The organism is Paenibacillus sp. UNC496MF (assembly GCF_900113915.1).
GTDB classification, from domain to species: Bacteria; Bacillota; Bacilli; order Paenibacillales; family Paenibacillaceae; genus Paenibacillus_Z; species Paenibacillus_Z artemisiicola.
In genome coordinates, this window is record NZ_FORE01000021.1 from 121172 (window position 1) to 170445 (window position 49274).

The 49274-nt window shown below is 63.8% G+C and carries 38 protein-coding genes, 1 rRNA gene and 1 riboswitch (1 of these 40 cut by a window edge); of the genes, 33 read left to right on the top strand and 6 right to left on the bottom strand.

Going from position 1 to position 49274, the window contains the following annotated elements:
- From BMZ79_RS31230 to BMZ79_RS31240, 3 genes are all read left to right on the top strand, one after another.
- A protein-coding gene (locus tag BMZ79_RS31230) for a response regulator (RefSeq protein ID WP_090648479.1) crosses the window boundary here: on the top strand, positions 1-608 show its 3' portion. The gene continues 3112 nt to the left of window position 1, outside the view; only the last 608 of its 3720 coding nucleotides appear in the window; the start codon falls outside the window, past its left edge; it ends in the stop codon at positions 606-608.
- 22 nt (positions 609-630) lie between these two features.
- Positions 631-1479 (top strand): CheR family methyltransferase, encoded by an 849-nt coding sequence (locus BMZ79_RS31235; protein ID WP_090648481.1) that lies wholly within the window; start codon positions 631-633, stop codon positions 1477-1479.
- Positions 1480-1595: 116 nt separating this feature from the next.
- A complete protein-coding gene (locus BMZ79_RS31240; protein WP_371263829.1) occupies positions 1596-3818 on the top strand; it encodes a response regulator in 2223 nt (740 codons plus the stop codon).
- Positions 3819-3959: 141 nt separating this feature from the next.
- On the opposite strand, the gene BMZ79_RS31245 is transcribed toward BMZ79_RS31240, so the two are convergent.
- The 4 genes from BMZ79_RS31245 to BMZ79_RS31265 form a co-directional block, all read right to left on the bottom strand.
- A complete protein-coding gene (locus tag BMZ79_RS31245) occupies positions 3960-4583 on the bottom strand; it encodes a TetR/AcrR family transcriptional regulator (protein ID WP_090648482.1) in 624 nt (207 codons plus the stop codon).
- Positions 4584-5055: 472 nt separating this feature from the next.
- Complete coding sequence (locus BMZ79_RS31255; protein WP_090648487.1) at positions 5056-5859, bottom strand: SDR family oxidoreductase; 804 nt, start codon at positions 5857-5859, stop codon at positions 5056-5058.
- Positions 5860-6365: 506 nt separating this feature from the next.
- Positions 6366-7259: a carbohydrate ABC transporter permease gene (locus tag BMZ79_RS31260; RefSeq protein WP_090648490.1), complete on the bottom strand. Its 894-nt coding sequence runs from the start codon at positions 7257-7259 to the stop codon at positions 6366-6368.
- 14 nt (positions 7260-7273) lie between these two features.
- Positions 7274-8242, bottom strand: a complete 969-nt coding sequence (locus tag BMZ79_RS31265) for an ABC transporter permease (protein WP_090648491.1) — start codon at positions 8240-8242, stop codon at positions 7274-7276.
- 187 nt (positions 8243-8429) lie between these two features.
- On the opposite strand from BMZ79_RS31265, the gene BMZ79_RS31270 reads away from it, so the two are divergent.
- From BMZ79_RS31270 to BMZ79_RS31285, 4 genes are all read left to right on the top strand, one after another.
- Positions 8430-10007 carry a response regulator gene (locus BMZ79_RS31270; RefSeq protein WP_177222449.1) on the top strand — a complete coding sequence of 526 codons (1578 nt, stop codon included), beginning with the start codon at positions 8430-8432 and terminating at the stop codon, positions 10005-10007.
- Positions 9982-11751, top strand: a complete 1770-nt coding sequence (locus BMZ79_RS31275; protein ID WP_090648496.1) for a sensor histidine kinase — start codon at positions 9982-9984, stop codon at positions 11749-11751. The genes BMZ79_RS31270 and BMZ79_RS31275 overlap by 26 nt, the downstream gene beginning before the upstream one ends.
- Before the next feature lie 189 nt (positions 11752-11940).
- A complete protein-coding gene (locus tag BMZ79_RS31280) occupies positions 11941-13614 on the top strand; it encodes an ABC transporter substrate-binding protein (RefSeq protein WP_090648499.1) in 1674 nt (557 codons plus the stop codon).
- 443 nt (positions 13615-14057) lie between these two features.
- Positions 14058-14888: a methyl-accepting chemotaxis protein gene (locus tag BMZ79_RS31285; RefSeq protein WP_256253274.1), complete on the top strand. Its 831-nt coding sequence runs from the start codon at positions 14058-14060 to the stop codon at positions 14886-14888.
- A gap of 245 nt (positions 14889-15133) precedes the next feature.
- On the opposite strand, the gene BMZ79_RS31290 is transcribed toward BMZ79_RS31285, so the two are convergent.
- Positions 15134-16246 carry an NADH:flavin oxidoreductase gene (locus BMZ79_RS31290; protein ID WP_090648504.1) on the bottom strand — a complete coding sequence of 371 codons (1113 nt, stop codon included), beginning with the start codon at positions 16244-16246 and terminating at the stop codon, positions 15134-15136.
- Positions 16247-16637: 391 nt separating this feature from the next.
- A riboswitch (cyclic di-AMP (ydaO/yuaA leader) is annotated at positions 16638-16804 on the top strand.
- Between the two features lie 112 nt (positions 16805-16916).
- Here BMZ79_RS31290 and BMZ79_RS31300 point away from each other — a divergent pair.
- The 9 genes from BMZ79_RS31300 to BMZ79_RS31340 all read left to right on the top strand — a co-directional run bounded on the left by BMZ79_RS31300 (position 16917) and on the right by BMZ79_RS31340 (position 27312).
- Entirely contained in the window at positions 16917-17363 is a 447-nt protein-coding gene (locus BMZ79_RS31300; RefSeq protein WP_090648509.1) for a hypothetical protein, read from the top strand.
- Positions 17364-17491: 128 nt separating this feature from the next.
- Entirely contained in the window at positions 17492-17926 is a 435-nt protein-coding gene (locus BMZ79_RS31305) for a hypothetical protein (RefSeq protein ID WP_256253275.1), read from the top strand.
- A 248-nt stretch (positions 17927-18174) separates the two neighbouring features.
- The gene (locus tag BMZ79_RS35760) at positions 18175-18243 is read left to right on the top strand and encodes a potassium-transporting ATPase subunit F (protein WP_371263830.1); all 69 of its coding nucleotides are present in this window, start codon (positions 18175-18177) and stop codon (positions 18241-18243) included.
- 48 nt (positions 18244-18291) lie between these two features.
- Positions 18292-19965 carry a potassium-transporting ATPase subunit KdpA gene (kdpA, locus tag BMZ79_RS31315; protein WP_090648513.1) on the top strand — a complete coding sequence of 558 codons (1674 nt, stop codon included), beginning with the start codon at positions 18292-18294 and terminating at the stop codon, positions 19963-19965.
- Between the two features lie 62 nt (positions 19966-20027).
- Positions 20028-22067: a potassium-transporting ATPase subunit KdpB gene (gene kdpB / locus BMZ79_RS31320; protein WP_090648515.1), complete on the top strand. Its 2040-nt coding sequence runs from the start codon at positions 20028-20030 to the stop codon at positions 22065-22067.
- 24 nt (positions 22068-22091) lie between these two features.
- The gene (gene kdpC / locus BMZ79_RS31325; protein WP_090648518.1) at positions 22092-22658 is read left to right on the top strand and encodes a potassium-transporting ATPase subunit KdpC; all 567 of its coding nucleotides are present in this window, start codon (positions 22092-22094) and stop codon (positions 22656-22658) included.
- Between the two features lie 77 nt (positions 22659-22735).
- Positions 22736-25075 (top strand): universal stress protein, encoded by a 2340-nt coding sequence (locus tag BMZ79_RS31330; protein ID WP_090648522.1) that lies wholly within the window; start codon positions 22736-22738, stop codon positions 25073-25075.
- Between the two features lie 40 nt (positions 25076-25115).
- Positions 25116-26603 carry an ATP-binding protein gene (locus BMZ79_RS31335; RefSeq protein ID WP_090648523.1) on the top strand — a complete coding sequence of 496 codons (1488 nt, stop codon included), beginning with the start codon at positions 25116-25118 and terminating at the stop codon, positions 26601-26603.
- Position 26604: 1 nt separating this feature from the next.
- Positions 26605-27312 carry a response regulator gene (locus BMZ79_RS31340; protein ID WP_090648526.1) on the top strand — a complete coding sequence of 236 codons (708 nt, stop codon included), beginning with the start codon at positions 26605-26607 and terminating at the stop codon, positions 27310-27312.
- Positions 27313-27552: 240 nt separating this feature from the next.
- Here BMZ79_RS31340 and BMZ79_RS31345 read toward each other — a convergent pair whose 3' ends face one another.
- Positions 27553-28242, bottom strand: coding sequence for a glycosyltransferase family 2 protein (locus BMZ79_RS31345; protein WP_090648528.1), 690 nt, complete (start codon positions 28240-28242; stop codon positions 27553-27555).
- 256 nt (positions 28243-28498) lie between these two features.
- Here BMZ79_RS31345 and BMZ79_RS31350 point away from each other — a divergent pair, with 256 nt between their 5' ends.
- The 17 genes from BMZ79_RS31350 to BMZ79_RS31430 all read left to right on the top strand — a co-directional run.
- The gene (locus tag BMZ79_RS31350) at positions 28499-30124 is read left to right on the top strand and encodes a response regulator transcription factor (RefSeq protein ID WP_090648531.1); all 1626 of its coding nucleotides are present in this window, start codon (positions 28499-28501) and stop codon (positions 30122-30124) included.
- Position 30125: 1 nt separating this feature from the next.
- Positions 30126-31904: a cache domain-containing sensor histidine kinase gene (locus tag BMZ79_RS31355; protein WP_090648533.1), complete on the top strand. Its 1779-nt coding sequence runs from the start codon at positions 30126-30128 to the stop codon at positions 31902-31904.
- Positions 31905-31923: 19 nt separating this feature from the next.
- On the top strand, positions 31924-32910 hold the full coding sequence (locus tag BMZ79_RS31360) for a substrate-binding domain-containing protein (RefSeq protein WP_090648534.1): 987 nt from the start codon (positions 31924-31926) through the stop codon (positions 32908-32910).
- A gap of 31 nt (positions 32911-32941) precedes the next feature.
- Entirely contained in the window at positions 32942-34255 is a 1314-nt protein-coding gene (locus BMZ79_RS31365; RefSeq protein ID WP_090648537.1) for an extracellular solute-binding protein, read from the top strand.
- A gap of 1229 nt (positions 34256-35484) precedes the next feature.
- Positions 35485-36912: an ABC transporter substrate-binding protein gene (locus tag BMZ79_RS31370; RefSeq protein WP_090648539.1), complete on the top strand. Its 1428-nt coding sequence runs from the start codon at positions 35485-35487 to the stop codon at positions 36910-36912.
- Between the two features lie 109 nt (positions 36913-37021).
- A complete protein-coding gene (locus BMZ79_RS31375) occupies positions 37022-37924 on the top strand; it encodes a carbohydrate ABC transporter permease (protein ID WP_090648603.1) in 903 nt (300 codons plus the stop codon).
- Positions 37925-37937: 13 nt separating this feature from the next.
- A complete protein-coding gene (locus BMZ79_RS31380) occupies positions 37938-38783 on the top strand; it encodes a carbohydrate ABC transporter permease (protein WP_090648542.1) in 846 nt (281 codons plus the stop codon).
- 172 nt (positions 38784-38955) lie between these two features.
- Complete coding sequence (locus BMZ79_RS31385; RefSeq protein WP_090648544.1) at positions 38956-39312, top strand: hypothetical protein; 357 nt, start codon at positions 38956-38958, stop codon at positions 39310-39312.
- 370 nt (positions 39313-39682) lie between these two features.
- Positions 39683-40126 (top strand): HEAT repeat domain-containing protein, encoded by a 444-nt coding sequence (locus BMZ79_RS31390; RefSeq protein WP_371263827.1) that lies wholly within the window; start codon positions 39683-39685, stop codon positions 40124-40126.
- A 6-nt stretch (positions 40127-40132) separates the two neighbouring features.
- Complete coding sequence (locus BMZ79_RS31395) at positions 40133-40330, top strand: DUF3934 family protein (protein ID WP_090648549.1); 198 nt, start codon at positions 40133-40135, stop codon at positions 40328-40330.
- Positions 40331-40477: 147 nt separating this feature from the next.
- Entirely contained in the window at positions 40478-41251 is a 774-nt protein-coding gene (locus BMZ79_RS31400) for an NUDIX hydrolase (protein ID WP_090648553.1), read from the top strand.
- A gap of 75 nt (positions 41252-41326) precedes the next feature.
- Positions 41327-41884, top strand: coding sequence for a cysteine hydrolase family protein (locus tag BMZ79_RS31405; protein ID WP_090648555.1), 558 nt, complete (start codon positions 41327-41329; stop codon positions 41882-41884).
- Between the two features lie 27 nt (positions 41885-41911).
- Complete coding sequence (locus BMZ79_RS31410) at positions 41912-43354, top strand: nicotinate phosphoribosyltransferase (RefSeq protein WP_090648557.1); 1443 nt, start codon at positions 41912-41914, stop codon at positions 43352-43354.
- Between the two features lie 305 nt (positions 43355-43659).
- A complete protein-coding gene (locus tag BMZ79_RS31415) occupies positions 43660-44007 on the top strand; it encodes a hypothetical protein (RefSeq protein ID WP_090648560.1) in 348 nt (115 codons plus the stop codon).
- Between the two features lie 189 nt (positions 44008-44196).
- Positions 44197-47958 carry an S-layer homology domain-containing protein gene (locus BMZ79_RS31420; protein WP_090648562.1) on the top strand — a complete coding sequence of 1254 codons (3762 nt, stop codon included), beginning with the start codon at positions 44197-44199 and terminating at the stop codon, positions 47956-47958.
- 179 nt (positions 47959-48137) lie between these two features.
- Entirely contained in the window at positions 48138-48695 is a 558-nt protein-coding gene (locus tag BMZ79_RS31425; protein ID WP_090648565.1) for a DJ-1/PfpI family protein, read from the top strand.
- A gap of 387 nt (positions 48696-49082) precedes the next feature.
- Positions 49083-49274: ribosomal RNA gene (locus BMZ79_RS31430) — 16S ribosomal RNA — on the top strand; the annotation flags it as partial.

Sequence of the window (49274 nt, forward strand, 5' to 3'; positions counted from 1 at the left end):
TTCGGAGCAGCGAGAAGCTGCGGGAGCTGCCGATCATCATCTATACCGGCCGGGATCTGGACAAGAAGGAAGAGATTCAGCTGAAGAAATACGCCGAGACGATCATTATCAAGGACGTCAAGTCGCCGGAGCGGCTGCTGGACGAGACGACCCTGTTCCTGCACCGCGTCGTGGCGGACCTGCCGGAGGCGAAGCGCAGCGTGCTGCGTAAACTGCACAGCGTGGAGACGATTTTCGAAGGAAAATCGATCCTGATCGTCGACGACGACATTCGCAACGTGTTCGCGCTCTCGAGCGCGCTGGAAGGCTACAAGATGGACATTCATTTCGCCGAGAACGGCCGCGAAGCGCTCGAGCTGCTGGAGCAGCACCCGGAAGTGCAGCTCGTGCTCATGGACATGATGATGCCGGAGATGGACGGCTACGAGACGATGCGGCATATCCGCGCGACGGCGGCGTTCGAGCGGCTGCCGATCATCGCGATCACGGCGAAAGCCATGAAGGAAGACCGGGACAAATGCATCGAGGCCGGAGCGTCCGATTACATCGCGAAGCCGGTCAACATCGACCAGCTGCTGTCCTTGATGAGGGTGTGGTTATATCAATAACGAAACGGTGAGAGACGACGACATGCTGCGAGAAGAAGATCCTAACAAAGCCGGCGAGCGGGAGCAGATCGAAATCGCGCTGCTGCTGGAAGGCCTGTTCCAGCTCTACGGCTACGATTTCCGCAATTACGCGTTCTCCTCCATCCGCCGGCGCATTTGGCACCGGGTGAACGCGGAGCGGCTGCCGACGATTACGGCGCTGACGGAGCGGGTGCTGCACGACCGGGCGGTCATGAACCGGCTGCTGACCGACCTGACGATCCACGTGACCGAGATGTTCCGCGACCCGGAGGCGTTCCGGGCGTTCCGGCAATCGGTCGTGCCGCTGCTGCGCACGTATCCGTTCATCCGGATCTGGCACGCGGGCTGCTCCACGGGCGAGGAAGTCTACTCCATGGCCATCCTGCTGAAGGAAGAGGGACTGTACGACAAGACGCGGATCTACGCGACGGACATGAACGAGCGCGTGCTCGAGACGGCGCGCGAGGGCGTGTTCCCGCTGGAGCGCATGCAGACGTTCACGCGCAATTACATCGAGGCGGGCGGCAAGGAATCGTTCAGCAACTACTATACGGCGAAGTACGACTCCGTGCTGTTCAAGAGCGAGCTGAAGAGCAATATCGTCTTCGCCCAGCATAATCTGGTAACGGACCGCTCGTTCAACGAGTTCAACGTGATCTTTTGCCGCAACGTCATGATCTATTTCAACAAGGAGCTGCAGAACCACGTGCACGCCCTGCTTTTCGAGAGCCTGAGCACCTTCGGCATCCTGGCGCTGGGCACCAAGGAATCGATCAACTTCACGCGGCATGCCGACGCGTACGAGGAGCTGGACGCGCACAGCCGCCTGTACCGCAAAATCAAATCGTAGGAGGGACGGCCGACGACGCTTCGGGCTTTCCGCGGATGCCGCGGGAGCGAGGGCTTGGGAGACCCGCCGAAGCCGTTGCCGTACCATGGCAAGGGGAAGGTGAAGACGCAATGATGATCGCTTACGATGGACCGGTCAACATCCTGCTGGTGGACGACCATCCGGATAATCTGCTGGCGCTGGAGGCGGTGCTGGGGGACCTGAACTGCAACCTGGTCAAATGCCTCTCCGGCGCGGAAGCCTTGCGCTGTCTGCTCAAGGACGAATTCGCGGTCATTTTGCTCGACGTGCAGATGCCGGAAATGGACGGTTTCGAGACGGCGCGGCTGATCAAGTCGCGGAAAAAGACGCAGGAGACGCCGATCATCTTCATCTCGGCGACGAGCAAGGATGCGGAGCACTTCTTCACCGGCTACGAGGCCGGCGCGATCGACTATATGCTGAAGCCGTTCGTGCCGCAGATCTTGCGCGCCAAGATCGAAGGCTTCGTGCGGCTCTACGTCGGCAGCAAGACGCTGCAGCTGCAGGCGGAGCTGCTCCAGCGGCAGACGGCCGAGCTGGAGCGGGGCAACCTCGAGCTGATGCAGACGACGTACCAGTTGACGAAGACGCAGGCGCTGACCCGCGCCATTCAGGAGACGAGCACGGACACGATGATGACCTTCGACGAGAACGGCGTCATCCTGACGGTCAACCCGGCGGTCGCCGCGATGTTCGGCTACCGCGAGGACGAAGTGCTCGGCCATCCCGTCACGATGCTCATCCCCTGCTTCGAAGGCGGCGCGTACCGGCTCGGCGGGATGGAAGGGGCGGCTGCGGCCGCAGCCGGGGAGGCGGGTTGCACGGCCGGCGGAGCATCGGACGAATCGGACGCGGCGGGCTTCGGCGCGCCGGCGGGCGAGCGGATGCAGCTGCACCCGGTGCGCAAGGACGGCAGCCGGTTCCCGGCGGAGATCCAGATCGGCATGGCGACCATCGACGAGGAGCGGATCTATGCCTGCACGGTCAGCGACATGACCGAACGGAGACGGTTCGAGCGCGAGCTGATGGCCGCCAAGGAGACGGCGGAGGTCGCGGCCCGCGCGAAGACGAATTTCCTCGCGATGGTGAGCCACGAGATCCGCACGCCGATGAACGGGGTGCTCGGCATGACCGGGCTGCTGCTCGACACGGAGCTCGACGAATCGCAGCGGGAATACGGCGAGATCATCCGCAAGAGCGGCGAAGCGCTCCTGTCGGTCATCAACGACATCCTCGATTACGCGAAGATCGAGTCCGGCAAGCTCGAGGTGGAGCAGCTGCCGTTCAAGCTGCCGCTGCTCATCGCCGAGACGTTCGACATCTTCACGGCCAAATCGATGCAGAGCCGCTTGTCGCTGTCGTACGAGGCGGACCCGGCGCTGCCGGAGCTGCTGGTGGGCGACGAGATCAAGCTGCGCCAGGTGCTCGTGAACCTGATCGGCAACGCCTTCAAATTCACGCCGGAAGGGAGCATCTCCGTCTCCTCGCGTCTGCTCGGCATGGCCGGACAGACGGCGCGGATCGAATTCGTCGTGACGGACACCGGCGTCGGCATTCCGGCGGATAAGCTGCCGCTGCTGTTCCAGCCGTTCTCGCAGGTCGACACGTCGCTCGCGCGGCAGTACGAAGGCACGGGCCTCGGCCTCGCCATCTGCAAGAACCTCGTCGAGCTGATGGGCGGCACCATCGGCGTGTCGTCCGTCGTGGGCGAGGGCACGACGTTCCGGTTCATCGTCCCGATGACGACGTGGCTGACGCCGCACGGAGAGGCCGCGGCCGACTCGACGGGCGGGGACCGGCCGGCGTCGCCCCCGCGCGGCAGCTTCGCCGCGGCGGAGGAGGATGCCGCCGCGTCGAGCCAGGCGCCGTCCGGCTTCGGGGAAGCCGGCCTCGCCGACGCGCGGGCGGACCTGCGCGGCGGCGCCGCCGCTGCCGTGCTCGTCGCCGACGACAACGAGATCAACCAGAAGCTGACGCTCACGCTCCTGCATAAGCTCGGCATCGCCGCCGACGTCGCGAGCAACGGGAGCGAGGCCGTCGAACGGGCCGGCCGGCGGGCGTACGACCTCATTCTGATGGATATGCGCATGCCCGTCATGGATGGGCTCGAAGCGACGCGGCGCGTGCTCGCTTCCGCGCCGGCCGGGCAGGCGCCGGTCGTGGTGGCGATGACGGCGAACGTGCTGCCGAGCGACCGGGAGCGCTGCCTGGAGGCGGGCATGGCGGATTTCCTGGCGAAGCCGATCCAGTTCGACGCCGTGAAGCGGGTGTTGAAGCGGTACGGCATCGAGCCGGAACGGAAGCAGACGTCGCGCTAGGCGCGGCTCCGGCCTTGCGGTCATTCGCGCGGTTTGCGCGACGAAGGCGCGGTTCGCGCTTCGCGGATACATAGCGTTCCGAAACCAAACAACCTCCGGTTTGCCGATCGCGGCCTGCCGGAGGTTGTTTGGTTTTGCCGTTCAGCCGGGAGTCCGCTGAAGCCCGCGCAGAAGCACGTCCGCCGATTTCACGCTCGCGGCGGCCAGGTCGTATGCGGCATCCGACAGGCACCACGTCATCGTCGCGCCCGTGATGAAGATGTACAGGTTGTTCACGATGTCGTCCCGCGACAGCTCTTCCCGGAACAGGGAGCTTGCGATGCCGTCGTCCACGATGCCGTGCAGCAGCTCGGGCTCCAGGCAATTCGCGAAGAACGAAGGCGCCTCCGGCGATTTGGCGGCCAGATAGACGACGAAGGTCAGCTTCGTGAGCTCTTCCCCGACGACGGCCGGAAAACCGAACGCGAGGGCGAGGTACGTCCTCAGCTTGTCGATCGGCGAAGCGTCCGGATGCGCTTGCGCGTAAGCCGCGAAGTGCTCGTCCATGTATTCGGACATATCGTCGCGGTACAGCTTGCGGACGATGTCCTCTTTCGACTTGTAGTGAATATAGAAGGCGCCCTTGGAGAGGCCGCACCGCTCGCAAATTTCGTCGACCGTCACGTGGTTGTAGCCCTTGGCCAAGATGAGCTCCTTCGCGACGGCGAAGATCCGCTTCTTGGTCGCCTTTCCCTTTTGCAGCCGTTTCGTTTCCGTGGTCTTCATCGTTCGTCCCCCCTGAACCCACTATACGGCATCCGTTTTCGGGAAGTCAAAGCAAGGGATGGGACAGGCAGCTTGCGAAGCGATCGGGGGAGCGAAGCGAACGGAGCGTGCTTGCGGCAGCGGAGGAATACCGGGTGAACGCTTCGCGTTCGCGGCTGCCGACGAATGGCTGTTGCCAACGCACGCCGCCGGATGCCAACGGCTGCCGCAAACGCACGCTGCCGCAAGCGAACGGCTGCCGCAAACAGGCGAAACCGGCCGACTCCCTTGCCGCGAGCAGCGGGGCCGGCCGGTTTCGTTCGCGAGCCGCGAGCCGGCTTCGGCGGAACCGCGGCCCCCGGGGACTTTGCACCGCTCTTGCGCTCGCGGCGCTTTTCTGGCACGGCGCCGGCGAGCGCCCGTCCGAGCGCGGGCTTTGCGCTCGCGACGCGATTCGCGCGAGGCGCCGGCGAGCGCAAGCCCGAGCGCGCGGCTAGCCGCGAAGCAGCGACTCCGCGCCGTCGATGTAGATCGGCGTGCCCGTGATATGGCTCGACGCGTCGGAGGCGAGGAACAGGACGAGGTCCCCGACCTGGGACGCCCGCCCGGGCGCGTTTTCGAGCGGCTGGTCGCCCTCGGGAAACTCGACCGGGATTTTGATCTCGTCCAACTCCGGCGTCGGATGCGTGTTTTGGCCGATGTGCGTCCGGATGGCGCCGGGGCAGATCGCGTTGACCCGGATGCCGTACTGGGCCAGCTCCAGCGCGGCCATTTGCATGAACGCCACTTGTCCCGCCTTCGACGTGCTGTAGGCGCTCATGCCGAAGTTGGAGAACACCCGGTTGCCGTTGATGGAGCTCGTGATGACGATGCTGCCGCCGTTTTGCTTCAGGAACGGCACGGCGTATTTGACCGTCAGGAAGGTGCCCTTGAGGTTGATGTCGAGCGTCGTGCTCCAGTCCTCCGGCGTCAACGTCTCGATCGGCGCCAGCGTCCCGTTGATGCCCGCGTTGGCGAAGACGGCGTCGAGCCGGTCCCAGCGGTTCGCCGCTTCCCGGATCGCGCTCTCGATATCCTCGGCCTGCGAGATGTCCGCCTCGATGGCGATCGCCTCGCCGCCGGCTTCCTCGATCCGCCGCTTGACGTCCGCGACGCGTTCCTCCTTCACGTCCACGAGCGCGATCCGCGCGCCCTCCTCCGCCAGCCGGAGCGCCGCCGCCCGGCCGATGCCGGAGCCCGCGCCCGTAATGACGGCCACTTTGCCGTCCATGAGTCCTTTACCGCTAGTTGTGGTCATACCGGGGTCAGTCCTCCCATTCGATTCGGTGGATGTTCGTCCGATGGTGATCGTCCGCATCCTCTCATACCCGTTTTTGCCTAAAAGCAACCAAATATACGCGTATCGCGCGAAGCGCCGGCCGTTGCCCTGCGGGCTTGGCCGGGTGACGCGCCTGATTAGATCGGCCGGCCTGCAGGGGGCGGGTGAAGCATCGCCTCGAGCTGTCGCGCCCTAAGGAAAAAGATTCCTGCATTTCCGCGCTTGCAGTCACTCGCAGTTCGCTGTCACGGAGTCGAAGGCATCATCGTTTGTCTATTGGCGGTGGGTGGCCGCCAAATTAAAGAAATGCCTGAATGGGGCGAAATAACGGAACGCGTGTCCGAGGGGGATAGCGGGTTGTCGCTGCGCCTGCCGCTGCATGAAAAAGCCCCCGACTCCGCGGCTGCGGTTTCGGAGGCTATTATGGTCGTCTTTCGGGGCCGGGTGCATGCCGCTAGGCTGCAGCCCGCCCGCCAACCCCCGCCTCAGCTCTTGATCGCGCCCATCATGATCCCCTTCACGAAGAAGCGTTGGATGAACGGATACACGAGCATGATCGGCACCGTCGACACCATCGTGACGGCCATCCGGATGCTCTCGCCGGACACCGGGATGCGCTTCGACGACTTGGCCAGCGCTTCCGCCTCGGACACCATGGCGCCCGTCTGGTACTGGTTCAGGATCTTGACCAGCACGGCCTGCAGCGTCTTCAGCTCCGGCTTGTACGTGTAGATGTACGAATCGTACCACGAGTTCCAGTGCCCGATGCCGATGAACAGCGCGATGGTCGCGAGCACCGGCACGCAGAGCGGCAGGACGACGCTCGCGAAGATCTGCAGGTCGTTCGCCCCGTCGATTTTGGCCGATTCCTCCAGCTCCGGCGGCAGCTGTTCGATGTACGTCCGCACGAGAATCATGAGGAAGACGCCGATCAGCCCCGGGAAGACGAACACCCAGAACGAATCGATCAGCTGCAGCGACTTGATGATCATGTACGTCGGGATGAGGCCGCCGCCGAAGTACATCGTGAAGATGAAGAAGAGCGTGAAGAACCGCCACGCGATCAGCTCGCGCTTGCTGAGCGCGTATGCCATCAAGGCGATGGCGAGCACGGACAGCGGCGTGCCGACGACGGTCCGCAGGACGGTGACCTTCACCGAGCCGATCAGCTCCGAATTGCGCAGGATCGACCGGTAGCTCTCGAGCGTGAACTCCCGCGGCCAGAGGTAGAGTCCGCCGCGCACGGCGTCGGTGGCGTCGTTCAGCGAGACGACGAGAATGTTCCAGAACGGATAGAAGGTGACGACGAAGACGAGGCACAGGAACGCGTACATCAGAACGTCGAACGATTTATCCGCCAGCGTGCTTTTTCCGGGCATGGTGCGCTCCCTCCTTAGAACAGCGATTGGTTGTTGATCTTCTTGGACGCGGAATTGACGATGACGATGATGATGAACGCGACGACGGAGTTGAACAGCCCGACGGCGCTCGCGTAGGAGAACATGGAATTTTGCAAGCCGTACCGGAACGAATAGGTCGAAAGCACGTCGGAATAATCCTGGTTCAGCCCGTTGCCGAGCAGGAAGTGCTGGTCGAAGCCCGCGTTCAGCACGCCGCCGAGCGAGAAGATGAGCAGGATGACGATCGTCGGCTTCAGATGCGGCAGCGTGACGTACACGATCTGCTTGAACCGCCCGGCGCCGTCGACCTTGGCGGCTTCGTACAGATCGAGGTTGATCGAGGAGATCGCGGCCAGATAAATGATCGAGTTGTAGCCCATCTCCTTCCACGTGTTGCCGATCGCGACGATCCACCAGAAATACTTGCCCTCCTGCAGGAACAGGATGCTGTCATGCGTCAGGTGCAGCCACTTCAGCACGTTGTTCACGATGCCGTCCGACGACAGCACGGTGACGATGATGTTCGCCGCGATGACCCAGGAGATGAAGTGCGGCAGGTACGAGACGGTCTGCACCGTCTTCTTGAAAACGGCGCCCTTGATCTCGTTCACCGCGATCGCGATCAGGATCGGCACGGGGAAAGACACGACCAGGGAGAGCAGCGTCGAAGCCAGCGTGTTGCGCATGATGATCAGGAAGTCGCCGTTGCTGAAGAAATAGTCGAACCACTTGAAGCCGACGAATTCGCCGTGGAACAGGTTGGTCCAGAAGCTGCCGAGCATCGGCTGATAGTTGATGAAGGCCATGTACAGCCCGGCCATCGGCAAATAGGCGAACAGCGCCGCCCAGATGAACGCGGGGAGCAGCATCAGCAGCAGGTAGCGCTGCTCCAGCAGCCGCTGCCGGAAGGGCCGTTTGGCCCGTTTTTCGTTGGCGCGAATCGTCGTAGCCGCCGTTTCCATGGAGCGCACCTCTTTCGGTCATATTGGCCAAATTATACGGGCCCGCGATTTCGGCCAGCAATACAACAATGTGAAGAATCGTGCGGGAAAACGTCTTACATGCCGCAATCGGTCTTTTTGGCCTTCTTCGCGGATCGGGCCAAGTAGTATAATTAGGGCTGCACTTCGAGGAAACGGGGGTTCGCGCATGCTGACGGTATTTCTGGTGGAAGACGAAGCCATCGAGCTGAATCTGATGATGAACCATATCGATTGGACGGCCATGGGCATCAAGGTCCTGGGCGGGGCGCGGAACGGCCGGAAGGCGTGGGAGCAGATCCGGGCGCTGCGGCCGGACGTCGTGCTGACCGACGTGCGCATGCCGTTCATGGACGGCCTGCAGCTGGCCGCGCTGATCCAGGAACATTGCGAGTGGATCAAGGTCGTGTTCCTGAGCGGGCACGACGAGTTCGCGTACGTGAAGTCCGCGCTGGAATCGGGCGCGGTCGGCTACCTGCTGAAGCCGATCGACCGGACCGAGCTGGCCGCGGTCATGGCCAAGGCGAAGGCCGAGGCCGAGAAGGCGAAGCTGCTCCGGCGCTCGCGGGACGTCCTGGCCGAGAGCCACATGGCGCGCCTGTTCGCGGATCGGGACGGTCCCGCGCGGGAGCATGCCTGGCGCGAGCTGATCGCGCTGGATCCCGGCTTTGCGGAGCGGACGTATGTAACCGCTTTAATCGCCGTCGACGGCTACGAGGCGCTGCTGGCGGCGGACCCCGAACGGGCCCGGGAGGTGCCCCGCACGGGGAGCCTGCTCCGCGAGCTGTTGGACGCCCGCCGGCCGGACGGAAGCGCGATCCGCTTAAGCGGGCACGAGTGGCTGGTCGCGCTGCCCGCCGAAGGCGGCGCGGGCGCGGCGGCGGACGCGGAGGCCGGCGGCTTCTGGGCGGAGGCGGCGGAGGCGGTCCGGGACGCGTTCGGCTGGACGGCGACCGTCGGGGTCGGCGGCGGGCCGGCGACGCTGCGCGAAGGCGGCGCGCTGCTGGCGCAAGCGCGGGAAGCGGCCGAGGAGCGCTTCTTCGACGGGCCCGGCCGCGTGACGCGGTTCGCGAGCCTGCCCGCGCGGCTCGAGCTCGGCCTCGGCGAAGGGGACGGCGACGCCCTGCCCGGCAAGCTCGATCTGGCGGACCGGGCGGGCACCGCCGAGGCGATCGGCCGTTTCTTCGAGCTGATGGTCCGCCTCCGCGCGACCAAGGCGCGCGTGCTGGCGGGCGCGCGGGCGCTGCTCGGCGCGATCGCCGCCGAACGGGCGAAGTACGGGGAACCCGTCGCCGCCGAGGCCGGCGAGCCCGCCGACTGGGCGCGGGCGGCGGAGCGCGCGGAGACGCTCGGGGAGCTCCGGGAGCTGCTGCTGGCGCTCGCCGGCGCCATCGGCGACGCGCTCGCGGGCCGGCAGCCGGACCGGCATTTGCAGCTCGTGCAGCAGGTCGCCGGGATCATCGAGGACGAGTACGGCGCGTCGCTCACGATCGACGACCTGGCGGGCCGGGTGTTCCTGTCCCCGAACTACCTGCGCGTGCTTTTCAAGGAGAAGAAGGGCTGCACCGTGCACGAATATTTGACGCGGATCCGGCTGAACAAGTCGCTCGAGCTGCTGAAGGACAAATCGCTCAAGATCCACGACGTCGCCCGGCGCGTCGGGTACGACAACACGTCCTACTTCTGTTCGTTCTTCTACAAAACGCAGGGAGTCACGCCCAATGCGTATCGCAAAAAGTTTCTATAGGCCGCTGCGGCCGTTCTACGCGAAGCTGGTCAACCGGCGGTACCGGAGCAAGCTGTTCCTCGTGTTCCTGCTCGTCACGATCGTCCCGGTGTCCTTCCTCGTCGCGTACGCGTACCACGCGATCAAGGACCAGCTCGTCCGCCAGGCCGTCGACAACGTCGGCGGCACGATGGCGCAGCTCGACAACAACATCGAGAACAAGCTCGACCTCTACGCGCAAATCTCCACGCTGATCTACCTGGACACGGAGCTGCGCAATTATTTGGTCAACCCGTACAAGAAGAACGACGTGTACGTGCTCGACGCGTTCGACTACATCAACAAGTCGCTGTACAAGATCATGGCGATGAATCCGAACCTGAAGGCGATCACGATCTATTCGGACAACGAATCGCTGAACTCGGACGGCTTCTTCATCAAGCACATGGAGGATCTGCCGCAGACGCTCCGCGACCGCTCGTTCCAGGCGGAGGGCCGGCTGACGAGCTTCTACCAGAACGATTCCGCCGACGGAAAAGTCATTTTGCTGGCGCGTTCGCTGAACTACCTGAGCCTGAACTATCCGTACGGCATCCTGACGATGGAGATTTCCGACTGGGAGCTCTATTCCCTGATCGAGAAGGAGAACAAGAACAAGACGATCTACGTGGCGGACGAGAACGGCGACGTCATCACGTCGAGCGTCCGGCAGCCGGCGTACCGGAACGTCGCGGAGCTTCTGCCCGGCGGCGCTCATGCGGACGCGCTGAACGCGGGGCGGCCGGTCTACGCGAAGATCGGCGGCGAGCCGTCCATTCTCGTGGAGAAGCGGCTCTCGAACGGCTGGCGGACGGTCGTCGTCCTCCCCTACGACGAGCTGATCGACCAGGCGTCCGATGCCTCGCGGAGAATGCTCCTGATCTCGCTCGCCTGCATCGCCGTCGCCGTCGTGCTGATCTACGGCACGAGCCAGCTCATGACGAAGCGCTTCGAGTCGCTGCTGCAGCAGATCCGCAAGGTGGAGCGCGGGCATTTCGACGTCGACCTGCGGCGGATGGGCACGGACGAAGTCGGGCAGCTCTCGTTCGCGCTGAAGAAGATGGCGGTCACGATCCAGGAGCTGATCAACGACGTGTACAAGAAGGAGATCGCCCAGAAGGAGGCGGAGATGGACAGCCTGCAGGCCCAAATCTCGCCGCATTTCCTGTACAACACCCTCGCGTCGATCTCCGCGCTCGCCGTCGCGGGCGACACGAGGCAGAGCCACCGGATGGCGGACGACCTGGCGCGCTTCTACCGCATCTCGCTCAGCAAGGGGAAGAAGAGCATCCCGATCGAGCAGGAGCTGCGCCTGACCGAGCATTATCTCGCGATCCAGAAGGTGCGGTTCGAGGGACTGTTCGACGTCCGGTTCGTCCTCGACGAGTCGCTGCTGCACTACACGACGCCGAAGCTGATCCTGCAGCCGTTCCTCGAGAACTGCATCAACCACGCCATGTGGGACGAGGAGAAGGGCATCGGCATCGTCATCAGGCTGACGGCGGACGGGGGCGATCTGGTGCTGGCGGTCATCGACGACGGCATGGGCATCCCGCGGGACGTGATGGAGCGCATGCGCGACAAGCCGGACCAGTCCGCGGGCTACGGCATCTACAACGTGCACAAGCGGATCCAGCTCGCCTTCGGGGAGCGCTACGGCGTGCGCGTCTACAGCCGGCTCGGCATCGGGACGTCGGTCCACATCCGCATGCCGATGACGCGGTGAAGCGGGGATGTAAGTCGTTTTCCGGCACGTTTGAATGCAAAGTGGTATGGAAACGCGGCGAAGCGCGTGTCTACAATAAATCTAGGCGTCAGCGGTTCGGTCCGCAACGGAACCGGCCGGTCCGGGCGGGAATATGAAATCGCTGCCATCGCAACATTCGCCAATTCGGCATAGGGGGACAAGAGAGGCATGTGGAAAAAAGGACAGTTTCGGTTCACGGTCGCCATGGTGCTGATGGCATCGATGCTCGCCGGCTGCGGCGGCAACGACAAGCCGGCCGCGAACGAAGGCGCGGACGGCGGGAACGCGCCGGCGGCCGGCAACGCGGCCGGCACGAACGGGGGGGACGGCGGGAACGCGCCGGCGGGCAATAAGCCGGTGACGTTCACCTTCTTCGACGCGAACGTCGGCGACTCGTTCGACAACCCGGTCGCGAAGGAGATCACGGCGAAGACGAACGTCATGCTCGAGATCCAGCAGCCGACGGGCAATCCGTCCGAGAAGCTGAACCTGATGCTCGCGAGCAACGATTTGCCGGACATCATGGACATCGGCCGCGGCGACATCCTCGAGAAATACATCGCGGCGGGCGCGCTCGTCCCGCTGAACGACCTGATCGACCAGTACGGCCCGCACATCAAGGAGATGTACGGCGACATGCTGAAGAAGACGCGCAGCGCGGACGGCAAGAACTACTACCTCGCCAACTGGTACGGCCTCGAGCAATATCCGGTGTTCGGCTTCCTGATGCGGATGGACGTCATGAAGGAGCTCGGCGTCGGCGACAAGACGAACAACGGCGAGCCGTTCTCGTCCGACGAATTCGTCGATCTGCTGAAGAAGTACAAGGAGAAGTACCCGACGACGAATGGCAAGCCGACGGTGCCGATCACGTTCAACGGCGAGAACATGGGCGCGATCACGGGCTCGTTCAAGGGCATGTTCGGCATCATGCCGTACTACCAGGACGGCGGCGAGCTGAAGACGGACGTGAAGGATCCGCGCTACCTCGACATGATCAAATTCATGAATTCGCTGTACACGCAAGGCTTGATCGATCCGGAATGGGCGACCAACAAGACGCAGCAGTACGAGCAGAAGCTGGCGAGCGGCAGCTATTTCGCCACGGCCGACGCCTTCTGGAACCTCGGCAAGCCGAACACGATTCTGAAGGACGGCGCCAAGGACCAGGCGAAGAAGGACGAAGCGCAGTTTTATCCGTACAAGGTGCTGGCGCCGGGCGTCGAGCCGTCGAAGGCGACGTACGGGCCGAAGAGCTCCCTCGGCTGGGACGGCATCGGCATCTCGAAGAGCAACAAGGATCCGGTGCGGGCCATCCAATTCCTCGACTTCCTCGCGAGCGAGGAAGGGCAGTACCTGATGATGTGGGGCATCGAAGGCAAGGACTGGGACATGAAGGACGGCAAGCACGTGCCGAGGCCGGAGACGCTGGAAGGGTTCGCGAAGGACTGGGACGGCTATTCCAAGCAGACCGGCATCCGCAAATGGACGTGGACGATCAAGAACGGCCCGGGCTCCGACGGCACGCCGTACGACTTGATCGGCCGCTATCAGACCGATCCGGTATCCGCGCTCGCGATCAAGAACCTGGCGGACACGTCGTTCGACACGGCGCCGTTCGACAATCTCGGCCCGAGCGGCGGCACGCCGGAGGCGATCATCCAGCAGAAGGTCAACGAGACGACGTCGAAGTACTTCCCGCGCATGGTCATGGCCGCGTCGGAGACGGAAGCCGTCGCCACGTACGACAAGATGATGAAGGAGCTCGAGACCGCGGGCGTCTCGAAGCTCGAGAAGATCTATACCGACAACTACAACAAACGGATGGAGCTGTGGAAATAAGCGGTCGCGCGTTGCCGCGATTCGCGGAAGACGGCCCGATTCGGGGAAAGGAGCGCCTGTCGGCGCTCCTTTTTACATGGCGTTACGGAACCGAGCCGGTAAAAGAGAGCCGGAAGCGAGCCGGATGAGGGGGTGAACCGGGGCCGGAAGAGAGCCCGGCAGGCGAAAGCCCGGCGTTACCTCTCCTTCCGGAATTGCAGCGGCGTCATCCCGAGCTCGCGCCGGAACAGCGCGGCGCTTCGGTCGGTACGCCGGCTCGTGCCGGGCCGCCGAACGGGATAACCCGTCCGAACCATGGGGTCCGCCTATGATGGCGGGCTTTTTTTTGCGTTCGGCGCCGCGATTATGCGGCGCGCCCATATTATTGGCCGTTCTTTTGCCGATATAAGGAGGGGATGACCATTCTGCCGAGCGCGGACATACAAGGGAGCTGGACAACGAGCATGACCCATGACAAAGAAGCTTATTTGCAAGCGATCGCCGGCATGATGGACACGATGCTGAGCGTGTTTCCGGAAGAAGCGACGCTGATTCTGATCGACGAGACGGGGGTGCGGGCTTACCGGTCCTCGGGCATCGACGTGGAGGTCCCGATCGGCACGCCCCGTTCGGCGCTGGCGGGGACGATATCGGAGAAAGCCTTCGAGCAAGGCCGCACGTTCCGCGAGGAGCGCGGGCCGGAGCGGTTCGGCGTGTCCTACGTCGGCACCGCGGTGCCGCTGCGGCTCGCGGGCGAGGTCGTCGGCGTGCTGACGTCCGCCGTGCTGAACCACAGGCTGGACGCGATCCGCGGTTCTTCGGAAAGCCTGGCGGCGTCCGTGCAGGAGATGGCGGCAACGTCGAACGGCATCGCGGCGGCGTTCGGGGCCATCAGCGGCGAGATGGGCGCGCTGGCGGACAAGTCGGAGGCGCTGAACCGCGACATCGACGGCATCCAGTCCATCATCGGCGTCGTGCAGGAGCTGGCGGACACGTCCAACCTGCTCGGGCTGAACGCGTCGATCGAAGCGGCGCACGCCGGCGAATACGGCAGAGGCTTCTCGGTCGTGGCCGGCGAGATCCGGCGGATGGCGGCCCAGAGCCGCGACGCCTCCCGGGACATCCGCGAGCAGCTCGGCGCGATGCAGGCGCGGCTGAAGGCGATCAGCGCGGACATCGACCGGATCAAGCGCGACATGGGTCATCACGCGGAGAGCGTGATGGAGCTCGACGAGGCGTTCGAGCACGTCGCCTCCACGGCGGGCGAGATGCTGGAGAAGTTCACGCGGCAGTAAGCGCGGCCGGAGGCGCAGTTCGTCTCTCGGCGCAGCTCCGAGCGCATGTATTCGCCCCGATCTCGTCGAGCTCGCGCCGTACGGATAGCGAACGCGCGAAGGCGTACGCGCCAATGCCGCGCCGCCGCGCGCGATCCGCATGATCGTTTGCGAGGCCGAACGCGGACCGACGCGCATAAAAGGCTGTTCCCGCCCGGGCGGGAACAGCCTTTTTCCGTTGGCGCATCCTGCGCGCCCGATTCGCGTTAATACAGGCGCTGCGTCGCTTCCAGCTCGAACGCGCGCAGCTCGTCGTCGCGCCCTTCGCGGATCTTGACGGCCCATTCGGGGTCGTTCAAGAGCGCGCGCCCCACGGCGACGAGATCGAATTCGCCGCGCGCGAGCCGCTCGAGCAGCCCTTCGATGCCGGCCGTGCCGGCGCCCTTGCGCTCCTTGAAGAAGCGGGTGAACTCCAGGTCGAGCCCGACGGAGCCGACGGTGACGGTCGGCTTGCCCGTCAGCTTCTTCGTCCAGCCGGCGAGGTTGAGGTCCGCGCCGTCGTCGAACGCGGGCTCCCAGAACCGGCGGGTCGAGCAGTGGAACAGGTCCGCGCCGGCGTCGACGAGCGGCTCCAGGAAGCGGGCCAGCTCATCCGGCGTCGCCGCGAGCTTCGCGTCGTACGCGCCGTCCTTCCACTGCGAGTACCGCAGCATGATCGGGAAGTCCGGGCCGACGGCGCGCCGGCACGCGGCGATGACCTCGGCGGCGAAGCGGGTCCGCTTCAGCATGTCGCCGCCGTACGCGTCCGTGCGGACGTTCGTGACGGCCCAGAAGAATTGGTCGATCAGGTAGCCGTGGGCGCCGTGCAGCTCGATGCCGTCGAAGCCGAGCCGCTTCGCGTCGCCGGCCGCCTGCGCGTACGCCGCGATCAGATCGGCGATTTCGCGCTCGGTCAGCGGCTCGCCGGCCCGTTCGCCGGCGAGGTTCAGCCCGGACGGGCCGACGGACGGCGCGTCCGGATGCGTGCCCGTGCCCGCCTTGCGCGCCATGCCGACATGCCAGAGCTGCGGCGCGATTTTGCCGCCGGCTTCGTGGACCGCCCGGACGACGCCGGCCCAGCCGTTCAAGGCCTCCTCGCCGTAGAAGTGCGGCCACTTCGTGCTGGCGCCCGCCGCGGGATGGTTGATCAGCGTGCCTTCCGTGACGATCAGGCCGACGCCGTTCTCCGCGCGCCGCCGGTAGTAGGCGGCCACGTCGTCGCCCGGGACGCCGCCGGGCGAGAAGCCGCGGGTCATCGGGGCCATGACGATCCGGTTGTCGAGCGACAGCTTCGGGGAGCGGAAAGGTTCGAACAGCGTTTTCGCCGTATCGGTGGTCATCGTGAATTCCTCCTTATGCATCATCGGATATCAAGGATTAGGGGCGATGGAATGCGGGCCGCGGGATTCCGTATTCGCGGAACTGGAAACGAAATCCATGGTTCCACTTTACTCCATAAAGCCCTCCATTTCAATTCGCATAGTCGGCATTGCGCGTCCGCAACGCGCGGCGCGTCCGGCAGCGTTCCCGCCGCCTGTCCGGCGTTCGCTTCCATCCGCCGCCAAGCCGGAAAAAGGAAGCTTTCCGGAGCAATTGGCGGGTTCGTCCGCAAACGAACGAATTGAGCGCGTTTTCATCGCGCGAATTCGCCGCAGCCCGCGTCATGGCGCGCGCGGCGGCTTTTTACAATTTTCCCGGCCGGGACTACGATTAGAAGCATCAATACCACAACTTAACCGAACGCTGAATCCCATCAAGGGAGCGGGGGAACCATCGAAGCCGCCTGTCGCCAGGACCGGCTTCACGGGGTGAATCGCGGGCAGGCTCAGCTTGCGCGCGTAGGGCATTCTCTGGCCCGAATCCGGCAGCTAACCTCGCAAGCGGACAAGAGAGACGACCAGGCCGAACGCGCGCGAAGCGTTGCTTTTCTTTGCGCTGCCCATGAAGCCGGGAGCAGAGACATCTCTTCTTCCGGCTTCTTTTTTATACCAATTTATAGGAGTGACGAACATGCAAGCGGTGCAAACGGAAGCCACGCACAGGCGGGAACGAATGGACAAGGTAACGATCGAACGGATCGAATGCTTCCGGTTCGACCGGGAGTCGGCAAGGCTGCTGCTGCCGGATTCCACGGTCAAGGATTGCTGCGGGATCCTGATGCTCGGCTCGGCGACGGGCGAGCTCGGGATCGGCGTCTTTCGCGAGTGCGCGCTCAAGGGAGATTTCATCCGCTGGGCGTGCGCGTTCCAAGGGTTCAAGCACCATACCGTCGGCGAAGGCTTGCTGGAGGCGAGCCTGAAGCACGACGTCTGGGGCGACGTCCGGTCGCTCGCGGCGGAGAACGCGCTGCGCGAACTGGCCGCGGGCCGCGCGGCCGAGCCGGACGAGCCGCTGTTCGTCAGCCTGCACGACCACGCGTACTGCTTCGAGCATGCGCAAGCATATGTAATTTTTTAGGAAACGAAAGAGGCGGCAGTCGTCATTTTTATGCTTTTTTTACGCCCGGCCCCGCACTCTTTACCCCGAATTTATGGGGAACGGCGTTAAGATGACGGTGTGCGAAAGAAGGGAGCAGGGATGAAGACGTGAACGAAAGGGAAGCAACCGCGCAGCAGACGGCCGGGCAGCAGACGGCGCCGGCGATCGTCGTGTCGGCCATGACCAAGGCCGGCGAGCAGTTCATGAAGCAGCTGCTCGTCAAGGGGCTGCCGTTTATGGCCGTCACGAACAGCGTCGCCGAACGGCAGCAGCTCGCCAAGCTCGGCGTCGGGTCGATCCTCTTGGTGAACACGATCGATCCGGACACGTGGGAGCGGCCGGAACGCCCCGTCGGGAAGGCGTTCCTGTTCGAGAGCAGCTTGTCGCTGTGCTGCAGGTATTTGCGCATGATCCGAAAGTGGACGGACCAGCCGGTGTACGTCGTCACGGGACGCACGCACGGGCGGCTGATCTACAAGGGGCTCGGCGCCGACCATATCCTGCATGTCCAGACGGGCGGCCTCGGCTCTCTGCTGGAGTAGCATAAAAAGGTTTACTTTGGAAGAAAGTATCAGTAGGCAAGGGAAAGGTAGCGGAGGAGGGTGTACGGATGGTTAACGATTTTACGATGGTGCTCTTGGCTGCGGTCGTCTTCGGACTCTTTTGGGGGTTCCGGGCATTTTGCGGACGCGCCTGAGCCGGCGGCGCCCGGGCGCGTAAGCGGACCGGAGGAAAAGCCGGGCGCGGGACGCGGCCCACACTACGCGAAGGAGGGTCAACCATGGTCGTAATGGGGATTATCGCCATTGCCCTGATCGTATATCTCGGTTTCGTCTTGGTGAAGCCGGAGAAGTTTTAAACCTTGGATCGCCGTTTCATTAATTGAGGAGGAAATATCGCTATGGCTATGGGATTCGTTCAAGTCGCCGTCACGCTGGTCATCATCATGCTCTTGGTGAAGCCGGTCGGCACTTATCTTGTCAAGGTCTTCTCGCAGGAGAGAACCGGGTTGGACCGTGTCTTCGGTCCGGTCGAGCGGCTGCTCTACCGAATCATGGGCGTGCGGGAAAACGAGTCGATGGGCTGGCGCTCCTATGTAGGCGCCGTGCTCCTCTCCAACTTCATCATGCTGCTGTTGATTTATCTGGTCCTGCGGCTGCAGAGCTATCTGCCCCTTAATCCCGACGGCATCGGCAACATGCCCGCCGGGCAAGCGTTCAATACGGCCGTGTCGTTCATGACCAATACCAACTGGCAGTCCTACAGCGGCGAGAACGGGTTGTCCTACTTATCGCAGATGATCGCGATTACGTTCCCGATGTTCACGTCGGCGGCCACCGGCTTCGCCATCGCGGTCGCCTTCATCCGCGGCTTGATCGGCCGCCAGGACAATCTCGGCAACTTCTACGTCGACATCATCCGCTCGATCACGCGGATATTCCTGCCGCTCGCTTTCCTCGTCGCGCTGTTCCTGGTGTTCCAGGGCGTGCCGCAGACGCTGCTGGGCGCGGTGCACGCCACCACGCTCGAAGGCGGCGACCAGACGATCACGCGCGGGCTCGTCGCCTCGCTGGAATCGATCAAGCATATCGGTACGAACGGCGGCGGCTGGTTCGGCACGAACGCGGCGCATCCGTTCGAGAATCCGACGGCGCTCGCGAACTTCATCCACATCATCTGCATGATGCTGCTGCCGACGGCGCTCGTCTACGGGTTCGGCCTGATGATCCGCAACAAGAAGCAGGGCTGGGCGGTATTCGGGGCGATGGGCTTTATTTTCCTCGTCATGCTGGTGACGGTATTCGTCTCGGAATATAAAGGCGTCGGCGCGCTGGACGCCATGGGCGTTCACGGCAACATGGAAGGCAAGGAAGTGCGCTTCGGCATCTCCGAATCGGCGCTCTTCACGACCGTCACGACGGCGGCGACGACGGGCAGCGTCAACAACATGCATGAATCGCTCACGCCGCTCGGCGGCTTCACGGCACTGGCCGAAATGATGCTGAACAACGTGTTCGGCGGCAAAGGCGTCGGGCTGCTCAACGGGTTATTGTATCTGATCCTGTCGGTCTTCATTTGCGGCCTGATGGTCGGCCGGACGCCGGAATTCCTCGGCAAGAAGATCGAGGGCAAGGAAGTCAAGCTGGCGTGCATCGCGCTGCTGATCCATCCGGTCATCATCCTCGTGCCGACGGCGATCGCGTTCCTCAGTCCGAACGCGCAGTCGTCGATCGCGAACGGCGGCATGCACGGCCTGACGGAAGTGCTCTACGCCTTCACGTCCGGCGCGGCCAATAACGGTTCCGCATTCGGCGGCCTGACCGCCAATACGGACTTCTACAACATCGGCATCGGCGTGGTCATGCTGATCGGCCGGTACATCTCGATCATCGCGATGCTCGCGATCGCCGGCTCGCTGGCCGTCAAGCGCGTGATTCCGGTCACGACCGGCACGCTGCGCACCAACACGGCGCTGTTCTCGGGCATTCTCGTCGTGATCATTCTCGTCATCGGCGCGCTCACGTTCTTCCCGGCGGTCGCTCTCGGACCGGTCGCGGAGCATCTGGCCATGCCGAAGTAATTCGGCTGCGCCGCCGTACCGCAAGCACTCGCTTTCCGTTATGCAATTAAGGGAGGATCTATATGGCTGCAAGCAAAAAAACGTTATCGAAGGACCTCGTCCTTCCTGCGGTCGGGGACGCGTTCAAGAAGCTGAATCCCGCCGTCATGATCAAGAACCCGGTCATGTTCATCGTGGAGGTCGGCACGCTCATCACGCTGCTGCTGTCCATCCAGCCGGATCTGTTCGGATCGTCCGGCGCGGGCCGGGGCTATAATCTCGCGGTGTTCTTCATCCTGCTCTTCACCGTGCTGTTCGCCAACTTCGCCGAAGCGCTGGCGGAAGGCCGGGGCAAGGCGCAGGCGGATACGCTGCGCAAGACTAAGTCTGACACGATGGCAAAGCTGATCGGGAAGGACGGCTCGCTGAAGCAGGTCTCCTCGACGCAGCTGCGCAAGGGCGACATCGTCCGCGTCGACGCCGGGGAGATCATTCCGACCGACGGCGAGATCATCGAAGGGCTCGCTTCCGTCGACGAATCGGCGATCACGGGCGAATCCGCGCCGGTCATCAAGGAAGCCGGCGGCGACTTCTCGTCCGTCACGGGCGGCACGCGGGTCGCGTCCGACTACATCGTTGTGAAGGTCATGACGGATCCGGGCGAATCGTTCCTCGACCGGATGATCTCCCTCGTCGAAGGCGCCAAGCGCCAGAAGACGCCGAACGAAATCGCGCTGACGACGCTGCTCGCCGTCCTGACGATGATCTTCCTGGTCGTCATCCTGACGATGGTGCCGATGGCGGATTACTTGAACGTCAAGCTGGACATCGCCACGCTGATCGCGCTGCTCGTCTGCTTGATCCCGACGACGATCGGCGGGCTGCTGTCCGCGATCGGCATCGCCGGCATGGACCGCGTCACGCAGTTCAACGTGCTCGCGATGTCCGGCAAAGCCGTCGAGGCGGCCGGCGACATCGATACGCTCATTCTGGACAAAACCGGCACGATCACGTACGGCAACCGGATGGCGTCCGAATTCCTGCCCGTGAAGGGCACGACCGCCAAGGAAATGACGCTGGCCTCGCTGAAGGCGTCCGTCAAGGACGAGACGCCGGAAGGCCGGTCCATCGTCGAGCTGGCGACGAAGCTCGGCGAGTCGTTCGCCGAGACCGAATACGGCCGAGCCGAACCGATCGAGTTCACCGCCGAGACCCGGATGTCGGGCCTCGACCTGCCGGACGGCACGAAGATCCGCAAGGGCGCCGTGGACGCGATCAAGCGGTATATCGCGGCGCAGGGCGGCACTATTCCCGGCGACCTGGAAGAAATTTCGAACCGCATCGCGAAGGCGGGCGGCACGCCGCTCGCGGTCGCGATCGGCGACCGGATCTACGGCGTCATCTACTTGAAGGACACCGTCAAGCCGGGCCTCAAGGAGCGGTTCGCGGAGCTGCGCGCCATGGGCATCAAGACGATCATGGCCACGGGCGACAATCCGCTGACGGCCGCGACGATCGCGCTGGAAGCCGGCGTCGACGACTTCATCGCGGAAGCGAAGCCGGAGGACAAGATCGCCGTCATCAAGCGGGAGCAGCAGGAAGGCAAGCTCGTCGCGATGACGGGCGACGGCACGAACGACGCCCCGGCGCTGGCGCAGGCCGACGTCGGCCTGGCGATGAACTCCGGCACGATGGCCGCGAAGGAAGCCGCCAACATGATCGATCTCGATTCCGACCCGACGAAGCTGCTGTCCGTCGTGTCCATCGGCAAGCAGCTGCTCATTACCCGCGGCGCGCTGACGACGTTCTCGATCTCCAACGACATCGCGAAGTACTTCGCGATCATTCCGGCGATGTTCATCATCGCGATGCCGCAGCTGCAATCGCTCAACATCATGGACCTGGCGTCGCCGAAATCCGCGATCCTGTCCGCGCTGATCTTCAACGCGATCATCATTCCGCTGCTCATTCCGATCGCGATGAGGGGCGTCAAGTACCGCGCCATGAGCGCCGACCGGCTGCTGACGCGCAACGTGCTGCTGTACGGCATCGGCGGCGTGATCGTGCCGTTCATCGGGATCAAGATCATCGACCTGATCCTGCACGGCTTGCATTTGGCCTAAACTTGGTAGAAGAGGAGTCTTCACATGAGAACGATTTTTACCGCTTTGCGCGTGTCGATAGTGATGATGCTGGTTTGCGGCTTGATTTATCCGCTCGTGACGACCGGGTTCGCCCAGGTGCTGTTCCCGAAGCAAGCGGACGGCAGTCTGATGGAGGCGGCGGACGGAACCGTCACCGGTTCGGAGATCATCGCGCAGGGCTTCGAATCGCCGAAGCTGTTCCACCCGCGGGTATCGGTCGCGAAGTTCGATCCGACCGCGACGGTCGGCTCCAACCGCGCCGTGGCGACGGAGGATTACGTGGCGGAGATCGGCAAGAACGTCGACGCCGTGAAGGCCGAGAATCCCGGCATGACGGACGTGCCGGCCGATCTGGTCACCTCCTCCGGCTCGGGCTTCGACCCGGATTTGTCGCCGGAAGCGGCGAAGGCGCAGGTATCGCGCATCAGCAAGGCGACCGGCCTGAGCGCCGACGAGCTGAACAAGCTGATCGACGATACGACGAAGAGCCGGCAGCTGGGGATTTTCGGCGAGCCCCGGGTGAACGTCAACGCGCTCAACGAAGCGCTGCTGCAACGCATCAAGCTGTAACGGACGCGGCCGCCCCCGGCAACGGGGGGCGGCTTTGTCTGCGTTAAGGACGACCGGTTACGGAGGGGGAGACAGCCGTGGGAGGCTTTAGGCGCAAGACGCCGGAGGAAATATTGCAGTCGATCTCCAAGCTGCACCGGGGCACGCTGAAAATTTACATCGGTCCCGTCAGCGGCTCGGGCAAGACGTACCACATGCTGCGGGAAGGCCAGACGCTGCTGCAGCAGGGCGTCGACGTCGTCATCTGCGCCGTGTCGACGCTGCAGCGGAAGGAGACGGTGGAGCAGCTCGGGGAGCTGGAACGGGTGCCGAGCATTCACTGGTACCGCGAACAGTTGGAATGCAAGGACTTGAACCTCGACGCGCTGCTGGAGCGCAATCCCGAGGTCGTTCTCGTGGACGGCCTGGCGCATCGCAACCGGGAGGGCGCGCGGTTCCGCACGCGGCTCGAGGACATCAAGTTCCTGCTCGGCCACGGCATCAGCGTCATCACGACGGTCAACGTCTACGAGCTCGAAGGGTATACGGAGCTGGCCCAGAAGCTTACGGGCATCGAGGTGAAGCATACGGTGCCCGCGGACACGCTGGAGCTGGCGGACGAGGTCCGGCTCATCGACGTCACGCCGGAGACGATCCTGAACCGGCTGGCGGAGGGCCATTTGAACGGGAGCACGGATCTGCCGCTGTTCAAGCGGGGCAATCTGGGCGTGCTGCGCGAGCTGGCGCTGCGGCTCGTCGCCGAGGACGTCGGCGATTCGCTGCGGGAGTACCGGGAGGAGTTGGGCCTCGACGGTCCGGCCGGCACGGGAGAGCGGATTCTGGTATCGGCCCAGTACCATTGGAACGGGTCGATCTACGTCCGCCGCGGGCAGCAGATCGCGAAGCGGCTGAACGGGGATCTGCTGGTCGTGACGTTCCGCAACATGAAGCGCGCGCTGTCCAAGGAGGCGGCCGTCTTCCGGCGGAGCATCATCAAGCTGGCGGAGAAGGTCGACGGCGAATTCGAGGAGCTGCCGTTCCGCTCGCGCCGGCAGATTCCGAAGACGATCGTCGATTACGCCGCCGCGCACGGCGTGACTCGCATCGTCATGGGGCATACGAAGCATACCCGCTGGCAGGAGCTGCTGCAGGGCTCGGTCGTCAACCAAATCCTGAAGCGCGCCACCGGCATCGACGTCTTCCTCGTGGCGGACCGGTCGGAGCGGGAAGGCGAGCGCGTGCTGCCTGCCAACATCGCTCCGGCCGCGCCTCCGCAGCCGTACCGGCGGCTGAGCGAGCAGGAGGTGACGGAGCGGATCGGCGAGATCAAGCGCGGCCGGTTCAAGGTGTACATCGGGGCGGCGCCCGGCGTCGGCAAGACGTATACGATGCTGCGCGAAGGCAACGACCTGCTGCGCAAGGGCATCGACGTGCGGATCGGCCTCTTGGAGACGCACGGCCGCCGGGACACGATCGAGCAGGTCGGAACGCTGCCGTCGGTCGCGCGGGAGCGGATTCTGTACCAGGGCGTCGAGCTGGAGGAGATGGATACGAAGGCGATCATCGCCGCGAGCCCGGAGGTCGTGCTCGTCGACGAGCTGGCGCACACGAACGTGCCGGGCAGCCGAAACAAAAAGCGGTACGAGGACGTCTTGGAAATACTGGACGCCGGCATCTCGGTCATCACGACCGTGAACGTGCAGCATCTGGAGAGCCTGAACGACGCGGTGGAGCAGATCACGGGCATCCGCGTCCGCGAAACGGTGCCGGACAGTATTCTGCAGCTGGCGAATGAAGTACAATTGATAGACGTGGCGCCCGAAGCGCTCCGGAACCGGATGCGCGAGGGCAAAATTTACGCGATGGCCAAGGTCGACCAGGCGCTCTCGAATTTCTTCAAGACGGGCAACCTCATCGCGCTGCGCGAGCTGGCCCTGCGCGAGATCGCCGACGACGTCGACGAGCGGCTGGAATCGCTGGAGCGGAAGAGCTCGCTGCGGGGCCCGTGGCGCCGGCGCGAGGCGATCTTCGTCTGCGTCAACAACACGCCCTACGCCAAGCGGCTCGTCCGCCGCGGCTTCCGGACCGCTTACCGGCTCAAGGCGCCGTGGTGCGTCAACTACGTGCAGGTCGGCTCCTCGCTCGGCGAGCAGGAGCGGCGCCAGCTGGAGACGCTGGAGCTGCTGACCGTCAAGCTCGGGGGCACGTTCGTCGTGCACCGCGCGGAGTCGCGCAAGGCGATCGCGAGCGTGCTGTCGGCGAAGGCGGACGAAGCGGAGGCGACGCAGCTGATCATCGGGCAGTCGAAGCTGCCGTGGTGGAGCGCCCTCCGGTACGGCTCGGTCGTGAAGAAGCTGATCGCCTTGTCCCGGTACCGGGATATCTTGGTCGTCGCGGATTACGGGGTGAAAGAAGGTGAGGAGCGTCGCAGCCGCTGACCGCCCGGTAAGGCCGCCTTACCGGCCTTATGCTTGGACCATGCTCGGCATCGCCGCGCTGACCGCCGCGCTTCACGTCGTCGGTTCGGCGTTCGATGCCGTCAACATCGCCCTTATCTATTTATTTCCGGTGCTCTTCAGCGCCGTCTATTGGGGCCTCGCCCCCGCCGTTTTCGCCGCGGCGGCGGGCATGCTCGCGTTCGATTATTTTTTCGTGCCGCCGTTTCTCAGTTTTACGGTGCAGGACTTGCGGTACTTGCTTTCCTTCGCCGTCTATATCGCGGTGGCGGCGCTGACCGCGACGCTCGCGAGCCGGCTGAAGCAGCAGGCGAAGCACGCCAAGGACCGGGAAGCGCTGACGGCGGCGCTCTATTCGCTGAGCCGTCAGATGACGGCGATCGGCGATCTCCGGGCGCTGCTGGAAAATATCGCGTCCCAGGTGTCCGCGACGCTGGAGGCGCCGATCGCGATCTACCTGCCGGGCGGCGCTGGCGAGCTGGAGCGGGCGGCGTGGTCGCCCGGCGAGCACGGCTTCGGCGAAGGCGAGCCGCCCATGGCCATCGCCGACTGGGCGTTCAAGCACGGCGAGCCGGCGGGCAAAGGGACGGGGACGCTGGGCGCCTTCCCGGGCTTGTTCGTCCCGCTCCGGACGGAGGAGCGGACGTACGGCGTCCTGGCCGTGCGCGCCGAGGAGGCGCCGCATGCCGACAGCCGCCGGCTGCTCGAGGCGTACGGCGGCTTGGCCGCGACCGCGATCGCCCGCGTGAAGCTGAGCGAGGAAGCGAAGCTCGCGCATCTGACGGCGGAGTCGGAGCGGATCCGGACGGCGCTGCTCGACTCCGTGTCGCACGAGCTGCGCACGCCGCTCGCCACGATCATCGGCTCGGCGACGGCGCTGATGGAGAGCGACGACGTGTTCTCGTCCGCGGACCGGCTGGAGCTGCTCGGCACCGTCCGCGACGGGGCGCTGCGGATGAACCGCCTCGTGACCAACCTGCTCGGCATGGTGAAGCTCGAGAGCGGCATGCTGGCGCTGCGCCGCGACTGGTGCGACGCCGCGGACATCGTCGGCGTCGCGCTGGCGCAGGTGAAGGGCTTCAAGCAGAACCGGCGCCTGATCGCGAAGCTGCCGGAGCCGGCGATTTATTTTCCGGGCGACGAGGTGCTGCTGGAGCAGGTGCTGGTCAACGTCGTCAGCAACGCGATCAAGTATTCGCCCGACGGCAGCGAAATCGTGATTGCGGCGCGCCAGACGGGACCGTGGGTCCGCATCTCGGTGGCGGACCAGGGGATCGGCATCGCGGAGGCCGACCGCGAACGGATTTTCGAGAAGTTTTACCGCGGGGCGAACGGCGGCGGGACGACCGGCACGGGACTCGGGCTCGCCATTTGCAAGGGCATCGTGGAAGCCCACGGCGGCACGATCACGGCGTCGCCCCGGGCGGAGAAGGGGACGGTCGTCACGATCGCGCTGCCGGCGGGCGAGCCGCCTCCCGAGGATCGGACGCGCAAGGAGGAGGAAGCTTGACATGACAACGACCGGCGGCGCGCGGATTCTCGTCGTGGACGACGAGCCGCAGATCATCAAGCTGTTGAAGGTGACGCTGAAGGCGCATCATTTCGAGGTGCTGGAGGCGGCGACGGGCGAGGACGGCATCTACCAGGCGAGCATCGGCCGCCCGGATCTGATCGTGCTCGACCTGGGGCTGCCGGACGTGCCGGGCATGACGGTGCTGCGCCGCATCCGCGAATGGTCGCGGGCGCCCGTCATCGTGCTGACGGCGAAGGACCGCGAGGCCGACAAGATCGAAGCGCTCGACAGCGGCGCGGACGATTACGTCACGAAGCCGTTCGGCATGGGCGAGCTGGTGGCCCGCATCCGCGTGGCTCTGCGCCACGCGGGCAACGCCCAGCAGGAGCCGGTGCTCCGCTTCGGCCGGCTCGTCGTCGATCTCGCGCAGCGGCTCGTGGAGCTGGACGGCAGCCGGGTGAAGCTGACGCCGACCGAGTACGAGCTGCTGAAGGTGCTGGCGTCCAACGCGGGCAAAGTCGTCACCCAGCGCCATCTGCTGCAGCAGGTGTGGGGCGGCCACCACCACGAATCCGACAGCCATTACCTGCGCGTGTACATCGGCCATCTGCGCAAAAAACTGGAGGAGGACCCGACGCGGCCGACGTTCATCGAGACGGAACCGGGCATCGGGTACCGCTTCCTGCTGCGGGATTCGGAGGAATGAACGGCGGGAGCCGCCGCGCCGCAGGCGGACGGACGCCGGCGGCAAGCGGACGTCGACGGCAACGGACGCGCGGCTCCCGCTCCCGGGAGCGGCGCGTCCGACGATCTCGGCGGGGACGACGAACCCGGCGCGCACGCATCGCGCATGCAGCGTGAACGCAAACGCAGCGCAAACGCAACGAAGGCAGCCTGAGCCAAGGCTGCCTTCGTTGCGTTTGCGTTCCGCGGAGCCGCGCGGCGGCTAATTCACGTACCGGCGAAACCGTTTCGTCCGTTTCACCATTTTGCACTGCGACATATAGCGGCGCATGCTTTTCTTCTGCGTATGGCCCTTGCTGCTCTTGCCGCGGACGCAGACGTAATGCTTCTTGGACAGGGAGTAGATCCGAATGTTGCGGCGATGGCAGCGCCCGAGCCAGCCGGCGTCGGTGCCCGACTTCTTGAACTCGGGAAACTTCACCCGCTTCCAGACCGAACGGCGGAAGACGAGCGTCCCGCCCTTCAGGCTGCGCGTATAGCTCCATTCGCCGCCGGGACGGTACAGCATCAGCGCCCGTTTCGCTTTGAAGTAGACGTAGGACGTATGCTTGCCGACGATGCCGGCTTTGCCGCCTTTAATTGCGCGGGCGGCTTCCCGGAGGAACTTCGGGCCGTAATAGTCGTCGTCGTCGAACTTGGCGACGAGCCCTTTGCTCGCGCGCTTGACGGCGTAGTTCAGGCATTTCCCGAGCTTGTATTTCTGGGAAAGCCGGTACACCCGGATTTCGTTCTTCTTATAGCGCTTCGCCCGTTTCCGGTAAAGCTTGATGTTCAGCTTGTCGTTGTTCAGGACGATGATCATTCGCTTGTCTTTCCATCGCTGCCGTCTGTAGTTCGCGAACACGTTATCGATGCACTTCCGGCGGATCGTGCAGGTGACTACGGTTATCATGGGTCGTCATCTCCGTTTGGCGTATATGAAAGCATCGCTTCGCTTCCTTAGGCGTTCCTTGTAGGATATGAGCGGACATCGGCGCAAGGCACGGCGCATGCACTACTTTCTTCGCGCGGGCGGCGGCGCCTCGCCTTCATAGATTGGGTCGTACTGCGACCCGTTCGCCGAATCGTCACGGGCTGGAAGAAGAAAAGGCATGGACGATTCCCGTCCCGATCGGCTAATCTAGGGAAAGCGGGAGGTGGGGGAGCAGATGTACAACGCAATCATCGTCGACGACGAAGCCGTCGTCCGCGTCGGCCTGAAGAACACGATCGACTGGCGGGAGCACGGCTTCGCGCTGACCGGCGACTACGCCAACGGGCGCGACGCTTGGGAGGCGATCGAGCAGCGCAAGCCCGACCTCGTCATCTCCGACATCAGCATGCCGTTCATGGACGGCCTGGAGCTGGCGGGCCTGATCGCCGCCAATTATCCGTATATCAAAGTGATCATTCTGACCGGCTTCGACGAATTCGAATACGCCCAACAGGCGCTGCGCCTGAAGGTATCGGACTTCGTGCTTAAGCCGATCACCGCCCGCGAGATCCGGGGGCTGCTGGACAAGGTCCGCGCCGAGATGGACGAAGAGCGGGAACGCCGGGAGGACCTGAGCCGGCTGCAGAGCCAGCTGAAGCAAAGCCTGCCGATTTTAAGAGAGCGCTTTTTGGAGCGGCTCGTCGCCGTCGGCCTCGGCAAGGCGGAGATCGCGGACCGCTTCGCGTACTTCGGCCTGGCGCCGCTCGCCGCCGGGTCCGTCGCCGTCGTGGCGGACATCGACGACTTCGGCGACCGCGAGCTGCCGTCGTACGAGCACGACGCGGAATTTTTGCGGTTCGCCGCGTTCGATATTTTCGAGGAAGTCGCCGAGCGGGAGGGCGCGATCGCCTTCCGCACGCGCGAGGAGCGGATGGTCGCGATTCTCGCCGGCGAAGGGGACGGCAGCGACCTTTACGAAACCGCTTTCCGGTACGCCGAGGAGGTCCGCTACCACATCGAGAAGTTCCTCAGCTTCACGGCGACGTTCGGCGTCGGTCGCGTCGTGCCGTCCGCCGAGCTGCTGCCGGCCTCCTACAAGGGCGCGCTGTCCGCGCTCGACTACCGGTTCCTGCACGGCAAGAACCGCGTGCTCGGCATCCTCGACCTGGAGGGCCGGCCGGAGGGCGAGCCGCTCGCGAACGCCGCGTGGGACCGCAAGCTCGTCTCGACCGTCAAGACCGGCTCCGTCCGCGAGGCGCAGACGCTGATCGAGGACGGCATCGCGGAGCTGAAGCGCTCGCGCGTGCCGATCGAGACGTGCTTCCTGCAGATGCAGAAGGTGGTGCTGGCGCTCATGAACGCGATCCAGGAGGTCGTGGCGCACGACCGCGAAGCGTCGATCGACAGCCAGATGATGCTGATGGAAGTGTACGCGTTCAAGACGCTCGACGAGATCGAGGCGTGGCTCAAGCAGGTCGTCGGCGCCGTCATGACGGAGATCGCGGAGAACCGGAACCATTTCACGAACGCGCAGATGCACCGGGCGGTCGAATACATCGAGACGAATTACGCCGACGACAAAATGTCGCTGCAGGACCTGTGCCGCCACGTGCACATGAGCACCAGCTACTTCAGCCTCGTGTTCAAGCAGCATACGGGCGAGACGTTCGTCGAGTATTTGACCGGCGTCCGCATCGCCAAGGCGAAGGAGCTGCTGCAGGCGACGGGCCTGAAGTTTTACGAGATCGCGGCGCGGGTCGGCTACGGCGACCCGAATTATTTCAGCATCCTGTTCAAGAAACGGGCCGGCATGACGCCGAAGGAGTACCGGGAACGGCTCGCGAAGGAGAGCGGTGCTTAAGATGGCGAAGGAACGCGCGCTGCGCCTGCCGATTTTTCCGCTCAAGAGCATCCAGTCGAGCATCTCGTTCGCGTTCTCGTGCGTGATTCTCGCGGCGATCGTCGCGATCAGCCTGATCAGCTACCGGTTGTCCGTGCACGCGGTCGAGAAGAACTCGCAGGGCTACATCGAGGAAATCATCAAGCAGGTGAACACGAACATCCAGTCCTACGTCGACAACATGGAGAACATCTCCCTGCTCGCGATGACGAGCAAGGACGTCAAATATTACATCTCGGACAACAGCTTCATCAGCGCGGAGGAGCGGCGGCCGTACGAGAAGCGGATCTCCGATTTGTTTCAAGCGATCCTCTACACGCGCAAGGACATCGCGAACATCATGGTGTTCGGCTACAACGGCCGGTTCGTCTCCGACCGCCGGATCACGGACCTGAATCCGAACGCCGGCATCGCGGAGCAGGCATGGTACAAGGACGCGAAGGCGGCCGGCGGCAAGTCGGTCATCTCGGCGCCGCATATCCAGAATATCATCCAAAACGAATACCGCTGGGTCGTCTCGCTCAGCCGCGAGCTGAAGAGCACGGACGGCATCACGGCGGAGGGCGTGTTTCTCGTCGACCTGAACCTCAGCGTCATCAACGACCTGGCGAGCGACATCAACCTCGGCAAGCGCGGCTACGTCTTCATCGTGGACCAGAAGGGCAACCTCGTCTATCATCCGCAGCAGCAGCTCATCAACAGCAACCTGCGGACGGAGCTGATCTCCCGCGTCACCGGGTCGCCGAGCGGCACGTCCTTCATCGCCGACGACGCCGAGGGCAAGCGGATCTATTCGATCCGGGACACGAACTTCGGCTGGAAAATCGTCGGGGTCGCCTACACGGACGACCTGATCGCGAGCAAAGGCGCGCTGCGCAACTCGATTCTGCTGTACGCGCTGTTCGGGCTCGGCGTCTCGCTGCTCATCTCGTTCTGGCTGTCTTACCGGCTGTCGCGGCCGATCCGCAATCTGCAGGCCGACATGAAGCTCGTCGAGCGCGGCAACTTCGGCATTCAGACCGAGATCCGGCAGATGAACGAGATCGGGCAGCTCGGCCGGACGTTCAACATGATGGTCGGACGCATCAAGACGCTCATGGACGAGATCATCCAGAACCAGGAGAGCAAGCGCAAGAGCGAGCTGCAGCTGCTGCAGGCGCAGATCAACCCGCATTTTCTGTACAACACGCTCGATTCCATCGTCTGGATGGCGGAGCAGAAGCAGCACGAGGAGGTCGTCTTGATGACGTCCGCGCTCGCGAAGCTGTTCCGCGCGAGCATCACGAAGGACCAGGAGATCGTTCCGATCCGCGTGGAAGCGGAGCACATCGCGAACTACCTGCTCATTCAGAAGATGCGCTACGACAGCCAGCTCGACTACGAGATCGACATCGCGGACGACATCCTGCGCCACAAGACGCTCAAGCTGCTGCTGCAGCCGTTCGTCGAGAACGCCATTTATCACGGCATCCGGGGCAGCGCGGACAAAGGATGGATCGCGATTCGCGGCTCGCGGCAGGGCGACAATGTCGTGTTCGAGGTCGAGGACAACGGGCAGGGCATGACCCCGGAGCAGCTGCAGCGGCTGTTCCTGCCGGACGACGGCGAGAGCCGCAAAGGCATCGGCATCCGCAACGTCAACGAACGGATCAAGCTGTATTTCGGCCGCGAGTACGGCGTCCAGATCCGCAGCGAGCTCGAGGCCGGCACCTGCGTGACGATCACGATTCCCACACTCTAAGCCAAAGGAAGAACGCCCCATGCGCAAGCCACGCCTCACGCTATTGCTCGTACTCGCGCTGCTGACGCTCGCCGTCTACGCGGCCTTCTTCGCCAAGCTGCTGCCGGCGCCCGACCATGGCGACAAGACGGTCACCGTCGTGCTGAAGTCGCTGAACGTCCGCTCGGACTACTGGCAGACGATGATCGCGGGCGCCCAGGCGGCGGCGAAGGAGCTCGGCGCCAAGCTGGACGTCCAGGGTCCGCTGCAGGAATCGGACGCGGACGGGCAAATTCGGGCGCTGCGCGACGCGATCGGACGGAAGCCGGACGCGATCGCGGTGGCGCCCGACGACGACCCGCGGATGCCGGCCTTGCTGGACGACGTCCGCAAAGCGGGCATCCGCCTCGTCGTGATGGATACGCCGCTGACGCTGGCCGATCCGCCGGTCTTCGTCGCGAACGACCACCTGCAGGCGGGCCGGCTCGCGGGAGACGCGGCCGCCCGCGCGGCGAACGGCGCCCCGGCGGTCGCGGTCTTCAGCGATGCGCCGCGGTCGTCCGTATCGGTCAAGCGGATCGAGGGCATTCGGCAGTCGGCGCAGGAGCACGGCGGCCGCGTCGCGGGCTTGTATTACAGCGGCGACTCGGAGCAGCTGGCGTACGAATTCACCGTCGCGCTGCTGCGTTCGAACCCGAAGGTGAACGTCTTCGTCGCGCTGAACGAGAGCGCCACGCTCGGCGTCGCCAAGGCGATCAAGGAAGCGAAGAAAACGGACGTCTACAAGCTGATCGGCTTCGAAAGCTCGATCTACGAGATACAGTTGCTCGAGGAGGGCACCGTGAACGCGCTGCTCGTCCAGAAGCCGTTCAACGTCGGCTACTTGGGCGTCAAGACGGCCGCGGGCCTCATCGACGGCCGCAAGGCGGACAAGACGACCTTGATCGGCTCGACCGTCGTGACCAAGGCGAACATGAACGATCCCGTCATCCAGCGGCTCATGTTCCCGCTCGCCGTCATTCAATAAGCATGCCACACGCGCACAAGGGGGCCACCACATGAGAGAACCGGGTTGGACGAGGCGGCCGATCGCCGCGGCCGCGGCGCTGCTCGCGCTGTCCGCGCTGCTCGCGGCGTGCGGCGGCGAGGACGGCGGCCGGACGGCGCCTCCTCCGGAGAAGCGGTCATTGATCCGGTTCGTCGCCTCGGAATACAGCACGGAGACGAAGCCGATCCTGGAGAAGCTGGTGAAGGAGTTCGAGCTGAAGAATCCGCTGATCGACATCGAACTGCAGGTCGCCAACTGGGATATCCTGGACGGCATCTACACGACGATGATCAGCCAGAACCAGCCGCCGGATCTGCTGAACACGAACGTGTACGCCCATTTCGCCAAGGACGGGCTGCTGAACGACTTCAACGACATCCTCTCGCCGGAGCTGCGGAACAAGCTGTACCCGAACCTGATGAGCATGGACCAGATCGAGGGCCATCAGTACGCGATCCCGTACGTCGCGACGCTGCGGAGCCTGTATTACAACCAGGGGATTTTCGACCGGGCCGGCATCCAGGCGCCGCCGCGCACCTGGTCCGAGCTGAAGGCCGACGCGGAGCGGATCAAGCGGGCGGGCGGGGCGTACGGCTTCGGCGTCGACCTGACCGACAACGAGACGCAGGCGTACTTGTCGTACTTCTTCTTCGGCGCGGGCGGCGGATGGATCCAGAGCGGCAAATGGACGATCGATTCCCCGGAGAACGTGGAGGGGCTGACGTTCCTGAAGCAGCTGTACGACGCGGGGCTGACCGACCCCGAGCCGACGGTCACGACCCGGGACGAAAAGCAGCGCATCCTCGGCGACGGCAAGCTCGGGATGATGATCAGCGGCAATTATTTCTCGTCCGTCGTGCCGAAGGAATACCCGAATCTGCGGTGGGGCTCTGGGCCGATTCCGGTCAAGGACGGCAGCGCCCCGATCTCGTTCGGCGTGCACGACGTGCTCGTCTCCTTCAAGACGGACCATACCGACAAGGAGGCGCTGTCCAAGTTTCTGGACTTCCTCTACGACGATCCGTCCTACCTCGAAATGATCCGGCGCGAAGGCTTCCTGCCGGCCAACTCCCAGGTCGGCGCGAAGCTCGCCGCGGAGGACGACGCGATGAAAGCGAACCTGCTCGCGCTCACCCGGGCGAAATTCTATCCCGTGCAGGAGCCGGCCTGGCAGGCCGTCATGGACTACGCGCGCAAGCTGGGCGACGCCGTCCTGTACGACGGCCTCGCGCCGAAGGCGGCGCTGGACGAGCTGCAGCATTTCGCCGAGACCCGCAGCAAGCAGCAGGCCGCCGCGGCCGCCGCGCTGCGGCGGCAGCCGTAGCCGCAGGCTTGACCGGCTGCGCACGAAACCGGCCAAGCTTGCGGGCCGGTTTTTTTGCGCGCCGCTCGGCGAGGCGCGCAGGCGGCGGCCGGCCGGGTCTGGCCGCCCGGCCTTGGCCGGCTGGCCGAGGGTGGCGGCCAGTGCCGCCGCGTCGAAAGACCGGCCCGCGAATATGAGGGCCGTTTTTTTGCGCGCTGCTCGGCGAGGCGCAGGCCTCGGCCGGCCGAGTCTGGCCGGCCGGTCTTGGCCGGCTAGCCGGGGGTGGCGGCTAGTGCCGCCGCGTCGAAAGACCGGCCCGCGAATACGGTTGGCCGCGAGAACCGGAAGGTGCTTCCGCAAGAACGATACATGGTGGAAATCAGACGCTTTTTAAAAGTAAGAGGTGTACTAGGTACGGTACATAAAGGACATCCGGCGCTTTTGAGCGGAAGAGCGGTACGTAGTACAGTACATAGCGGGAAATCGGTGATTTTGAGCGCAAGAGCGGTACGTAGTACGGTACATAGTGGAAAATCGGCGGTTTTAAACGAAAGAACGGTACCAGGTACGGTACATGGTGGAGATCCGGCGCTTTTGGACGCAAGAGCGGTACGTAGTACAGTACATGACGGAACTTCGGCGGTTTTGAGCGAAAGAACGGTACCAGGTACGGTAGATGGTGGAGATCCGACGCTTTTGAGTTTAAGAGCGGTACGTAGTACGGTACATCGAGAGAATTCGCCGGTCAGGAGAGCAGGCACGGAATCAGATACGGTACATGGTGGCATTTGGCATCTTCTTTCAATACTTCCCACTTCTAAACCGCACCCCAGCGAACCTCTCGCATCTTGGGGGCCAAGCTTTCGCTCCTTCCGCCGCGATCATTGCGCTTCCGTCTAGCCCCTCGCGCTTCCGGCTCAGCCCCCCGCACCTCCGCACTCCGGCTAGCCCCCGCACCTCCGCGCTTCCGGCTCAGCCCCTCGCACCTCCGCACTCCGGCTAGCCCCGCACTTCCGCACCTCGGCTAGCCCTCGCACCCTCGGCTCAGCCCCCCGGCCCTTCAGCACCCCCCTCTCCTCCAAACCAGCTTTTTTACAAGAAGAAAATAATAAAGAATTCACGGAAGATATTCGATTCAGCGAAACGCCCCCGCCCACTATGATGAATACAAGCGCTGCAGCGAGGCTGCACGAGGGATCGGACGCACCGGCCCCGGCGCTCCAACCACACCTAGTAGGAGGGTACGCTTCATGATGAACAAGAAAACATACGCCGCGATGGGCGCGGCCGTTTTGCTCGCCTCGCTGTCGCTCGCGGGCTGCGGCTCGAACAACAACGGCGGCGGGAACGATGCCGCGTCGACGAACAACGGGACGGCGACGAACGGCGGCACGACGAACGGCGGATCCACGAACGCCGGCGCGACGAACGGGGATGCCGCGAACGCGGGCGGCACGAACGCCGGCACGACGGATACGCCCAAGCTGACCGGCGATTTCGAAATCCAGTACTTCGTCGGCGGCTACGGCGACAAGTGGTGGACCAAAGTCATCGACGATTTCCAAAAAGCGAACCCCGACCTGCACGTGAAAGCGCTCGGCGGCCCGAAAATCAACGAACAAAACAAACCGCGCTGGATCGGCGGCAACCCGCCGGATTTCGTCTACATCGACGGCCCGGAGCTGAACGACCGCCAGATGGTCGAAGACGGCCAGCTCGAAGACTTGACCGACTGGATCAAGGATGCGAAGAACGTCGACGGGGACAAGATCCTCGATATGCTGGCGCAGCAGCCGCAGCAGTACGACGGCAAGATCTACAACATCCCGCTCGTCCTGAATTCGTGGGGCATTTTCTGGAACAAGGCGCTCTTCAAGGAGAAGGGCTGGCAGGAGCCGCAGGACTTCCAGCAGTTCCTCGACGTGAGCGACAAGATCAAAGCGGCCGGCGTCACGCCCTTCATCCATACCGGCAAATACCCGTACTACATCAACGGCGCCTTCCTGTACCCGGCGATCGTCTCCGCGAACAACGGCGACTACACCGTCCTGCAGGACATGGCGGCGAACAAGCTCGAAGCGTTCGGGAGCGACGCGGTCAAGACGGCGCTCGGCAAGATCGTGACGCTGCGCGACAAAGGCTTCATCGACAAAGCGTCGATTCAAATCAACCACACCGACTCGCAAATGCTGTTCCTGCAAAACAAGGACGCGTTCATCCCGAACGGCCTGTGGCTGCCGAACGAGATGTCCAAGGACATTCCGCAAGGCTTCGACTTCGGCTTCATCCCGTCGATCACGCAGGACGCGGGCCAGAAGATCGTCGCCAACACGTCGACGGCCACCGTCGCGGTCGCGAAGAACGCGAAGAACAAGGACGCGGCCAAAGCGTTCCTGCAGTTCGTCTTCTCCAAGGCGCAGGCGTCCCAATGGGCCGAGCTGAGCGGCGCGCCGTCCAACATCAAGGGCGACATCAGCGCGTCGAACGCGCCGAACTTCGTCAAGGACGCGGCCAAGTACCTGACGGATCCGAACACCGTCGTCATTCCGACGATCACGTTCAACGCGGACGTCGACAAGGCGATGCAGGACGCGACCGACGCCCTGACGATCGGCAAGATCGATCCGGACGGCTGGATCAAGCGCGTGACCGACGTCGTCAAAAAAGTCGCGAAATAAGCAGGCGCGCCTTAAGCCTCATCGGCGGCTTCACAGGAGACAAAAGCGAAGGATGGCCGGACCGCACCCGGTCATCCTTTCGCGAATTTACAGGAAGGGCGGTCGCGTCATGGAAGCAGGCAGCGCCAAGTGGCAGAGAAACCTATTCATCGCTACGTTCATCATCCCGACGTTCGTGTTCTTCGGCGTCTTCACGATTTATCCCGTCGTCAAAGGCCTCTATTATTCGATGTTCGACTGGTCCGGCATGTCGCAGACGAAGGATTTCATCGGGCTCGGCAATTTCAGGGACATGTTCAAGGATCCCATCGTCTGGCGGGCGATCGGCAACGATTATTTCCTCGTCGTCGGCAAAATCGTCGGCATCATGGTGCTCGCGACCTTCTTCGCGGTCGCGCTGACCCGGTTCAAATTCAAGATGGCCGGCTTCTTCCGGTCGATCTTCTTCATTCCGAACGTCATTTCCGTCGTCGTCATCGGCGTGCTGTGGAATTTCATATACAATCCGCAAATCGGTTTTCTGAACGCGTTCCTCTCCCTGTTCACCGACGAGAAGGTGACGATCACGTGGCTCGGCTTCACGAACCACACGATCTGGATGCTGCTGCCGCCGGCCGTCTGGGCGGGCATCGGCTTCTACATGATCCTGCTCATCGCCGCGATCCAGAACATCCCGGCCTCCTACTACGAAGCGGCCGACCTCGAAGGCGCGTCGCAGTGGAAGCAGTTCAAGGACATCACCGTGCCGCTCATCTGGGAGCAGATGAAGGTATCCGTCATCAACATCATGATGACGACCCTGAACGGCTCCTTCGTCATCGTCTGGATCATGACCGAGGGCGGGCCGGACAACAGCACGCAGGTCATGGGCTCGTATTTGTACCAAATGGCGTTCCGCCAATACCATTTCGGCTTCGGCGCCGCGATCGGCGTCCTGATTCTGGTGCTCTCGCTTATAACGACAGTGGTGCTGCAGCGGCTGCTTCGTCATGAGACGGTCGAGCTGAGCTAAGGGGGACTTCACCATGAACAACGGCATCCGCAACCCGATCCTGCGCTACGGCGCCTACGCCGTCCTGATCGTCTGGAGCGTTTCCGTGCTCTATCCGCTGCTGTGGACGCTGCTCGACGCGCTCAAGAACAACGACCAGTTCTTCCGCCACCTGCCGTGGGCGCTGCCCGACGCGCCGCTCTTGTGGTCGAACTTCTCGTACGTGTGGAACAAATACAATTTTGACGCGTACTTCCTGAATTCCATCGTCGTCACGGCCGGCTCGACGCTGCTCGGCCTGCTGCTCGCGGCGACGACCGCGTACGTGCTTGCGCGTTACAAGTTCCGCGGCAGCGGCGCGCTTTACCTGCTCTACATCGCCTCAATGATGGTGCCGTTCATTTTGGCGCTCATCCCGCTGTTCTTCCTGATGAATTCGTTCCATCTCATCAATACGAAGATCGGCCTCATCCTCGTCTACACGTCCAGCGTGCTGGCGTTCGGCATCTTCGTGCTCGTCGGCTTCTTCAAATCGCTGCCGAAGGAGCTCGAGGAAGCGTCGATCATGGACGGCGCGTCGTACTTCGGCACGTTCTTCCGCGTCATGCTGCCGCTGTCCCAGCCGGGCCTCATCACGGTGGCGATCGTCAACGTGCTGAACATTTGGAACGAATACATCGTCGGCACGATTCTCGTCAACGACCCGAAGCAGTACACGCTCCCCGTGGAGATCGGCGTCATGCAGGCGGAGATGCAGTACCGCACCGAATGGGGACCGCTGTTCGCCGCCCTGTTCTTCACGATCGTGCCCGTGCTGCTCGTCTACATCGTCTTCCAGCGCAAAATCGCCAGCGGCATCACGGCCGGCGCGGTCAAGTGAGCCCGCGATCCCGTACCGATTAACGAAAACCGCCGCTTCCCCGGCAGACTGCCGTCCCGCCTGCTTCGCGGATCGTTCTTGAAGGGATCGAGCGGGCCGCACTTGCGGCCGGCGGCGCTTCCCCCTACAATGGACGGTAACGAAGAAGAAGCAGAAAGGGGCGTGCCGCACGATGAATCATCAGATCGCGATCGACCTGTACGGGGATTGGGTGGAGACGGTCAAGCAGGTGTTCCGGGGTTCCGGGCAGCCGCTGCCCGAGGACTTGACGGCCGACCAAGTCGCGCTGGCGTATTTCCTGCAGACGGCGGTTTCGCAGGAGGAGGCGATGCGGCAGCGGGATGCCAACGAGCTGCGCCTGAACGAGCTGCAGCGGAAGCTGCTGGACCACTTCGAGGCGGCCGTGCTGCCTGACATCCGCAGCCGAACGGGCTACGAAGGCGATGTCTTCGAATTCCGCTGGGTCTTCGGCCAGGGCGGGGAGCATATCGTCGAGGAACGTTCGGCGTACCGGATCCCGCTCGGCTAGCGGAACCTGCGCCGATGCGGCGAGGGCATGCCCGGCGGCCGGTTCGCGGCCTTGCCGCGGTCGACGCGGTCGCCGCGCCCCGCGGCGGATGGCGTCCCGGCGGACGGATAGCCGTTCGCGGCCGCCAACGATCAGAGCCCGTTTCGGCTCCCGCCACCGGGAGACCGGAGCGGGCTCTTTGCTTTTGGGGGCGCATCGCGGCAGCCGCCGACTGTGACTGCGGCCGACCGCACCGGCCGGCGGAATTGACTTTCGCGGCGATTAACGGTAGCGTGGTAAGGAATGAAACGAAGACGACGGAAGCCTCGCGCCCGCGCCGGTTCGCGCGGGTAGACGAAGAACGTCGGTCGACCAAGGGAGTTTGATGAACGTGGAACATACGGAATCCATGACGGACGCGGCGCCAAGCCTGGACGAGCTGAAGAAAGCCGCCGGCCGCATGTCGAATTGGCGGGAGCGGGCGAAGGCGGCGGAGGCGCTCGGCGAGCTGGGCGGCCAGCCCGCGGTGGACGTGCTCGAGCGTCTGGCGAAGAACGACCCCGTCTACCGGGTGCGGCAGGCCGCGTACCGCGCGCTGACGGCGCTCGGCGTGGAAGCGGCGGCGCCGGAACGCCGGAAGGGCGAGCCGATCAAGGGCACGGGCAAGATTTTGCTCCGGATCAAGAAGAGCCTGCCCGCGGGCCACGATTACGCGGCGTTCAAGGAGAAGCTGAAGAACATGCGCTCCGACGTGTACGATACGTACGAAGGAGACAAGGACGACGAGTTCGACGCATGGCTCGAACGGACGTGGGCGTCCTTGTCCGGCAGGTAGCCGGCCATGGCCAAGGGCAAGGGCGGCACGGGCCGCGGCACGGACAAGAAAGGCTGGAACCGCTGGCAGGCGGGCGAGCGGCGCGTGAAGAGCGCGCCGAAGCCGTACAAGAGCAAGGGCACGAAGAAGCCCGAGGACGCGGGGAGTTCCGTCGCGTCCGGCGCCGGAAGCGCCAAGGGCTCCGGCCCGGGCACTGCCAAATAACGAGCGGGCACGTATAATTTTCCTCGTTCCGCGAACGCTGATGAAGGAGGCGTTCGCGCCGAACGGGGATTTTTTTGCGTGGCCTATTGACTTTATTTTTAATTATGTCAAAATGACAATATAAAAAACGGAGCAGGTGATTCCGCGATGCACGAGACCCTTGACGAGGCGGCGTCCTATTCCGCCGGGCGTTACCGCACGCCGGACGGGGCGCCGGCCGACATCGTCATCTTCACGATCACGTCGACCGAACGCAACACCGCGAAGAAATCGCTGCCCCTTCGGCGGCTGGAGGTACTGCTGATCCAGCGCAAAGGCTGGCCGTTTCAAGGACATTGGGCGCTGCCGGGCGGCTTCTCCAAGGACACCGAAACGATGCTCGAGAGCGCTTTGCGGGAGCTGCGGGAGGAGACGGGCGTCGCCGACGTGCACATCGAATATTTCGGCGTCTACAGCGAGCCGGGCCGCGACCCCCGCGGCTGGATGATCTCGCACGCGTTCTTCGCGCTCGTGCACGAGCATGCGCTCGCCGGACGGCGGGCGGCGGACGACGCCGCGGACGTGCGGCTCTTCCCGGTTCAGGAGGCGCTGGCGGCGGACCTCGCGTTCGACCACCGGCGCATTCTCGAAGACGCGCTGGAGCAGATCCGGACCAAGATGCTGACGACGACGATCGCGCGTTCGTTTCTGCCGGAGGAATTCACGATCGGCGAGCTGTACCAGGTGATCGAAGCGGTCGTGCCGGACTTCGAAGAGAAGAATTTCATCCGCAAGATCACGTCGACGCAGAGCCGCAAGGGGATCATCGAGGAGGTCCGCGACAGCAAGGGCGAGCTGAAGCAGTCCAACCGCCATTCCCAGCGGGCGGCGCAGCTGTACCGGTTCACGGATTACGTTCCGCAGCTGTCGATTTACGGCTAGTCCGGCCGTTCCGCTCCCGCGGGGCGGGCGGCTTCGACTCGATTTCCCACTTTATGAGGAAAGGCGGACTTCGCCATGAAAGCACTCATCGTAATCGACTATACGGTCGATTTTATCGTCGGCAAGCTGCCCTGCGGCCAGCCGGGCATCGACATCGAGGACCGGATGGCGGCATTGACGCGCCGATTCGCGGAGGCGGGCGATTTCGTCGTCATGGCGGTCGACCTTCACCGCGAAGCGGACGTCCTGCATCCGGAGCATAAGCTTTTCCCCCCGCACAACATTGCGGGCACGAGCGGCCGCGAGCTGTACGGGAAGCTGAAGGACGCGTACGAGGCGAACCGGGACCGCGTCTACTGGATGGATAAGACCCGTTACAGCGCCTTCGCGGGCACCGACCTGGAGCTGCAGCTTCGCATGCGGGGCATTGCGGAACTCCATCTCATCGGCGTCTGCACCGATATTTGCGTGCTGCACACGGCGGTGGACGCGTACAACCGGGGCTACCGCATCGCCGTCCACGCCGACGCGGTCGCGACCTTCAATCCGCAGGGACACGACTGGGCGCTGGGCCACTTCCGGCACGCGCTGGGCGCGGAGCTCCTGCGGGGCGGGAAGCCGATCGCGACCTAGATTCGACATAGAGGGGAACGAACGCAGATGACGAACGAGCATTTGACGCTGCATACCGATAAATACCAGATCAACATGATGTACGCCCATTGGGTGCAAGGGACGCACGACGAGCAGGCCGTGTTCGAGGTGTTCTTCCGCAAGCTGCCCTTCGGCAACGGGTACGCGGTGTTCGCGGGCCTCGAGCGGGTCGTCGGCTATATCCGGAACATCCGGTTCGGCGACGAGGAGATCGCGTTCCTGCGGACGCAGGAGGAAGGGTACGCGGAGGCGTTCCTGGACGCCTTGCGCGCCTTTCGGTTCACGGGCCGGCTGGACGCCGTGCCGGAAGGGACGATCGTGTTTCCGAACGAGCCGCTGCTGCGCGTGACGGCGCGGATTTTCGAGGCCCAGCTGATCGAGACGGCGATTCTCAATTTCGTGAACTACCAGACGCTGATCGCGACGAAAGCTTCGCGCATCAAGCAGGTCGCCGGCGAAGACGGCTTGCTGGAATTCGGCACGCGCCGCGCGCAGGAAGCCGACGCGGCCGTCTGGGGCGCGCGGGCGGCGTACATCGCGGGCTTTCACGCGACGTCGAATTTGCGGGCGGGCATGCTGTTCGGCATCCCGACCAAAGGCACGCACGCGCACGCCTGGGTGCAGGGCCACGACAGCGAGGAAGAGGCGTTTCGCCAATACGCGGAAGTGCTGCCGGACCAGGTGACGCTGCTCGTCGATACGTACGATACGCTGCGCAGCGGCGTGCCGAACGCGATCCGCGTCGGGAAGCTGCTGGAGAAGCAGGGCAAGCGGATGAACGGCATTCGGCTCGACAGCGGAGACCTGGCGTACTTGTCGCAGGAAGCCCGGCGGATGCTGGACGAAGCGGGGCTCCCGTACGTCGGCATCGTCGCCTCGAACGATTTGGACGAAGATTTGATTTTCAGCCTGAAGGCGCAGGGGGCCAAAATCGACGTCTGGGGCGTCGGCACGCAGCTGATCACCTCGGCGGGCCAGCCGTCGCTCGGCGGCGTCTACAAGCTGGCGGCGCGGGAGAAGGACGGCGAGTTCGTGCCGGTCATCAAAATTTCCGGCAACCCCGAGAAGGTCACCACCCCCGGGCGCAAGGACGTGTACCGGATCGTCAACCGCGAGACGGGCATCGCCGAAGGCGACTACGTGACCCTGGTCGAGGAAGGCCCGATGCTTACCGAGGAACCGCTGCGGCTGTTCGATCCCGTGCATCACTACATTCAGAAGGTCATCCAGCGCTATGACGCCGTGCCGCTGCTGGCGGAGATTTTCGCGGACGGCGAGCTCGTCTACGAGCTGCCGTCGCTCGACGACATCCGCCGCTATCACCGCGAGCAGCTGAAGCTCTTCTGGCCGCAGGTGCTGCGCAAGATGAACCCGGCGGAGTACCGCGTCAACCTGAGCGAGACGGCGTGGGAGCTGAAGATGGCGCTGATCGAGAAATACCGGACGTAAGGCGCGCCGCGTCGCGTATCGGCGGCCGAGTTGGGATGCAAGGCTTCTTCCCTTCGGGGAGGAAGCCTTTTTGCGTCGCAATGCGGGGGCTGATCGGACTCGCGGTCGTCAGGGGCGGCGCGCACGCCTGTCATTGCAACGGTTTGCATCGCGGGCGCCATGCCGTCTCGGCCAACCGGCCAGCAACGCTTGAGGGTTTTCGCGTTATCGCGCAGATCTCCGGTCGCCGCACGGCCGAACTCCGCTTTTCGCTCTAATGCGCCTTCGGGCGGCATATATATCAGCGTAAAGGAGCGTGAGCACAGGTGAACGACAAGGTCCGAAGCTACTATCGGCTGAAAAAGAAACAAAAGGAGCTCGAGCAGGAGCTGGCCGGCCTGCGGGAGGAAATCTTGGCGCACTGCGCGGAGAACGGGACGACGACGCTCGAAGTCGGCAGCTATGCGGTCAAGGTCGTGCCGCACCGGAGGAAGGAGTACGACGAGACGAAGCTGTTCGAGGCGCTCCCCGATTTGGAGCTGTGGCGTCTGCTTTCGAGCCCGGACACCGCCAAGATCGCGCAGCTCGTGAAGCTCGGCGTCCTGTCGGAAGAGCGGCTCAAGGATACGTACACGGTCAAGGACGTGGCCTATTTGCAGGTCGAACGGAAGTAGCGGAGGCCGTGAAGACCGGGACTTTCGCCTGCCGTTCGGAACGGCTTGACCGGACTAAACGGAAATCTTCGACATTTTTCGATAAAGCTGGAGGACTTGCCGTCCCGTTCGTCGAATGAGTGTGGACTTGGCGTTTCATTGCTTTGCGCGGCGGAAGCCAAGCCTTAGACAAGAACGGGGAGGCAAGTCATGAGAAAGGCATCATTCAGCAAAAAAATGGTCAGTCTCACGCTGGCCGGATCGCTTTCGCTCTCGCTGCTCGGCACGGCGAACGGCGCGACGGGCGGCGCGGGCCCGGCCGCCGATATCGGCGGACACTGGGCGGAGCAGGAGATCCGGCAATGGATCGCGCAAGGCCTGATCGGCGGGTACGAGGACGGCAATTTCCGGCCGGACAAGGCCGTCACGCGGGCGGAATTCGTGGCGCTCGTCAACCGGGCGTTCGGTTTCGCGCGGACCGGCGGCGCGGCGTTCGGCGATTTGAAAGCGGGCGACTGGAGCTACGCGGATTTTCGGAAGGCGGCTGCGGCCGGCTATATCGCGGGCTTCGGGGACGGAACGGTCCATCCGAACGCGCCGGTCACGCGCCAGGAGATCGCGGTCATCGCCCAGCGGCTGCTCGGCTTGACGCCTTCGGCGGATAGCGCCCGAGCCTTCGCGGACGCGGCATCGATTCCGTCGTGGAGCAAGGGCGCCGTCGGCGCGGTCGAGGATGCCGGCATCATGCGCGGTTACGAGGATCATGCGTTCCGCCCGGCGAATAACGCGACCCGCGCGGAAGCCGTCGTCATTTTGAGCCAGGCTCTGAAGGTCAAGGCCGCGCCGATTGCATTCGACAAAGCAGGGACGTACGGTCCGGAGACGGGCACGCAGACGATCAAGGGCGACGTCGTGATCGCCGCGCCGGGCGTCACGCTGCGGAACACGGTCATCGAAGGCAGCCTGACGTTCGCCGCGGGCATCGGCGAGGGCGACGCCGCGCTGCGGCATGTCACGGTGAAGGGCACGACGCTCGTGCAGGGCGGCGGCGCGCACAGCATTCACTTCGAGGATTCCGTGCTGCTCACGCTCGTGGTGGACAAGGCGGCGGGGCTCGTCCGGATCGTCGCGGAAGGCACGACGACCGTTGCATCGGCCGTCATGCAGAGCGGCGCGACGCTCGAGGAATCGGGTCTGACGGGGGAAGGCTTCACCGACGTCCAGCTTAGCCGCCTGCTGCCGAAGGGCACGACGGTCACGCTGCTCGGGTCGTTCGACGACGTCGACGTTTCCGGCATCCAGGTCCGCATCGACATTCCGAGCGGGAGCGTGGAGCAGATCACGGTCACGGACGAGGCGACGGGCAACGACATCGCGCTCGGCAGCGGCGCGAAGATCGTGGACCTGGTGCTGAACGCGGCGGTCAAGGTCACGGGCGGCGGCACGATCGAAACCGCCACGATGAGCAAGGAAGCGCAGCAGTCGAGCAGCTTCGAGAAGCAGCCGAACAAGCTGCTGGACGAAACCGGCGCGGTCATCCATCCAACGCCGCCGCCCCCGTCCGGCCCGAGCCAGGAGCAGATCGACCGCGCGGCGGCCGACCGGGTGACGGCGCTGATCGCGGCGCTTCCGGCGACAGCGGATCTGACGCTGGCCAGCGACGAAGCCGGCGTGAAGGCGGCCGATACGGCGTTCGCCGCGTTATCGGCATCGCAGAAGGCGCTCGTGAAGACGGCCGACCGGACGAAGCTGAACGACGCGGTCGCGCGGATCGCCGAGCTGAAGGCGGATAAAGCCGCGGCGGACGCGGTCGTCGCGTTGATCGACGCGCTGCCTGACGCCGCGGCGATTCAACTCGAGGACGAGCCGGCGGTAACGGCCGCCAAGACCGCCTTCGACGCGTTGACCGCGGCGCAGCAGGCGCTCGTGGCGAACGCGGACGAGCTGACCGCGGCGCTGGCGCGGATCGACGCGCGCAAGGCGGACGCCGACGCGGTCGCGGCATTGATCGCGGCGCTTCCGGAGCCGGCCGCGGCGACGCTCGCCGACCGCGACGCGGTGGCGGACGCGAACGCGAAGTTCGCCGCCTTGTCCGCCGCCCAGCAGGCGCGGGTCGCGAACAAGGACAAGCTGGCGCAAGCCGTCGCGAAGATCGACGCGCTGATCGCGGCGGCCAACGACGTCGTGGCGCTGATCGGCGCGCTGCCGGCAGCCTCGGCGGTCACGCTGGACGACCAGCCGGCCGTAACCGCAGCGAAGTCCGCCTACGACGCGCTGTCGCCCTCCCAGCAGGCGCTGGTGACGAACCACGCCAAGCTAGAGGACGCGCTAGTTAAGATCGACGCGCTGATCGCGGCGGCCAACGACGTCGTCGCGCTGATTAACGCACTGCCATCGGCCGCGGCGATCACGCTCGACGACCAAGCAGCCGTGGACGCGGCGAACACCGCCTACGACTCGCTGTCGACTTCCCAGCAAGCGCTGGTGACGAACCACGCCAAGCTGACGGACGCGCTGGCGAAGATCGACGCGCTGATCGCGGCGGCCAACGACGTCGTGGCGCTGATCGGCGCGCTGCCGGACACGGCCCAGCTCAAGCTGTCCGATAAGCCGGCCGTCGTCGCGGCAAATACGGCCTTCCTAGCGCTGTCGGTCTCGCAGCAGGCGCTGGTGACGAACCACGCCAAGCTGACGGACGCGCTGGCGCGAATTGCCGCGCTGGAGGATCTCCAAGCAGCCGACGCCGTCACCGCGCTCATCGCGGCGCTCCCGGCCGTCGCGCAGTTGAAGCTGTCCGACGAGACGGCTGTCAATGCGGCCGCCGACGCGTTCAACGCCCTGACGGCGACCCGGCAAGCGCTGGTCACGAATCGCGCCGCGCTGACGGCCGCCGCCGCCCGAATCGCCGAGCTTAAAGCCGATAAGGCGGCGGCTGACGCCGTCGTTGCGCAGATCGCGGCGCTTCCGGCGATCGCCCAGCTGACGCGATCCGACGAAGCGGCGGTCAACGCCGCTAACGACGCCTATGCGGCCTTGACGAGCGCGCAGCAGGCGTTGGTATCGAACTACGGCCAATTGACCGACGCGGTCGCCCGGATCGGGCAATTGAAGGCGGAGCACGAAGCCGACCTGCAGGCCGCGGCCGCCGTGATAGCGCTCATCGACGCATTGCCGGCGCCGGAAGCCATCGCGCTCGCAGACAAAACCGCCGTCGCGTCGGCGCGCGCGGCATATGACGGGTTGCCGTCCGCGCGGCAAGCCCTCGTGACGAACGAAGCCAAGCTGAACGCGGCGGAAGCCCGGATCGCCGAGCTTTGGTTTATCGGCAGCAAAGCCGTGACGTCGTTTGACTTCAGTACGTCGTACGCGACGCAAGCAAGAGGCGAGAGCTTTCAAATCGCGGATACGAATTACGGCGCCCATCCGGTCCATTTTACGATCAGCGACGGCAACGTCACGATTCCGGTGGACTTGACCTGGAACATCCCGCTGAACGGCTTCACGACCGGACAAGCGGTGGGCTCGGCGGTCGACAGCTTCATTCAACAGTACTGCAACGATCATCACATCGATCTGGGACAGCGTACGCTGGCGGCGATGGGCTTCGGGGATACGTTCTTCGTCACGACCTTCGCGACCGGCTCGCAGGCGTCCGTTACGCTTGGCGGCGGGTATACCGCGCTGTTCGGGTCGAATCATTTCGCCGGCACGGACGAGGATGCGAACAAGAACCGAACGTTAACGGTCGGCGACGGCACCCATGTGGCGACGATTCTGCTGGAGTGGGCTTACGCGGACATGGATGATTTCGTATCCGACCTTAACTGGCAGCTGCAAAACGCCAACGTTGCCGTTCAAGCGGTAAAGCTCGATGCCGCGCATTTCAAGCTTTCCCCAACCACGGCGAATGGGTCGCTTACGATCGACGGGGCGGACAAGGCGCAATTTTTTGACCAGTTCCAATTAAGCTAGATCCAGCATATCGTGCAACTCGTTGTCCCGAAGGCGCCGGGCCTGACCCGGCGTCTTTTGTTTTCAGCGAATCTTCGGCGAGTTCGACATCAGGCGTCAAAACCTCCCGTTTACACATTATGGAAGCTCATTCATACTGATTTTGAGCAGTCAAGCCATTAAGAGGAGGAGCGAAACGCATGTCCAAGCGCATTCTCATCGTCACCGGAGACGCCGCGGAGGTACTTGAAGTCTACTATCCTTATTTTCGCGTGCTGGAGGAAGGGTACGAGGCCGTTCTGGCGGCGCCGGCCAAAAAGGTCCTTCATACCGTGGTGCACGATTTCGTCGAAGGCTGGGAAACGTATACGGAGAAACCCGCCCATCTGCTGCCGGCCCACATCGCGTTCGCGGACGTCGATCCCGCCCTGTACGACGGCTTGGTGATTCCCGGCGGCCGGGCACCCGAATACATTCGGGGCAACGAGGATCTTCCCCGCATTCTGAGCCACTTCCTGGAAGCGGATAAGCCGGTCGGGGCCATCTGCCACGGCGTGCAGGTTTTTGCGGCGTTGAGCGACACGAGTTACTTCCGCGGCCGGACGATGACGGCCTACAATGCGTGCCGGCTGGATGTCGAACGGCTTGGCGCGAGCTACGCCAAAGAGACGCTTCACGTCGACGGCAAGCTTGTTTCCGGTCACGCATGGCCGGATTTGCCGGGTTTTATGCGCGAATTTCTAAAACTGCTCGCGTAGGCTTGGCTAAAGAAATGAACGCTAAACGGCTGCCTCCGGCAGCTGTTTTTTTATATTTCGCGAATTTAGTTGGAGAAACGCAGCTTGCGTTCGGCATTTTTCGAATAAGTGCTTGCAGTTATCAATCAAACTATGGTATATTCTAATTCCGGCCGGGACGAACGAGAAACGGCGCGGTGATCGAAACCGCAACAAGCCCGAAATTAAGGCTTGCCAAACGGTTTCGAGATATGCTATATTCTAATTCCGGTCATGAACCGGACGATGAATGTAACAACTTTGTTCCTTGAAAACTGAACAATGAGCGACCTGTCAAAAGGTTTGAACAAGCAAGTCAGCGATGAGCTAACAAGCCATCTTGAAACTGATTGGTTTCGGCCGATCGCTTTTATGGAGAGTTTGATCCTGGCTCAGGACGAACGCTGGCGGCGTGCCTAATACATGCAAGTCGAGCGGACTTTCCCTTCGGGGAAGGTTAGCGGCGGACGGGTGAGTAACACGTAGGCAACCTGCCTGCAAGACCGGGATAACATTCGGAAACGAATGCTAATACCGGATACGCAGTTTCCTCGCATGGGG

What these genes read in the sequence shown, in the direction of transcription:
- BMZ79_RS31235 (WP_090648481.1), top strand. Translation starts at nt 631, where the DNA reads ATGCTGCGAGAAGAAGATCCTAACAAAGCCGGCGAGCGGGAGCAGATC.
- BMZ79_RS31245 (WP_090648482.1), bottom strand. Translation starts at nt 4,583, where the DNA reads ATGAAGACCACGGAAACGAAACGGCTGCAAAAGGGAAAGGCGACCAAG.
- BMZ79_RS31255 (WP_090648487.1), bottom strand. Translation starts at nt 5,859, where the DNA reads ATGACCACAACTAGCGGTAAAGGACTCATGGACGGCAAAGTGGCCGTC.
- BMZ79_RS31260 (WP_090648490.1), bottom strand. Translation starts at nt 7,259, where the DNA reads ATGCCCGGAAAAAGCACGCTGGCGGATAAATCGTTCGACGTTCTGATG.
- BMZ79_RS31265 (WP_090648491.1), bottom strand. Translation starts at nt 8,242, where the DNA reads ATGGAAACGGCGGCTACGACGATTCGCGCCAACGAAAAACGGGCCAAA.
- BMZ79_RS31270 (WP_177222449.1), top strand. Translation starts at nt 8,430, where the DNA reads ATGCTGACGGTATTTCTGGTGGAAGACGAAGCCATCGAGCTGAATCTG.
- BMZ79_RS31275 (WP_090648496.1), top strand. Translation starts at nt 9,982, where the DNA reads ATGCGTATCGCAAAAAGTTTCTATAGGCCGCTGCGGCCGTTCTACGCG.
- BMZ79_RS31280 (WP_090648499.1), top strand. Translation starts at nt 11,941, where the DNA reads ATGTGGAAAAAAGGACAGTTTCGGTTCACGGTCGCCATGGTGCTGATG.
- BMZ79_RS31285 (WP_256253274.1), top strand. Translation starts at nt 14,058, where the DNA reads ATGACCCATGACAAAGAAGCTTATTTGCAAGCGATCGCCGGCATGATG.
- BMZ79_RS31290 (WP_090648504.1), bottom strand. Translation starts at nt 16,246, where the DNA reads ATGACCACCGATACGGCGAAAACGCTGTTCGAACCTTTCCGCTCCCCG.
- BMZ79_RS31300 (WP_090648509.1), top strand. Translation starts at nt 16,917, where the DNA reads ATGCAAGCGGTGCAAACGGAAGCCACGCACAGGCGGGAACGAATGGAC.
- kdpA (WP_090648513.1), top strand. Translation starts at nt 18,292, where the DNA reads ATGGGATTCGTTCAAGTCGCCGTCACGCTGGTCATCATCATGCTCTTG.
- kdpB (WP_090648515.1), top strand. Translation starts at nt 20,028, where the DNA reads ATGGCTGCAAGCAAAAAAACGTTATCGAAGGACCTCGTCCTTCCTGCG.
- kdpC (WP_090648518.1), top strand. Translation starts at nt 22,092, where the DNA reads ATGAGAACGATTTTTACCGCTTTGCGCGTGTCGATAGTGATGATGCTG.
- BMZ79_RS31335 (WP_090648523.1), top strand. Translation starts at nt 25,116, where the DNA reads ATGCTCGGCATCGCCGCGCTGACCGCCGCGCTTCACGTCGTCGGTTCG.
- BMZ79_RS31340 (WP_090648526.1), top strand. Translation starts at nt 26,605, where the DNA reads ATGACAACGACCGGCGGCGCGCGGATTCTCGTCGTGGACGACGAGCCG.
- BMZ79_RS31345 (WP_090648528.1), bottom strand. Translation starts at nt 28,242, where the DNA reads ATGATAACCGTAGTCACCTGCACGATCCGCCGGAAGTGCATCGATAAC.
- BMZ79_RS31350 (WP_090648531.1), top strand. Translation starts at nt 28,499, where the DNA reads ATGTACAACGCAATCATCGTCGACGACGAAGCCGTCGTCCGCGTCGGC.
- BMZ79_RS31355 (WP_090648533.1), top strand. Translation starts at nt 30,126, where the DNA reads ATGGCGAAGGAACGCGCGCTGCGCCTGCCGATTTTTCCGCTCAAGAGC.
- BMZ79_RS31360 (WP_090648534.1), top strand. Translation starts at nt 31,924, where the DNA reads ATGCGCAAGCCACGCCTCACGCTATTGCTCGTACTCGCGCTGCTGACG.
- BMZ79_RS31365 (WP_090648537.1), top strand. Translation starts at nt 32,942, where the DNA reads ATGAGAGAACCGGGTTGGACGAGGCGGCCGATCGCCGCGGCCGCGGCG.
- BMZ79_RS31370 (WP_090648539.1), top strand. Translation starts at nt 35,485, where the DNA reads ATGATGAACAAGAAAACATACGCCGCGATGGGCGCGGCCGTTTTGCTC.
- BMZ79_RS31375 (WP_090648603.1), top strand. Translation starts at nt 37,022, where the DNA reads ATGGAAGCAGGCAGCGCCAAGTGGCAGAGAAACCTATTCATCGCTACG.
- BMZ79_RS31380 (WP_090648542.1), top strand. Translation starts at nt 37,938, where the DNA reads ATGAACAACGGCATCCGCAACCCGATCCTGCGCTACGGCGCCTACGCC.
- BMZ79_RS31385 (WP_090648544.1), top strand. Translation starts at nt 38,956, where the DNA reads ATGAATCATCAGATCGCGATCGACCTGTACGGGGATTGGGTGGAGACG.
- BMZ79_RS31395 (WP_090648549.1), top strand. Translation starts at nt 40,133, where the DNA reads ATGGCCAAGGGCAAGGGCGGCACGGGCCGCGGCACGGACAAGAAAGGC.
- BMZ79_RS31400 (WP_090648553.1), top strand. Translation starts at nt 40,478, where the DNA reads ATGCACGAGACCCTTGACGAGGCGGCGTCCTATTCCGCCGGGCGTTAC.
- BMZ79_RS31405 (WP_090648555.1), top strand. Translation starts at nt 41,327, where the DNA reads ATGAAAGCACTCATCGTAATCGACTATACGGTCGATTTTATCGTCGGC.
- BMZ79_RS31410 (WP_090648557.1), top strand. Translation starts at nt 41,912, where the DNA reads ATGACGAACGAGCATTTGACGCTGCATACCGATAAATACCAGATCAAC.
- BMZ79_RS31420 (WP_090648562.1), top strand. Translation starts at nt 44,197, where the DNA reads ATGAGAAAGGCATCATTCAGCAAAAAAATGGTCAGTCTCACGCTGGCC.
- BMZ79_RS31425 (WP_090648565.1), top strand. Translation starts at nt 48,138, where the DNA reads ATGTCCAAGCGCATTCTCATCGTCACCGGAGACGCCGCGGAGGTACTT.